Here is a 56,515-nt window from a genome sequence, read left to right as displayed (position 1 = left end):
TGTCTGCGTTAATTCGCGCTTTTGAAGTAATGACCGACCCGGCAAAAGCAGGTCCTGCGACGATTTGTATCTCACAGGATGTTGAAGGGGAAGCGTTTGATTATGATGTGAAATTCTTTGAAAAGCGTGTTCATTATATCGATCGCAAACTGCCGACAGAGCGTGAATTAAAAGGGGCAGCTGACTTAATTAAAGAAAGCAAAAAGCCGTTAATTGTTGTCGGCGGCGGCGTGAAATATTCAGAAGCACGTGAAGCGTTAATGGCATTTTCAGAAAAATATCATATTCCATTAGTGGAGACGCAGGCTGGTAAATCAGCGGTTGAATCTTCATTTAAAAACAACTTAGGCGGTTTAGGGATTACGGGAACGCTGGCAGCAAATAAGGCTGCTCGTGAAGCCGATCTAATTATGGGGGTCGGCACAAGATTTACCGATTTTGCAACGTCTTCGAAAACAGTGTTTAACTTTGAAACAACGAAATTTTTAAACATTAATGTAAGCCGTATGCAGGCATATAAACTAGATGCGTATCCAGTTGTGGCAGATGCACGCACAACGTTTGAAGCATTAACGCCAATGCTTGAAGGTTATGAAAGTGAGTACGGTACGCTTATCACAGAATTAAAAGAAGAATGGGCAGCTGAACGTAATCGTTTAAGTAAAGTTACTTTTAATCGAGAAAATTTTGATCCTGAAATTAAAAATCATTTTTCTCAAGAAGTACTTAATGAATATGCCGATGTTTTAAATACGGAATTTGCGCAAACAACAGCGCTTCTTACGATTAACGACACGATTGATAAGGACAGTATTATCGCCTGCGCGGCGGGTTCTCTTCCAGGAGATTTACAGCGCTTATGGCATGCCGAAGTACCGAATACGTATCATCTTGAGTACGGTTACTCATGTATGGGCTATGAAGTGTCCGGAACATTAGGGCTGAAATTAGCGGAACCAACAAAAGAAGTGTATTCAATCGTTGGGGACGGAAGCTTCCTCATGCTGCACTCTGAATTCATTACAGCGATTCAGTATAACAAAAAAATTAATGTCCTTCTTTTTGATAATTCCGGCTACGGCTGTATTAATAACCTGCAGATGGATTTTGGGAACGGCAGCTATTTCTGTGAATTCAGAACAGATGATAATCAAATTTTAAATATTGATTATGCAAAAGTTGCGGAAGGATATGGTGCGAAGTCATATCGTGTCACAAATGAAGAAGAATTAAAAGAAGCGTTAGAAGATGCGAAAAATCAAGACAAGTCGACTTTAATTGAGATTAAAGTACTGCCAAAAACAATGACAGACGGTTATGAAGGAAGCTGGTGGAACCTTGGTGTTCCGGAAGTGTCGAGTCAACCGGGTGTTCAAAAATCATTTGAGTTGAAACAAGAGAAATTAAGAAATGCAAAGCAGTATTAATACGAGATGCTTGTGAGAGGATGGGATAACAGTGGTGTTTAAACAAGATACTGTAAAGCTCGGTATTGCACCAATCGCTTGGACGAATGATGATATGCCTGAGCTGGGTAAAGAAAATACATTTGAACAATGCATTAGTGAAATGGCTTTAGCGGGCTTTACTGGCACAGAAGTTGGCAATAAGTACCCGCGCGATACGAAAGTGCTTCATTCAGCACTGGAAATTCGCAATATGGAAATTGCAAGTGCTTGGTTTAGTGCGTTTCTTACAACAAAGCCGTTTGAAGAAACAGCGGAAGCGTTTATTAAGCATCGTGATTTCTTGTATGAAATGGGTGCGAAAGTGATTGTCGTGTCAGAACAAGGTCACAGTATTCAAGGATTGGATGTCCCTGTTTTTGAGGAAAAAACGCACTTCAATGGAGAAGAATGGCAGAAACTTGCCTTAGGACTAGATAAACTAGGCGCCCTTGCAAACGAAAAAGGCATGAAGCTTGTTTACCATCACCATATGGGAACAGGCGTGCAAACAGAAAAAGAAATCGATCAATTAATGGAACTGACAGATCCTAATTTCGTTTACTTATTATTTGATACAGGTCATCTTGAGTTTTCAGGTGATGATTTCTTAAGTGTATTAAAAAAACATATCGGTCGAATTAAGCATGTTCATTTAAAAGATATTCGTCCGAAAGTAGTTAAGAAAGTAAAAGAGGGAAAATTAAGCTTTTTACAGGCAGTAAAAGAAGGTGCCTTTACAGTACCTGGAGATGGCTGCATTGACTTTGCTCCTGTATTTAAATTACTGGCAGAAAACGATTATGAAGGCTGGCTTGTCGTAGAAGCAGAACAAGATCCAGCGAAAGCAAATCCGTTTGAATATGCCGTAAAAGCAAGAAAATATATAAGAGAAACAGCGCAAGTATAAAAAATAATAAAAAAATAAAGAAACCCCTTTCATTTTTAAAGAAAGTAAGTTATGATAATAATAAGTTAAGCGCTTAACCACTCCTTTAATAGCGATTAATAAGATAATAAAAGGTGTATATTATATAAGCGCTTAACCTAAATATAAATTAAATCCTTAAATATTTTAAATCTGTATAAACAGAAAGGAGAAATAGATTATGACAGTTGAAACGAATGTTCAAACACTTAAAAACTATATCGGAGGAGAATGGGTAGAATCACAATCTTCTCAAACAATTCCAGTTCCAAACCCTGCGACAGAGGAAATTTTAGCGTATGTGCCTGTATCAACAAAGGGTGATGTGGATCAAGCTGTACAAACAGCGAAAAAAGCATTTAAAACATGGAGCAAAACAGCGGTACCAAAAAGAGCACGTATTCTTTTTAAATATCAGCAGTTATTAGTAGAAAACTGGGACGAGCTTGCAAGATTAGTAACACTTGAAAACGGTAAAAGCTTTAAAGAAGCACACGGAGAAGTATTACGAGGCATTGAGTGTGTGGAGTTTGCAGCAGGTGCGCCAAGCTTAATGATGGGGAAACAGCTTCCGGATATCGCAACGGGCATTGAATCTGGGATGTATCGTTACCCGGTCGGCGTTGTTGGCGGAATCACACCATTTAACTTCCCAATGATGGTTCCTTGTTGGATGTTCCCATTAGCGCTTGCTTGTGGTAATACATTCGTACTGAAGCCTTCTGAGCGTACACCACTTTTAGCAAACCGTTTAGCAGAATTATTAAAAGAAGCAGGTCTTCCAGACGGCGTATTTAACATCGTTCACGGTGCCCATGATGTTGTAAACGGCTTATTAGAGCATAAAGATGTTCCAGCAATTTCATTTGTAGGTTCACAGCCAGTTGCCGAATATGTGTACAAAACAGGCGCAGCGAACGGCAAACGCGTACAGGCGTTAGCAGGCGCGAAAAACCACAGCATCGTGATGCCAGACGCAGAATTAGACAATGCGGTGAACCAAATCATTGGTGCAGCCTACGGTTCAGCGGGTGAAAGATGTATGGCGTGTTCAGTTGTTGTCGCAGTTGACGAAGTAGCAGACGAGCTAATCGCAAAGCTTCAGGAAGCAGCCGACAACATTGTGATTGGTGATGGATTAAAGAATGAGAACGCATTTTTAGGTCCGGTTATTCGTAAAGAGCACAAAGAGCGTACAGCGAATTACATTCAATCAGGTGAAGAAGAAGGTGCTGTTTTAATTCGTGACGGACGTAACGATGAAAGCTATACGGACAAAGGCTACTTTATCGGTCCAACAATTTTTGACAATGTGACAACAGATATGAAAATTTGGAAAGACGAAATCTTCGCACCGGTCCTTTCAATTGTACGTGTGAAAGACCTAGAAGAAGCGGTTGAATTATCAAATCAATCCGAGTTTGGTAATGGGGCATGCTTATATACAACAAGCGGTGTTGCAATGCGTTACTTCAGAGAAAATATTCAATCTGGTATGTTAGGTGTCAACGTTGGCGTACCGGCACCAATGGCGTTCTTCCCATTCTCGGGCTGGAAAAATTCATTCTACGGTGATCTTCACGCAAACGGTTCAGACGGTGTGGAATTCTACACAAGAAGAAAAATGTTAACAGCTCGCTGGTAATTTTATAGAAAAATACCCTGGGTGCAGCAGTAATCATTGCATTACGACCGTAAGTCATCTGGGGTTTCTCTTTAAAGAAAATTCTCATTATAGTACGCTTTAGATTTTAAGAGGAGGGAATTTTAGCATGTCAGATTTAATCGTACCACGTAAGCATCGTGACGAAGAAGGAAAAGTATTATCGGTAACTCCTGAGTCAGCAGGCTGGGAATATGTTGGCTTTGAAGTATATGAACTAAAAGCAGGCGAAACGCTGGAAAAAGCAACAGAAGACCAAGAAGTATGTCTTGTGCTTTTAAGCGGAAAAGCATCAGTAAAAACAAAACAAGCAAACTTTGAAAATATTGGAAAACGAATGAACGTATTCGAAAAAATTCCTCCATATTCTGTTTATGTTCCTTCTGATGACAAATATGAAGTCGAAGCATTAACAGACTTAGAGATTGCGGTTTGTTTAGCACCGGGTAAAGGCACATATGAAGCGCGTTTAATTGCGCCAGAGGACGTTGGCACAGAAGACCGAGGCTCTGGTTCCATGTCTCGTAAAATTCATAACATTTTACCAGAACAAAAGCCGGCTGACAGCTTACTCGTTGTTGAAGTATTTACACCGGAAGGCAACTGGTCAAGCTATCCGCCGCACAAACATGATCAAGACAACTTACCGCAGGAATCGTATCTGGAAGAAACATATTACCATAAAGTCAATCCTGCCGAAAACGGTTTTGCGATTCAGCGTGTGTATACGGACGATCGCTCTCTTGATGAAACATTAGTTGTAAAAGACAGCAATGTGGTGCTTGTACCAAAAGGCTATCATCCTGTATCAGCACCTCCGGGTTATGAAGTGTATTATTTAAATGTCATGGCAGGACCGACTCGTACGTGGCAGTTTCATAACGATCCAGAACATGAATGGCTGTTTCAACCAATTAAAAAATAAATGTTATCAGGTTTATAGGGGTAAAAAGGGGATAAACGTAGGACGGATTATGATAGAAGATTCACTGTTTTTTTACGGTGAATCTTCTATTTATATAAATTCAATTAAAAATATAACGTGAAAATAAGATGATCACATATGGAAGCTGCAGCTATAAATCAATGTTTAAAGGGTGAAAGAGTGATGAAAAGTTATTTAATTGCATTTAATTCGATAAGAAAAATGGTGAATAAACATGAAAGCAACTATTTATGATGTAGCAAAAAATGCAGGCGTATCAATTGCAACTGTATCCAAAGTGATTAATAATAATGGTAGAATTAGCGATAAAACGCGTAAAAAAGTTTTAAAAATTATGAAAGATCTTGATTATCAGCCAAGTTTTGCTGCTGCTGCATTAACAGGTAAACGAACGAATACAATCGGCCTTTTAATTCCTGATCTTGCAAACCCTTTTTTTGCAGAGATAGCAAGAAGTATTGAAGATCGAGGTCACGAGTTAGGTGTAAGCGTTGTCATGTGCAGTACAGATAAAAATAAAGAAAAAGAAGAAAAGTATGTATCGTTACTCGTTCGTAAAAGTGTTGATGGCTTTATTTTAGCTTCCGGGTTTAGTAATGTAGAAGTAGTGGAAGATTTACTGAAAAAGAAGATTCCTGTTGCAATGATTGCACAAGATGTACCAACCCTTTTAGTTGATACGCTTTCTGTTGATGATTATAAAGGCGGCTATCTTGCAACAGTGCATTTACTGTCACTCGAACATAAACGTATCGCTGTAATAGGGGAGGTGGCAAGAAGCAGTGATGATCGTATTCGAGGATATAAAGAAGCACTGCAGCAGAGTGGTCATTTAGTACATGACGATTATATTGTAAGAAGTGAATCTTCAATAGAAGGAGGAAGAAAAGCAGCAGACCATCTTCTTAATCAGTCAAACCCTCCTACTGCAATTTTTGCATGTAATGATTTACTAGCAATCGGTGTCATTCAAGCTGTCCAAGCACGAGGATTAGTCGTTCCAAACGATGTGTCAATTATAGGCTTTGATAATACGATTTTAGCAACAACGAGTGACCCGGCTTTAACAACGATTGCGCAGCCTATTCATGAGATGGGACAGTTCATTATGGATTTACTTATTCAAGAAATCGAAGGAAAGAAAACGGTAAAAAGAAGGATGCTGCTTCTTCCTGAGCTTGTAGTGCGAAATTCAACCGCGAAGCCTTCAGTTTCAGTAGAGAAGCAGTTGACTTAGCTTTTTGTCTAGCTCTAGGCGTCATCGGCTCTATGGTTTAGCCAATCCGTCCAGAAGGTAAAAAACGACCTTCCAGCCGTCTCGTCTTATGCTTGTTGCCGATAAGCAGACGCCTTGCACTTTTCTAGAGAAAGGGGAAATGGAATGGAACTCACACGGCAGCAAACCCCGCTTCAAACAAGATTTTATTATGGTTGGGTCATTGTTGGAATCGCTGCCTTAGGTGTCTTTTTTTCAGGACCGGGACAAACATACTCAATCTCAGTTTTCATTGATTACTATATCCAGGATTTTGGATGGAGCCGTTCGCTTGTGTCAACAGTTTATTCAGCTGCCACGCTTGCAGCGGGATTGTTATTATTTATAATTGGGCGTTTAGTGGATCGATTTGGGCAGCGGTTTATGTCGGCAGCAGTCGGTATTATGCTTGCTATAGCTTGTTTTTGGAATAGCGCCATCACAGGCAGTGTGATGCTGTTTATCGGTTTTTTTATGATTCGTTTATTCGGTCAAGGTTCGATGACGCTTATTCCAAACACACTCGTGCCGCAGTGGTTTATTGAAAAACGCGGCAGAGCATTAAGCTTAATGGCAATCGGCGGTTTTTTAAGTTCGGCAGCCCTTCCGCCAATTAATGCATGGCTTATTGAAACATGGAGCTGGGAAACGGCATGGCGGGTATGGGGAATCCTGCTGTTTCTCATCTACGTACCGTTAGCACTATTTTTTATTCGTAACCGCCCTGAAGATAGCGGCATGCTTCCAGACGGTAAAACGATTAAGAAAGTAAAAAAAGGTACAAAATCAGAGGAAGAAGTATTTCAGGAAGAAAATTGGACATTAAAAGAAGCGATGAAAACACGCGCCTTTTGGTTCATTCTTATTTGTGTCGGAATACCAGCCCTTGTTAATACAGGCCTTACGTTTCACCTCGTTTCCATATTGGGGGAAAATGGGCTGAAGCCAACAACTGCTGCTTTTGTCCTTAGTTTAATGGCAATTGTAGGATTTCCGGTTACCTTTTTAGCCGGATATGCATTAGATAAATTTAAAGTACATATGATATTGGGTTTATCATTCATCGGGCAGCTGTTATTTTTACTGCTCGTTCAGTGGACCAATACCGTACTGATGGCGATTATATTTGGAGTCGTTTGGGGAGCAATTATTGGTTTTGAACGAATTGCACTAAATATTGTTTGGCCAAATTATTTTGGCCGAGAGCATTTAGGAAGTATTAAAGGAATTGCAATGACAGCAACTGTTATCGGTTCTGCTTTTGGGCCGCTTCCGTTTGGAATTGCTTATGACTTTTTTGGCGGCTATACAGAAATTATCTATTTAAGTATGTTTTTTCCGATTCTTGGTATTTTATTAGCAATAAGCTCGCCAAAGCCGGAGAAGTAGTAAGAGAACAGCGTATGAGCGCTGTTTTTTTATTTGCAAAAGTGTCCTAGGTAGGAGTCGGATAAAAAAACTGCTATAATTAAAAGATAAATTATTTGATCGAGAATGAGGAGTAATTGTTAAAAATATAGACAGATGTGTTTATATGTGTCGAAATGTGTATACGAAAAATGAAATGCTTTCTCCGCAAGAGGAACTAGTTCAAGATATTATATCTATCCTCCATGTCTTTAGTTGCCCAATATATTGTCTTAGAAAATATAAAAAGCGTATAAAGAAGGATGAGGAGATTGAAAAAAGCCTACAAAGTGGAAATCAAACCAACGGAACAGCAAGAGCAGAAAATTAAACAAACCATTGGTGTCTGTCGATATGTTTACAATTTGTATTTATCCAAAAACAAGGAAGTCTATGAGAAAGAAAAGAAGTTCATGAGTGGCTATGACTTTTCAAAATGGCTAAACAACGTACACACCAAACAAACCGATCAATGGATTAAAGACGTTTCAAGTAAAGCTGTCAAACAATCTGCGATGAATGCTGAAAAAGCCTTTAAGAATTTTTTTAAGGGGTTAACGAAGTTCCCGCGATTTAAGAAAAAGAAGAATCAAGACGTAAAAGCTTATTTTCCTAAGAATAACAAAACGGACTGGACAATCGAGCGTCATCGGGTAAAAATCCCTACGATTGGATGGATGAAACTTAAAGAGCATGGGTACATCCCAACACATGCCATCGTAAAAAGTGGAACTGTTTCACATAAAGCAGGAAGATATTATGTTTCTGTATTGTGTGAAGTAGACGCACAAAATAATCAAATCAATATAAACGATGGAATCGGTGTGGACTTAGGGATAAAAGATTTTGCTGTATGCAGTCATCATAAAGTCTTTGAAAATATCAACAAGACTCTTCAGGTTAAGAAGTTAGAAAAGAAATTAAAGCGCGAGCAGCGTTCTCTATCTCGCAAATATGAACATTTCAAAAAGAAAGGTGGTGTATCTGCTGCTAAAAAGAGAGCGAACATCGACAAAAATTTGTTGCGTCTTCAAAAGATTCATGCTCGATTAACGAATATTCGAGAAGAATATGTTAGAACTGTCGTCAATTCTTTGGTAAAAGCCAAGCCGAAGTATATTACAATTGAAGACTTAAACGTTAAAAGGATGATGAAAAATCGTCATTTATCTGATTCTGTTCGCAAACAAAAATTCTTTAGGTTTAAGCAATGGTTAACTTCAAAATGCAACGAGCATGGAATTGAATTAAGAGCGGTTGATCGTTTTTATCCTAGCTCTAAAACTTGTTCTTGCTGTGGATCTAAGAAAGTTGACCTTAGCTTATCAGATCGAATGTTTAAATGTGATGATTGCGACATGGAACTAGATCGAGACTTTAACGCAAGTCTAAATTTGAAATATGCAGCAGAATATACCGTTATCACTAAGCGATAAGGGATATGTGTACGGTGGGCTACATCGGAATTTACGCTCATGGAGTGTCATACAAACTGCGGTAGCGAGCAAGTAGCGAAACAGGGCACGTAGAAATGAGAAATAGTCTAACATAGGCGCAAGTATATTTGTCTATGTTTTTAGTAGCAGTAGAAAATGAAACCAACGATCTATAATGTGGCAGAACAAGCAGGTGTTTCAATTGCAACTGTTTCTAAAGTAATTAATAATACAGGTCGTATTAGCGATAAAACAAAGAAAAAAGTATTAAAAGTAATGAAAGAGTTGAACTATCAGCCAAGTGTTGTTGCTTCCGCTTTAACAGGTAAGCGTACCCAAACGATCGGATTGTTAATTCCAAATATTGCAAACCCATTTTTTGCTGAGATTGCAAGAAGCATGGAGGATAGAGCGCATGAGTTAGGATTCAGTGTTGTCATGTGCAGTACAGACTACCAACAAGAAAAGGAAGAAAAATATATTTCACTCCTTATTCGAAAACAGGTAGATGGTTTTATATTAGCTTCAGGTTTTAAAAGTACCCATCTTATTGAAGAGCTTGTAAAGCAAAAGATTCCTGTAGCCTTAATTGCACATGATATTGCATCACTATCTCTTGACACGGTATCTGTTGATGATTATAAAGGAGGCTATCAAGCTGTTTCACATCTTGCTTCATTAGGGCATGAGCGTATTAGTATTATTGCAGAAGAAGTACGAAGCAATGATGATCGGATTCGTGGTTACCAAGATGCCCTTGAAGCTTACGGTTTAATTTTTGATTCATCATTGTTAACAAGAACAGCTTCCACAGTTGACGCTGGCAAACAAGAAGCAGAACGTCTTCTTCGTCTTAAGGAACGGCCAACCGCAATTTTTGCATCAAATGATATTTTAGCAATTGGGGCTATACAGGGGGCACGCGCATGTGGTCTTTCTGTTCCTGAAGATATATCCATTGTTGGCTTTGATAATACCATTTTAGCAACAATTAGTGATCCGCCCCTTACAACTGTTGCACAGCCTGTTCATGATATGGGACGGCATGTTATGGATTTACTTGTTGAGGAAATTGAAGGCAAGAAAACGATGAAACAGCGGATGATGCTGTCACCTGAACTAGTTGTACGAAACTCCACGGCAGCGCCTTTAATACGATAAACAAATTAAGACCATTCTGCATGCAGAATGGTCTTAATTTTACTGTTCTTTTCTTAGTAGTTATTTTCAAATTGCTTTTTTAGACTTTTGAGCCTCAACTTTTTCATCATCTGCTGTTGTCTTTTTCCAAAACCAATATACGCCAGCAAATATGACTAAAGTAACTGCCATAAACACGAATGAAATAGGCGAATAGTCTCCTGTTGATTCTGCAACCCCGATTGGTGAGAAGAATACGTATACACCAATCATAAGTGCTAGGGTGAAAGCTGAAAATACTTTTGCATATTTCCAAGGCTTAAGGTTTACTTTATTGGAATCATATAACTCATAAGCTGTTTCTCTAGGCTTTAACTTACCAATCATCAGCATGGTTAAAACGTTAAGAGGGAACAAAACAGATAAAATATATAAGAAATTAATATGACCGAGCACTACTTTTGATAACGCATACAGAACAATGTGAACGATAAGTGTGATTTTTGTGGCACTTGCCGGCACTCGTTTCGTAAAGAAGCCAACGACAACCATCGCTAAAATTGGCACATTATAAAAACCAAACATCTCCTGCAAGTAAGCATAAAGACCTGATGGTGCATTTAGAATAAACGGAGCAACCACTACTGAAATCGCTGCCAATATTCCGGCAAAAACACGACCTGTTTTTACTAATTCATGTTCTTTTGCTTTAGGCTTAAACATCGGACGATAAATGTCGAGTGTAAATAACGTAATGGAACTATTCAGTGCCCCATTAAAGGAACTTAAAATCGCTCCGAATAAAACCGCTGCTAAAAACCCAGATAGTGCAATTGGTAAGACATCAACAACTAATGTTGGATAAGCCATATCAGCATTATTAAGTGTATCACCATACAGAAGATATGCAATAATACCTGGAAGTACTAAAAAGAATGCACCGAAAATTTTGAAAAAACCAGCATATAATACCCCTTTTTGTCCTTCTGCTAAGTTTTTGGCTCCTAACGTTCGCTGAATAATCGATTGATTTGTACACCAGTAGAAAAGGTTATTAAACAATAAACCTGTCGCTAAAACGGTCCATGGGACGGAAGATGAATGATTTCCAATTGCATTTAACTTTGCTGGATTTGCATGAAGAAGTTTATCTACGCCATCCACCAAGTTTCCACTGCCTAGTGCCACTAATGCTAGGATTGGAATAAGAAATCCGCCAATTACAAGTCCTACCCCATTAATGGTATCGCTAATTGCACATGCTCTTAATCCGCCAAAAATAACGTAACCGCATCCAATAATTCCAATTGCTAATGATACGATTAAAACTGTATAAAATGGACTTGTTCCCATCACAGTTGATATATTAAAAATGCTATCTAATACTAGTGCGCCGGAATATAACACTGTTGGCAAGTAAGCAACAGCATAGCCGAGTAAAAATAAAATTGAAACGATTTGTCTTGTGCGAAAATCATAACGCTGCTCTAAAAAATCCGGAATTGTCGTAATTCCTGCTTTTAAATAACGAGGCAGAAAGACAAAGGCCATAAAAATTAATGCAAGAGGAGATGTTACTTCCCAAGCCATAACTAACATCGATTCGCCAAAACCTTGTCCATTTAATCCTACCATTTGTTCCGTTGAAAGGTTGGTTAAAATAAGCGAACCTGCAATCACAATCCCTGTTAAACTTCTTCCGCCAAGAAAATATCCATCAGAACTGGACATATCTGTATCACGCGTTTTGTACCAAGAAAACCATGCAACAAAAACCGTATAAGCTAAAAATGTAAGTACAATAACCCAAATCATTGTGTAACCTCCAAAAATTTATTAAATTTAATCGTTTTAAATTCTTTTTAGTAAAGGCTTTCATTTTATTCAAACCTTTATTTCTCATTTTGGTTAAACGCTTTCCTTTTTGGTTTTAGAAATCTATCAAACCTTTATTTATTGTATAAACCTATTATACTTGATGAAATTTTCCCCTTCATTATCTACTTATTTACAAACAAAACTTCTTATATGTTGTTATCTCTGTATAAAACTATTAAGTATCAGTGAGATAAGATATTAGAAGTAGAAGTTTTTAAAATTTTCCATCAATCATCCCTTCTTATAATTTTAATCCTTTTATTAAAATTTGTAATCAGTTATGGTTAAGCGCTTTCCTTATAAAATATATTATACATAAAATATCATTTAATGAAAAGGGTTTCTTTTAAAAATTTTTAATTTATGAAACTTAGCATTTTTCCGAATAATTTAGGGTCATTAGAAAAACCCCTGCTTCAATTATAAGCAGGGGGGATTATTTATTTGTAAAGTAATTAATAATAAACTGCTGAAAACGTTTTGCAGTTGGTGATAAATAGCGATCTTCCACCCATGCCAGTCCAATGGCTCGTTTGCAATTTGGTGAATCGATACGGATGCGTGAGACTTTTTCCCAATCCACACCTTTAAAATCAGGGATGACAGTAACGCCAAGACCAGCTGCGACAAATGCTGTAATCGTATGTACTTCCTCGCCTTCAAAGGTTATTTTCGGATTTATTCCCGCTTCTTCAAACAGCTGATCAGTAATACCGCGAAGACCATTTCCTTTTTCTAAAAGAACGAACGGTTCATTAGAGATTTCTTGCAGTGTAATGCTTCCCATGTTTGCTAAATGATGATCAGCAGGAACAATTAAAAATAACTCTTCACTCCATAACTTTTTCCAGTTCACTTTTGTACTTTCTTCTATGAAAGAAACGAGACAGAAATCAATCTCATTTGCTTCCAGCTGTTTCAACAGCAAATCCGTGCTATTTTGTTTCAATCGGAAGTTAACTTGAGGATAATCAGAACGAAACGAGCTAATTAAGTTAGGAATAAGATAAGTGCCGAGTGTTGGCATAAAGCCAAATGAAACTTCCCCAAAATCAGGGTCAAGTAAATCTTGAATTTCCTGCTTTCCTTCTTGGAGTTCTTTCGTAATTCGGTTAACTCGTTTCAGGAACAGTTCCCCATAACGATTTAGCATAATTGTACGACCTTCTCGCTCAAATAAAGGAACACCCAATTCAGCTTCTAATTTAGCAATCGAACGACTGAGGGCAGGCTGAGAGATGGAGATTGTTTCTGCTGCCCGGGTAATATGCTGCAAACGAGCGACGACTTGAAAATATTCGAGCTGCTGCCATTCCATTAATAATTGACCTCTTTTCTACCCAATAAAAGATATATAACTAAAATGCATGAAAACTATGCAAATAATAAATTAGACATCATCATTTGTCAACCGTATCATTAATAGTGAAAGCGATTTTATATTAAGGAAGGAACTATTTTCTATTATAATGACACTTATTGTTCATAAAGGGGGCAACTAAACAAATGGCTGCAAGTCGCGATTATGTAAGTCGAAAGCTTCATTCATTATTAGGGGTAATTCCACTAGGAGTCTTTTTGATTCAACACTTAGTAGTAAACCATTTTGCTACAAAAGGAGAAGAAGCGTTTAATACGGCGGCACATTTTATGGAAACTTTACCGTTTCGTTATGTGCTTGAAACATTAGTTATTTTTCTTCCGCTTTTATTTCATGGTATTTATGGCGTATACATCTCCTTCCAAGCGAAAAACAATGTAAGTCGATACGGGTATTTCCGTAATCTGATGTTTTTACTTCAACGCATAACAGGTATTGTTGCACTTATTTTTATTACATGGCATGTATGGCAAACGCGTGTACAAGCGCAGTTTGGCGCAGACGTTAACTATAATATGATGGCAGATATTTTAGCGAGTCCGGTTGCTGTTGTGTTATATCTTATCGGTGTTATTTCGGTTATTTTCCACTTTTCAAATGGCCTTTGGTCTTTCTTTGTTAGCTGGGGTCTTACAGTAACACCTCGATCTCAAAAACTATTTTCCTATGTAACAATGGTTATTTTCATTGCACTTTCTATCGTAGGAATTCGATCTATTTTCGCATTTATTTAAATACTACTAACTAGTTTTTAAAGGAGGACAGGATGATGAGCAAAGAAAAAATCATTGTTGTCGGCGGTGGCTTAGCGGGCTTAATGGCAACAATTAAAGCAGCAGAAGCAGGTGTAAGTGTTGAATTATTTTCTGTTGTACCTGTAAAACGTTCGCACTCTGTATGTGCGCAGGGCGGCATTAACGGTGCGGTTAATACGAAAGGTGAAGGAGATTCCCCATGGATTCACTTTGACGATACAGTTTACGGCGGTGATTTCCTAGCGAACCAACCGCCAGTAAAAGCGATGTGTGAAGCGGCACCTGGAATTATTCATTTAATGGACCGGATGGGTGTAATGTTTAATCGTACCCCAGAAGGACTTCTTGATTTCCGGCGCTTTGGTGGAACACAGCACCACCGTACCGCCTTTGCCGGGGCGACAACAGGACAGCAATTATTATATGCGCTCGATGAGCAGGTGCGCCGTCATGAAGTGTCAGGGCTTGTAACGAAGTATGAGGGCTGGGAATTTCTTTCAGCAGTTGTCGATGATGAAGGCACCTGCCGTGGGATTACCGCGCAGGATTTAAAAACGACAGAAATTAAATCATTTGCAGCTGATGCGGTTATTATGGCAACAGGCGGTCCTGGAATTATTTTCGGAAAATCAACAAATTCTGTTATTAATACAGGTGCAGCTGCCGGAGCGCTTTATCAGCAAGGTGTAAAATATGCAAACGGAGAATTTATTCAAATTCACCCAACCGCCATTCCAGGTGATGATAAGCTTCGTCTGATGAGTGAGTCAGCGCGTGGTGAAGGCGGCCGCGTTTGGACGTATAAAGACGGAAAACCGTGGTATTTCCTTGAAGAAAAGTATCCGGCCTATGGGAATTTGGTGCCTCGTGATATTGCTACACGTGAAATTTTTGATGTTTGTGTAAGACAAAAACACGGCATTAACGGTGAAAATATGGTGTATTTAGATCTTTCCCATAAAGATCCAAAAGAGCTTGATATTAAGCTTGGCGGAATCATTGAAATTTATGAGAAGTTTGTTGGTGAAGATCCACGTAAAGTACCGATGAAGATTTTCCCTGCTGTTCACTATTCAATGGGCGGTATGTGGATTGATTATAATCAAATGACAAATATCCCAGGACTTTTTGCAGCAGGTGAGTGTGATTATTCACAGCACGGAGCAAACCGCTTAGGAGCGAATTCACTGCTTTCTGCGATTTACGGCGGCATGGTGGCCGGACCGAATGCAGTGCAGTATATTAAAGGACTTGAAAAATCAAGTGACGATATTTCGAGTACAGTGTTTGAACGTCATCAAAAAAATGAGCAGGAAAAACTTAATAACATTATGGCAATGGACGGCAGTGAAAATGCTTATGCGCTTCATAAAGAGCTTGGCGAGTGGATGACTGATAACGTAACGGTTGTGCGTTATAATGATAAGCTTCTTGAGACAGATGCAAAGATTCAAGAATTAATGGAGCGCTACAAAAAGATTAACATTAATGATACATCGAAGTGGAGCAACCAAGGCCCAAGTTTTACGCGTCAGCTTTGGAGTATGCTTCAGTTAGGACGAGTGATTACGCTTGGTGCTTATAACCGAAATGAAAGCCGCGGTGCCCATTACAAACCTGATTTCCCAGACCGTAATGACGAAGAGTGGTTAAAAACAACGCTGGCTTCTTTTAACACAGAGAAAAATGCACCGGAATTTTCATATGAAGAAGTCGATACATCATTAATTCAACCTCGAAAGCGTGACTATACGAAAAAATCTCAAGCAGCAGGGGTGAAATAACAGATGAGTGAACAAAAAAAGATTACCTTTATTATAAAACGTCAAGACAGCGCTGAAGCGTCATCTTATCAAGAGACATTTGAAATTCCATATCGCAAAAATATGAATGTGATTTCAGCGTTAATGGAAATTCGCCGCAATCCTGTTAATAATAAAGGCGAAAAAACAACACCGATTCAATGGGATATGAACTGTCTTGAAGAAGTGTGCGGTGCTTGTTCAATGGTGATTAACGGCAAACCGCGTCAATCCTGTACAGCACTTGTTGACCAACTCGAACAGCCGATTCGCCTTGAGCCGATGAGCACGTTTCCAGTTGTGCGTGATTTAGTTGTCGATCGAAGCCGCATGTTTGATGCCTTAAAGAAAGTAAAAGCGTGGATTCCAATTGACGGCACGTACGATCTTGGACCAGGACCGCGTATGCCGGAAACGAAACGTCAGTGGGCATATGAATTATCAAAATGTATGACGTGCGGTGTTTGTCTTGAAGCATGTCCGAATGTGAACGATCGTTCTGATTTCATTGGACCAGCTCCGCTTTCACAAGCACGTTTATTTAACACACACCCAACTGGTGCAATGCATAAAGAAGAGCGCTTAAACGCATTAATGGAAGAGGGCGGACTTGCCAACTGCGGCAACTCGCAAAACTGTGTGCAGTCTTGTCCAAAAGGAATTCCATTAACAACATCAATTGCAGCATTAAACCGTCAAACAACATTACAGTCATTTAAAAACTTCTTCGGCAGTGATAGATAATTAAATAAAAATGTTGGTCAGGAAAAATTTAGCAATGGTTATATAAGGGAAAGAGAGGAGACACAGCTGTGTTTCCTCTCTTTATGTTTATTAGGTTATCATCTATTATTTTTGCACCGCGTTAATTAATTGAAATAATTGTTTAGCAGTTACTCTTAAATTATGAAAAGCTGTTTCTGAATTCATTGCTTCTTCTAAACTCATTGGTTCATTCATAATTGAGAAATAAGAAGTGATGCCTTGTTCATTTAATTGTTCGGTTTCCTTCGTAACAGCTCCAGCAAGGGCAATAACAGGGATTTCTTGTTTTGCTGCTAGTTGACTAACACCTAAAGGAGCTTTTCCCATTGATGTTTGCCCGTCTAATTTTCCTTCACCAGTAATAACAAAATCAGCATTTTCCATTTTCTTTTCCATTTCTACAATATCTAAAATAAGCTCAATACCAGACTGAAGAGAAGCATTTAAAAAGCCGGTAAATGCTGCCCCGAGGCCACCTGCTGCACCAGCACCACTAATATTGTGAATATCTTTTCCGAGTTCTTGATAGACAACGTCAGCAAAATGCTTCAGCCCATTATCCAGTTCTTCAACAATATCGATGGTTGCGCCTTTTTGCGGGCCGAAAATGTAAGCCGCCCCGTTTGTGCCATGAAGAAGGTTATTCACATCACAGGCAACCCGAAACGTACAATCTTTTAATTGAGGAAGAATACTCTTAAGGTCAATCGAAATAACTTTATTTAGAGCTTGTCCGCCAGTACCAACTTCTTCACCGTGTTGATCTAAAAAGCGAAATCCTAACGCCTGCAGCATACCAACACCTGCATCGTTTGTAGAACTGCCGCCAAGGCCGATTACAAACTTACGGCAGCCTTTATTAACCGCATCCTTTATTAATTCGCCAACACCAAATGTTGTGGTGAGAAGAGGATTTCGTTTGTCGCTTGCAATAAGCGGCAGTCCGCATGCGGCAGCCACTTCAATAACGGCTGTCTCATTATCGCCTAAAAGTCCATATACAGCATTTACTTTTTCATGTAAAGGACCTGTTATTTCTTTTGTAATAAATTTACCGTTTGCTGCTTCAACTAACGCTTCAACTGTTCCTTCACCGCCGTCAGCAAGCGGAATGCTGATAATCTCCGCTTCACTATATACATCTTGAATGCCGGATGAAATCGCTTTAGCGGCATCATTAGAAGAAATACTTCCTTTAAATGAATCAATCGCAATAACCACCTTCATAATTTCGCCCCCTTTAGTTACTTTTCATTATAGAAAAAGAGAACGAAATAAGTAATAGAAGACGTAACAAATTTTTGTATAAAAGTTTGTTCTAGATAACAAAAACTTGAAAAATATTATTGATTATCTTGAAGCAGCAAAGCAACATAAAGTTTTACAGAATCATGATAATCACGCGGATTTAAGTTCGTTTTATGAGCAATTTTATCAAGGCGGTACTGCAGTGTATTTTTATGAATAAATAACGTTTCAGCTGTCTGCTTTAGTGATAAATTTGATTTATAGTAAGCCTTTAGTAAGGATATTTCATCTTCAGAAAGTGTGCTGATCAGCTTTTTTACATAATCTTTTTTTACAGAGAAATCAATCGTTTCTAACATTGCTTCAAAATCTAACTTCACATATTCACAGAGCAGTGCTTTTTTTGAAAGGGCTGCTTTTAAAGCTAGTTTTGCATGTTTATATGAGGTGTCTAATTGTTCTAAAGAATGAAGACTGCCAACACCAATTGAAAAATTAGCTTTGAACCTATTAAATTGAAAAGTAAAAAGCTTTAAACTTGTTTTATATTGAGATTTATTAATAATTAGGATATATTGATTCGGAAATAAATAGGTGTACAGCTGAATGTGATGTTTCATTAAAAAATCAGGGATGTTAATTGGCAAAGAAGTTGAATTGTTAAATCCGTGCCTATGGATAATAACAACAAACGCTCGATCTTCTAACTCATAGTGAAGCTGTTCGAGTTGTTCTTTCATAGAAAGCGTCTTGTTTTCTTCGTTAAAAATCAGCATCCGGGTAATAGAAGAACGAAGCTCATCTAAAGAATGATTGATTGTTGAAATCATTTGTTCTTTAATGAATACTTCTGTAATTTTTGTGAGAAGGAATCCAAGTGAATGGCATTCTTTTGGATCGCCGGAGATTCCAATAATACAGAACAGTTTTTCATTAATCACGACCGGATAGTTAATCCCTTGTTGAGCGCCTTTAAAGGTATCATCTTCAAAAACTTCTATTGTATTTCGATCTTTTTGTGCGTGAACAGCAGCTTCATGATATGTTCCGAGACGTTCTACATTCGTACTCGCAATAATTTTCCCATCGAGATTTATAAAATTTATATCTTTCCCAATCACTTCTTTGGCCGCTTCCACAATTGTCTGTGCTAATGAGTCACTAATTTGAAACGTTTCTTTCAATTTTGACACCCTTTACAATAAGTTAAGTTTTTGAGCTTTAGTGATTTGATTTCTAAATAGACTTTGGGATGAAACGCTTTTGTATTTGATATAATGAATTATTAATGATTTTTAGAGGAATTGCAATGAGAAGAGTACGAGACTTTGGGAGTAACATTAACTAAAAATCCAGATTTTTAGTTAATGTTACTTTTAGATGAAAGAGAATAAAAAGTTTTCAATTTTTATCCCGGCTTGTTCTAAAAGTGATCAATAAAAGCGATTGACTGTTTACAAAGTCAATCGCTTTTATTCATACTATATTTATTAATGACGAACATCCCACTTCGGACGTTTTTTTGGAGAGAAGAAGCTGTCTCTTATTTTTCTTGCATTCAATCTTTCTTCACAAATTAAGTTTGCTGCTTCTACTGTTGTAATGTTTTTCGTTTCTGACTGCTGAAGTACTTCAAGAATCGAGCGGTAAATGTTTTTCGTTTTACTAAGCACGCGTTTTTTATTAGGTCCGTATAATTCATCAGCTACTTGAATGGCGCCGCCGCTGTTTACGATATAATCCGGTGCATAAAGGATGCCTTTTTCTTTTAACACTTTGGCATGGCTTTCATGAAGGAGCTGGTTGTTTGCTGCACCCGCAATTCCTTTTACTTTTAACTGCTCGATTGTTTGATCATTAATAATGCCGCCAATCGCACAAGGAACGAATAGATCCGCATCACTTCTATAGATTTCCTCGCCTTTTACAGCGACAGCTTTTCCGCCCATTTTTTTCGCTTTTTCTATAATTGTTTTTACGGCTTCGTCAGAAACATCTGTTACGTATAAATCAGCGCCTTGTTCGAGTAAATGTTCTGCTACTTTAAAACCAACTTTCCCTAATCCCTGCACAGCAAATCGTTTTCCAGTTAAATTTTCGTGACCCCATAATGTGTTGGCAACAGCTTGAATGCTGTATAAAATGCCAAGCGCTGTAGGAATTGATGTTTCACCGCCGCCGCCGTATTCTTCCGGTAAGCCGGCAATGCAGTTCGTTTCTTTATGGGCATGAACGAAATCATCCAGCACCGTGCCCATATCTGTTCCTGTATAAAAGCGGCCATTTAAGGAATCAATAAATTGTCCGTATGCGCGGAAAAGTTCTGGTGATTTATCTTTCGTTGGATCACCGATAATAACGCCTTTACCGCCGCCAAAGTCATTATCTGCTGCCGCGTTTTTATAGGTCATTCCTTTTGATAAGCGGAGTGCATCTTCTAATGCTTCTTCAAATGTGTCATAAGGTCTCATTCTTGTGCCGCCTAATGCTGGACCGAGAGTTGTGCTATGAATCGCAATAATCGCTTTTAATCCTGTTGTCGGGTCATTGCAAAATAATACTTGTTCATGTTCTTGAATTTTTGCAAACATGTCAAATGTATCTGCTGATTGAATTGTTGTTGTTTTTGTTGGTAATGTTGTTTTCATTTTAAATTCCCCCTAGTAAGTTATTAACCTTCCATTACATTTCTTGTTAGTTCACTTGTGCTTTCACCTGCTTCTATTTCTTCTTCTTCTTGTAAAGGTGCTAGTCCAATGCCGGTATAACCATAGATCATGGCAACGATTGGTGTGACCATACTAATGAAAACAAATGGAACATATTCCATGCCGATATTCAATGTCGACATAATAAACGCGCCCGTTACGCCCCATGGAATCATTGGGTGAATGATTGTGCCGGCATCTTCTAATGTTCTTGATAAATTTTTAGGGTGAAGCTTTACCTTTTTATAAGCGGATTCAAAAAGCTGCCCAGGTAAAATAATTGATAAATATTGTTCACCAACCGTTAAGTTAATGCCGAGGCAGGAGAAGATGGTTGATGTAATGACATTTCCTCTGCTTTTTAACATATTTTGAATTCCTTCGATAATAGAGTGGGCGATTCCAACTTGCTGGACGATTCCCCCGAAGGAAAGGGATACTAAAATAAGGGAAACCCCAAATAACATACTGCTCAACCCGCCAAGTGAAAGTAATTGATCAATTGCTTCTACACCTGTTTCTGCTACATAGCCAAAATGTGCGGTTGCCATAATCGTTCCAAGTGATACGTTTGGAACAGTATAGAAAGTTGTTAAGACTGCTACCATTAAACCAATGACAAGTGATGGAATAGGTCTTACACGTTTTACAGCTAAAATAATAATTAATAATGGTGATAGAAGTGTAATCGGCGTAATCATAAACTCTTTATTTAGCACATTAATAATAGTATCGACCTGCTGACTATCAGCCTCACCTTTATCGAGAAATAAGCCAATCCCAGTAAAAATCGCTAACGTAATAATAAAACTTGGAACCGTTGTCCATAACATATGTTTAATATGTTCATAAATATTTACTTTTGCTGTTGCAGCCGCCAGATTCGTAGTATCTGAAAGAGGAGAAATTTTATCTCCAAAAATAGCACCTGAAACAATCGCACCCGCTGTTATTGCCGGAGAGATTCCTAGAGCATAGGCAACACCCATTAAGGCAATCCCAATCGTACTGATCGTACTCCATGAACTGCCGCAGAAAATCGAGACAATCGCACAAATGACGACTGCTGACATTAAGAAAAAGTCAGGCGATAACGTATGTAAACCATAGTACGTTATCGTTTGAACGGTGCCATTTAAAACCCATACACCGATTAATATTCCAATCAAACAAAGAATTAAGATTGATGGCAGGCCGTAAAAAATTCCTTTTGCCATTGCATCTTCTAACTCTTTCCATTTGTGACCTAACATAAGACCATAACATGAAACCAAAATCGCTGCGACGACAATTGGAATATGAGGGGCAACGCCATAATGAAGAATGCTTACACCTAATAATGCAATAACAAGTAGTACAATGACAGATGAAGCTAGAAATGAAGGTTTTTTCATATATTTTCTCCTTTATCATCTTTATAAGAATGTTGCTTTAAAGGTAAAATTATTTCTTGTCAAAAAACGCTTACAAATAGCCGCAGACAGTCCGTACTTTCTAGTTGTAATAAAACGGAGGTGATTTATTTGATGCTTTTATTTTTACATGATATTTTTAATGTAGGTTAACTTTCTTTTTGGCCACCTAATTTGATTAGGTGGCACTTTTTAGTTTGAAATGGAATATGGATGTTGAATAGATGGAAACAATGAAACTTATTTTGGAGCCCAACTGTATTTATACTTAGAGTCTTCTAGAGCATGAGCTTGTTTTACAACTTTCAGTGGTCTAAATGTGTCAATCATCACTGCTAATTCTAATGTTTCTTTTTTACCAATACTCGCTTCAATTGTTCCAGGATGTGGTCCGTGCGGAATGCCAGAAGGGTGTAAAGTAAGCGAGCCTTCATTGATTCCTTTTCGACTCATAAAATTACCTTCTACATAATAAAGGACTTCATCGCTATCAACATTGCTGTGATAGTAAGGTGCCGGAATTGACTCAGGATGGTAATCATACATTCTCGGTACAAAAGAGCAAACCACAAAATTATTTCCTTCAAACATTTGATGAATGGGTGGCGGCATATGAATTCTGCCTGTGATCGGTTCAAAATCTCGAATATTAATTTTCCATGGATACAAATAGCCATCCCATCCTTCCACATTCAATGGATGGTGACTTAAGAAATGAGAATGAAGAAATCCTCTTGATTTTGTTCGTACTTCAAAGCTGCCTTTTTCTGAAAAGGTTTCAAGTTTCTCTGGTCCAAAAATATCTCGTTCACAGAATGGACTATGTTCAAGCAGCTGACCGTGCGCATTTCGGTAGCGCTTTGGTGTCGTAATCCAACTGTTCGTTTCAATAACAAGAAACTTAGTTTCCTCATCACTCGGTACCACTCGATAAATCGTTCCAATTGGAATGATAATATAGTCTCCTGGTTCATATGTAATTGTTCCGAACATGCTTTCAATTTTTCCGCTGCCATAATGGACAAAAAGAAGCTCATCACCGTCACCGTTTCGGTAGTAATAGTCCATAGTTTCTGTTATTTTTGCAACTCCGATGATTAAATCATCATTGCCAAGCACGAACTGTCTTGCGCTAACAGCATCGCCATGTTTCGTTTCTTGATTCATTTGAAAATGACGGTGACATAAATCTGTTTGCTCTTCATATTCCAGGTGACAGTTCTCATACAGCTCCGATTTAACAATTTCTGTCGGTGCATCATGATGATAAAGAATTGACTGCATCCCTGAGAATCCTTTTGTGCCCATTACCTGCTCGCGGTAAAGCGAGCCATCTTCTTTGCGAAACACGGTATGTCTTTTTCTAGGGATGCTTCCCATTTTTTTATAAAACGGCATAATAATACCTCCTGCATGGTAGAATAATAGAAAACGAGTTATTTTTTAAGCTTTCGAGTATTCGAGTGCCGGCAGCACACATCCGGTTACTTCACCAAATCCGATCCGGTAGCCGTCGCCTTGACACCAAGCGGTAAGCGTTAATTCATCACCATCTTCTAACCAATTGCGCTGTTCGCCATTATTCATTTGAAGAGGTTCAGTGCCGCCCCATGTTAGTTCCAATAAACTCCCGCGTGCTTCAGGAGTTGGACCGCTGATCGTCCCCGAAGCAAGTAAGTCTCCTGTCCGTAAATTGCAGCCGCCTACGGTATGATGAGCGATTTGCTGGGCCATGCTCCAGTAGAGATGGCGGAAGTTACTTTCACAAATGCGCTGTGGTGACTCCATCTTTTCCCCTTTAAGATGCACTTCTAATTGAATGTCAAAGGAACTTTTTTGAGATTGCTGCAAATATGGAAGCTGCTCAACTTCAGGTTTAGGACCGGCTGTTCGGAATGGCTCTAAGGCTTCTAATGGAACAATCCAAGGTGAAATCGAGGTAGCAAAGTTTTTACCTAGAAAAGGTCCGAGCGGCTGATATTCCCATGCTTGAATATCGCGAGCACTCCAGTCATTGACAAGGGCAAGACCAAAAATATGATTTTCTGCTTCATCAACTGAAATCGGTTTTCCAAGTTCATTGCCCGGACCGATAAACCAGCCCATTTCTAATTCAAAATCAAAACGAAGAGAAGGACCGAAAGTAGGATTATTACTTTCCTTTGGTTTCATTTGTCCAAGCGGTCGACGCACATCTGTACCGCTTACTACAATAGAGCTGGCACGTCCGTGATAACCAACAGGTAAGTTTAACCAGTTGGGCATTAGGGCATTTTCTTTTCCACGAAACATCATTCCTACATTCATTGCATGCTCTTTTGAAGCGTAAAAGTCAGTATAATCCCCAATATCTACAGGTAAAAGCATCTCAACCTCTTTTTGTAGGTAAAATGCTTGCTTACGAAGAGCAGCATTATCACGAAGAGTTGGCTCAACCTCACTTAATAGGGTTTGCATTCTTTTTCGAACGGCACTCCATACGTTTCGGCCCATTTCCATAAAGGCATTAAGAGTAGGTTGGTTGAAAATTTCTTTTCCCTGCAGTTCAGGGATGTTGAAAAGTCCTGCATCTTCTATAACAGAAAGATCTAACACAAATTCTCCGATCGCCGCACCAACACGCGGAGTGCCGCTAGTTTTAGGACAAAATACCCCATAAGGAAGATTTTGAATCGGGAAGTGGGAATTCTCTTTCACTTCAATAAACGATTTCTTCATTAATATTGCCTCCTTTACTTTATAAAATCTTTAATGATTTCATATCCTCACACGGTTCATTAAAACTGCAGCATCCGTATGAGCGTAATGCCGATTGACGGAGATTCTTTATTTCACTGCCTGTCAGCTTTAAATCACGCCAAGAAATTTCATCCCAATGAAAGGTGAAGCTGTTGACGTCTTCATCAGAAAGTATATTTTCAATTGTTTCCAAATCAAGTTGATAAAGATGTGTTAACATTCCTGCGACAAATACATTGATGAACCCATGCATTTTTGCGCCGATTTCTTCCCGATACATTCGAATAGGGTGGTGAAGCCCAGCGGTGAACTTCATTGTAAGATTTCGTTCTTGACATCCTTTTATCGCAGCCGCCACTTGTTTCGGTGTTGGAAACGAATCAGCTGTTACCCCGCCGGTACGAAGCTTGAACCCTAAAGATAATGGATTATCGTTGTTATGAGCAGCAATTGCATTTAAAGACTTCAGTAATGTTTCTTCCCATTCGTTATTGAAGGGGATAGGAACTTCACAATATATTTGTAATCCAAGCTTCATCGTTTTTTGAGAAGTAATAGCTAATAGATTTATGTCTGGAACATAAGGCGGTAAAGGCATTTCTAACGTCGTGATTTGAACAACTTCGCCATGACGCTTTCGAAAACCATCAATCTTTTCTAAGCAGGATTGTAAGCTTTTATGATAGTCTGTTGGATTACTAGTTTTTGTTCCAACGACTGAAAGAGTTAAAGGCTGTTCTTTTGAAAACAATGTTAGATATGGATTCAGTTCTTCTAAACGTGATTCAGAAATAATAAATGGTCCAAGCATCCATGAATCTTGATTACGCTGATAAGAAGCATAGTTATGAATTGCTTCATCTAAAGGAAGATTTGTTGGTGGAAACATCCCTGCATAATCAATTAATTGATGTAGAAAGGGATATAGACTAGTATGCTGCATCGAATTTGCTAGTCTATTATCTAATTTCATATGGTTTCTCTCCTTTATCTCTTATAAATTTCCGCGGCGTGCTTGTTCTTTTTCGATCGATTCAAATAATGCTTTAAAGTTTCCTTCTCCAAAACCTCGAGAGCCTTTACGCTGAATGATTTCAAAAAAGACAGTTGGACGATCCATAATTGGTTTTGTGAAAATTTGCAGTAAGTATCCTTCATCATCACGGTCTACTAAAATTTTTAGTTCGCGTAATTTCTCAACACTTTCATCAATTTCGCCTACACGTTCTGTCAGCATATCGTAGTAAGCATCAGGAGTATCAAGGAACTCTATTCCGTTCGCTTTTAAGGCATGAATTGTTGAAACGATATCATTTGTTAGTAAGGCAACATGCTGTACGCCTGCACCATTATAATAATCAAGGTATTCCTCGATTTGAGATTTACGTTTGCTGTCTGCCGGCTCATTAATAGGAAATTTAATTCTGCCGCCGTTATGCATGACTTTTGACATAAGAGCAGAGTATTCTGTGCTAATATCTTCATCATCAAAATGAAGCATTTGTTTAAAGCCCATTACTTTTTCGTAGTAGGAAACCCATTCTTCCATATGTTCGACATTTCCGACAACATGGTCGATGCCAATCAATCCTGTTTCTGCAGTACCAAAATCAAAATCAGCTTTTTGATAGCCAGGTAAAAAGTCACCTTTATAATCATCTCGCTCAATTAATGTGTGAACAGTGTCGCCGTATGTTCCAATAATCGCTTTTTTAACGATTCCATGTTCGTCTTTTAAAACTTGTGGTTCCATAATAGAAATACCGCCTCTTGAAATTGCTTCTTTATAAGCTTTTTCAACATTGTCTACACGTAAAGCAATATCTTTTACCCCATCACCATGAAGTTTTACAAACTCAGCAATCGGATGATCGGATTGAAGGGCACCAGTAATGACAAAACGAATCTGTTTTTGCTGCAGAACATAAGAAACTTTATCTCGCTGTCCAGTTTCTAATCCTGAATACGCAAGGGGACGAAAACCATATCCATTGCATAAGTAAAATGTTGTTTGTTTTGCGTTTCCAACGTAAAACTCAACATAATCCACACTTTTTATGTTAAAAAAATCTTCTCCTAGTAAACTCTTTTCTAATTCAGGTTGTTTGTTCATAACATTTCCTCCTTTTGTTTGTTTCAAAAAAAATTAAATGAAAGCGTTTTATTTGTTGCTGTATTTGCAGTATAAAACAAAAAATATTATTGTGCAAAAACTTCTATTACAGCTAAAAAACACCAAAGCGTTACTAGATTAAAGCGTTTTTACGTCACTTCAAATGTTTGCGCTTTCAAAAATTCCACCCTATAATTAGCTCGATAATGCACACAAAAAGGAGAGATCATGATGGCATGTACAGTAAAATTTTGCAGTTCAAATTATATCAATGGATCCTATGAAATCAAGGAAATCGCGGAAAAAAATCCGGAAATAATTGTGGAAGAAGATTACTGTTTAGGAAACTGTGGCCAATGTATGACAGAGAGTTTTGCGGTGGTTAATCAAACACCTGTTGCCATCGAAAAATATGAAGAACTGTTAAAAAAGATCGAGGCAAAATAGATAGTTGTCGAATATTGTAGAAAAATTTTAAAGTGTTTTTTGAGAAAAAGATTAGAGGGAGAGGTAGGTTGAGAGAATTAATAAAACTTGTTTATATAGAGAAAGAAGGAGAGTATGCTTATCTTTTTGTAAGAGTGAAGGGACCTCTTTCTAATTAATTGAAACCAGCAATAAATCTTTTTAAAGGATCTGGTTGTTGAATGAAATTCCAATATTTTAATTTTATTCCTTCTATCTCCTATTGAGACGTGAAGCGATCTCCCCCTATAATGGGTAACGTGTTCTCTTTAGTAGAAAAGGAGGCGTTTTATTTGTTTAAAACTTTAAAAACTATTATTCTAGCAGGTTCACTAGCTTTTACTGGCCTGGTTTCATTACCAGAAAAAAATGTGGAAGCAGCGACACCAGTTATTCAATACGGTGACCAATATGGATATGTATGGGATGTACAAAATAGACTGCAGCAGCTCGGTTTTTATAAAGGATTAATGGATGGAGTATTTGGCTTTCAAACAAAAATGGCGGTCATAAACTTTCAAAAAAGCTATGGATTATCAGCTGATGGTGTTGTAGGCCCAAAAACATTAAGTGTTCTGCGGGCAAACAGTTTTACAGTAAACGAAATTCAAATGATGGCGCAAATGGTTTACGGAGAAGCGCGCGGGGAAGCTTATGAAGGACAAGTTGCCATTGCCGCTGTCATTTTAAATCGAATTGATGCAAAAGATTTTCCTAATTCAGTTTCAGGTGTGTTGTTTGAACATGGTGCGTTTACAGCAGTTTCAGATGGACAGTATTATAATTCACCAAACAGCACGGCATATAAAGCTGTTTATCATGCAATTCGCGGCTGGGATCCATCAGGAGGAGCGGTTTTTTACTTTAATCCAAGCACTGCTACATCAAAGTGGATTTGGTCTCGTCCGCAAATTAAACGAATTGGCAAACATATTTTTACACGCTAACTAAAAAAATCACTCCTCAGTTGAGGAGTGATTTTTTTTATGAAGTAAAAACTCATATGGAAGAACCTTATTTTAATGATTTTATAATAATGATTTTATATAAAAACTTATTCAAAAAATTTTTCTGAAATATAAAAATCTTAATTGACAGTCAATTCATTCGGTGGTACGATAACTTTAATTTAACGCTTTAAAGCATATTTGCAGAAAAGGATATAATATATTTAGATAATTATAAATATTTACACATAATAAGAGGGGGAAGTAAAGTGAAAGGTTGGAAGAAAATTCTTGGTGTCTCTATTCTAAGTGCCATGGCATTGGCAGGATGTGGGACAAGCGACAAAGAAGCGGCTGATAATACAGAAGGGGGAGCATCTGCGGAACCTGTTTCAATTGGGATTACGCAAATTGTTGAGCACCCATCACTTGATGCGGCAACAGAGGGTTTTAAAGCAGCTCTAAAGGAAAACGGTTTTGAAAATGCTAAGTTTGACGTGCAAATTGCCCAAGGCGACATGAATACAAGCATGACAATTGCGCAAAACTTCGTTGGCGACAAAGTTGATTTAATTTTTGCAAACTCAACACCTAGTGCACAATCTGCCTTAAATGCAACAAATGAAATTCCAATCGTCTTTACAGCGGTAACAGATCCAGTTGGTGCACAGCTTGTACCATCAATGGAAGAAGCAGGAGTAAATATTACGGGTACGTCAGATACGTTACCAGCAGCGATTCCCAGCACTGTTAAATTTATCGCTGAAAACTTTGATGTAACAAAAGTTGGCCTTATTTACAATGCAGGTGAGCAAAATGCAGAATATCAAGTTGAACAAGTGAAAGAGGAAATGGAAGGAACAGGCTTAGAAGCTGTAGAGGCTCCAGTTTCAACGTCCGCTGAAGTAAAGCAGGCTGCAGAATCTTTAGTAGGACGTGCTGATGTGATTTACGTTGTAAAAGATAACACCGTTGTTTCAGCGTTAGAGTCAGTTGTAGCGGTTGCAAATGACAGCGATCTTCCGTTATTTGTAGGAGAAGGTGACTCAGTCAAACGCGGTGGTTTTGCAGGTTTTGGTGTTGATTACTATGAGTTAGGTTATCAAACTGGCGAAATGGCTGTTCAAATTTTAAAAAGTGAGAAGGCTATTTCAGAAGTAGCGCCAGTTTATGCAGCGCAAGAATTAAAGCTATTAATTAATAAAAATGCAGCAAAAGAAATGGATATTGAGTTAAAACCAGAATGGGATGACATTGCTGAATATATCGAATAATCTTCGATAAACGGGTTGACTCAAAAATTGGGGAATGGCCCCTAATGAGTCAACCTTTTCTTTGTTAATGAGAGCATTTTATAAAGGAGGTATTATAGTGATTACGGCATTGTTTGGTGCAGTAGAGTCAGGTATTATTTATGCGATTATGGCACTTGGTGTATATTTATCGTTTCGTATTTTAGATTTTCCAGATTTAACGGTTGACGGCAGCTTTGTAACAGGTGCGGCTGTCGCAGCTGTTATGATTATGAATGGAACTCACCCTATCTTTGCAACAATTGCAGCAGTACTCGCTGGGTTTATTGCCGGCTGTATAACAGGTTTACTTCATACAAAAGGAAAAATTAATCCGCTTTTATCGGGGATTTTAATGATGATTGCTCTTTATTCCATTAATTTACGAATTATGGGACGTTCCAATGTACCACTTTTAAACAATGAAACGCTTTTTACTAAAATGGGAGATTGGTTTAACAGCACAGGCATTGACAGCTTTTTTAATAGTATTGCATCAGCGCTAGGCATGGGAGAGAGTCTGCCGAAAACATGGGCTGTATTAATTATTATGGCACTTATTACATTACTTATTAAACTTATTACAGATCGTTTTTTACAAACAGAAGTGGGCCTTGCGTTACGAGCAACAGGTGATAATAAGCGAATGATTCGCAGTTTTTCAGCAAATACCGATCAGCTGACGATTTTAGGTTTAGGGATATCAAATGCATTAGTTGCCCTCTCAGGAGCATTCATTGCCCAGTACGGATCATTTGCTGATGTTGGTATGGGGATCGGTATGATTATTATCGGTCTTGCATCTGTTATTATCGGTGAAGCGATTTTTGGTACAAAAACGATTGCGAGAACAACTTTAGCGGTTATTGGTGGAGCTATTATTTATCGTATCGTTGTCAGTCTTGCACTTCGAGTAGAGTTTTTGGAAACAGGCGACATGAAGCTTATTACAGCAACCATTGTAATTATTGCTTTAATTGTACCGAAATTCATTGATGCACAGCGTGATAAAGCTCGTAAACGAAAGTTAAAAGCAGAACGTTTAGCAGCGCTAGGAGTTATGAATGCAAAGGATGGTGAGCGAATTGCTTCATCTCAAACAGATTAATAAAATTTTTAATGAAGGAACACCAGACGAAAAAATTGCTTTAAATTCAATTAATCTTTCCTTAAAACCAGGTGATTTTGTGACGATTATCGGCAGTAATGGTGCTGGAAAGTCAACATTAATGAATATGACGTCAGGAGTGTTAACGCCAGATGTTGGTTCAGTTGTTATTGATGGAAATGATGTAACGAATCTACCTGAATATAAGCGTTCGAAGTACATTGGTCGTGTATTCCAAGATCCAATGGCAGGAACAGCGCCAACAATGACCATTGAAGAAAATTTAGCAATGGCCTACAGCCGTAACAGAAAACGGACACTTCGTTTTGGAGTAACAAAAAAGAAGCGTGACTTTTTTAAAGAAGTACTGGAAAGCCTTTCGCTTGGACTCGAAGATCGTCTTAATGCAAAAGTAGGTCTCTTATCAGGTGGAGAACGTCAAGCATTGTCACTTCTGATGGCTACATTTACAGAGCCAAAAATCTTACTGCTTGATGAGCATACAGCGGCACTTGATCCGTCACGAGCTGAACTGATTACAAATTTAACGAAAGAAATTGTTGAGAAATATCAGCTTACAACGTTAATGGTAACGCACAATATGCAGCAGGCATTAGATCTTGGCAATCGTCTTATTATGATGGATAAAGGACAAATTATTTTAGAAGTAGATGGCGATGAAAAGAAAAATTTAACGATTGAAGCACTTCTTCAAGAATTCCAGCGCATTCGCGGTGAAAAAATGGCAAGTGACCGTGCACTGTTAAGTTAAAAAAAACTCCTAGAAAATTATTTTCTAGGAGTTTTTTTATGGATTTCATGGCTGTTTCTTTTAAAAAAATTAAAACAACGTGCATGAATTCGGTAAGGTTTGGTAAAATGACGATGTAAGCTAAAATAGAGAGGATGTTGGAGATGAAAATCATTGCGACGGATATGGATGGAACACTGTTAAACAATGAAGAGGAAGTAAGTAAAGAAAATGCTGCAGCAATTAAAAAGGCACAGGAGCAGGGAATTGAAGTAATTGTTGCAACAGGTCGCGGTTATATTGCGGCAGCGGAGCCGCTTGCGAAAGCAGGATTGAAAATTCCAGTGATCGGATTAAATGGAGGGGAAATCCGCACTGCTGAAGGTGAACTGCTTGATAGTGTTCCATTAGGAAACGACCTTTACTTAAAAATTCAACAAGCGTGTCAAAAACAAGATATTTATTTTGAAGTGTTTACAAACCACGGCACATACACAGATAATTTAGACCGTTCTATTCAGGCAATGATTGAAATTGTGTCCTCAACAAATGTTAATTATGATGAAGAAAAAATCCGCTCACATGTGATGCACCGCGTTGAAGTAGGACGCTTAAAAACAATTGAAAGCTATGATCATTTGTTTGATCTCCCGGATATTGAATTTTATAAAGTGTTAACTTTTTCTCGTATCGAAGAAAAGCTTCGCAATGTTGGAGGAGAGCTTGAAGGCGAAAACGACCTTTCGATTACAGCTTCCGCACGCGATAATTTAGAAATTAACCATATTAACGCGCAAAAAGGGATCGCGCTTGAAAAGTTTGCGAAAGAACGCGGTGTAGACATGAAAGATGTAATGGCACTTGGTGATAATTTTAATGATGTTTCAATGCTTCGAATTGCCGGGAGAAGTGTGGCGATGGAAAACGCGGAACAAGAAATTAAAGATATCTGTCATTTTGTTACGAAAAAGAATATTGAGCATGGAGTTGGCCATGCAATTGAACAGTTATTAAAAGACTTAGTAAAGTAAGTAAGGGCATTACAATAAATAACAAACGTGCTAACAAAATCGTTAGCACGTTTTCTTTATTCCCACTGTTTCCACTTAGCTTTCCACTGCTCTTTCTTTTTTTGAATGAATGTATTTCCATCATCGTCTTTTTGCTGCTTCTGCCATTCATAAAAGCTTGCCGCAGCAATAAGGGTAAATCCTGCAATAAGCAGGTAAGCCCACCACGGCATATTTCCCCAAAATGGTCTCGTTTGTAGCATTACATTTAAAAGAAGCACCCCGCTGCCGATGAAGAAGTACGATTTAATTTTGTAATGAAGTCCGCCTAATACTGAAAGCAGGGATAATCCACCGGTAATTAATGCATCATAAATCGTATTGCTTCTCAGCGCGTCTTGAACAAGAAGAGCCGCGACAATAACCAGCACGATCCATTGAAGTATGTCCATCGTCTTCTTTTTATTAGACCATGTGCGTTTTGAAAGAGCGATTGTAAGGATAATCCATGGCAGTAAATATGCTTCTGCTTCAATATACTCGTTAACTGGAACGTTACCGAGCAGTACATAGTATGGATAGAGAAGACTAACAGTAGCAATTGTTTTTATTATTTTTAACGGCAGTTCATCTTTTACTTTTCGGATTTGAAGAAACAGTAAAAGAGAAAGTGCAAGAGCTGGCAGTTCCTTTAGCCATAGTGGTGAATAATAGGTAATAAAATCTAGGGCAGCAAAAATAATGAGCAGTGCCGTAAATGCATACCAATCAATTTTTATATCTCGTAATTTTGTTCCATTTCGTTCGTAAAGATAGCCGAAAAGAACATCCCCAATTGCTTTAACGACAAATGCAAAAACAATGTAGATAATAACGTATAATGCATCATTTTCAAGATTTTCTAAACTTAATAAATTTAAAATTGGAATAATCATTAATAAAGGAACAAGTGTGAAAATGTGCCAGTCTGACTTGTGCATAACATACAGTGTTATTGCAATAAAAATGATTTCAACTCCAAAAGCAGTGTTAGGATATTCGTAATAATCAAAACTAAAGAGAACTGTACCAAGTATAGAAAAGGGAATAAAATACCACTTTATTCGTTCTTTCCAGTCGTCGTTCATCAAGTACCACATTATAAAGATTATGAAGCTTGCTGTAAAAAAGCTGTATTTTTCAAATTCATAGTCAAGATTCAAAAATAAAATCGCTGACCAGACAAACAGCGGCAGTATGGTAAATCCAGCATACAAGAATAGTTTTCTCTCCCACTCTTTCGTACATTTCCATACACTATATCCGTATACAGAAAGTGCAATTAATACCGCTAGCGGACGGTCAACTCCGGTAATCATCGTTAAAAACAAGGCAATCGGTAAATAGAGGTGGCTTGTGTAAAAATAAGCATTTTTCATTGCACTATTTCTTTTACCGAGTGTTTCAGAAATAATTAGTAAAAGAACCGCGCCGCCAAGCCACTGGACACTGTCTATTAAATCTCCACTCATCCTCAGGCCGCTTATAGCTGATAAGTAAGAGGCGAGCGTTAGTAAACTAATAATCATCCATATTTCATTTTTATTTGTACGTTTAATGATAAGGTAAGCTGCAGCTATCCCGCCTAACAGCAGTCCTGTTCGCACATAAAGCGGATTAATCATTTCTGTGAAGAGAAGCACGAGTCCAAGTGCATATACCGCTTTTGCTGTCCAAAAAGTGCTGCGTTCAAAATCAAATCGTTTGCCGGCTTTCCATACGGCTGCGATTACAAGTAAGCTCACACCTACGATTCCAAAGTGAAATGGAAGTCCGAATGTTGTTTCATAGTTTTTAAATAAGCTTATAAACTCAGGATAAAGCGTGATTCCTGCAAGCATCCAGCTTATCGGATTTAGCCATGCTGTTAGTCCTTTGAGCCATTCTATCGGCATTGAAGTGTTCGTATAATACATAACAATTCCAAATAAGACAAATAACGATGAAGCTGTATACCATTCGTTTGCAAGAAGAGCTGCGCCGACTGCTAAAAGCATAACCCCAATTGAAACAAATAATGAGCTGTATTTAACAGCAAGCGTAAATTTCCACTTGTTGTAAAAATAGCCAATCGTAAATAATAGCGTACCGATTGCAAACGTATGAGCAGAAAACATGTTAGCTGTAATCGTATCGTACACTAAGCTCATCATCTGCATGCCGGCTATGATGAAGAAAGTCGGTGCTAAAAAGGAAAACAGCCTGAATTTTGTTTCATAAGCTAAAAAGATATAGTTGGCGCAAATGATAAGATAGCCGAAAAATAGTAACCATGATGGCTCTTCAAAGCGCAGGGCAATGCCTTTATAGCTAATAAATAAAAAGGCGCAAAATGAGACAGCAGCGCTCGTAAATTGAAACGCTTTTTGTAAATAGCCGTTCTGATCTTTCAATTTTGTTTGTAATCCGATAAAAACAAATCCTACTAAAGCATACAGCACAACATCAACAGACTGTAAAAACGAGTGTTCAATTAATTGATAGACGCCATATACAAAAAGAAGCGTAAAAATAAAATGATATTCTTTTCGTTTTGCCGTAAATATCATCGCTAAGTAAATAACAGCTGTTAATAGGACATTAAAGCTGTAAAACACTTCACTTTCAAAAAATAGCAGCATGAGTAATGTTGAGAGCACTAAGTTTACTTGAGAAAACACAGGCAGCTCTTTTAAGAAAAGCGTAAATTTCTCTGATTTTTTAAAACGGAAGTAGCTAACTAACAATAAAGCGTTATAACAAACAATACCTAAATAAAAGAAATCAATTGGCGGGTAGAAGGAAGCAAGTAAAAAGGCTATGCCAATGCTTAATGTTAAATATGTAAACCAAACGAACAGTCTTGAGTTTTTTCGTTTTGCATGAAAGCTATAGAGCGGTAAGCAAATGACAGCTGTAATGAAACCGAGTAGATGTTTTCCGGGCCCAAATATAGACAGCCACAATCCAAATAACTCAAAGTAACCAGCTGAAAGTATAACAATAGGCAAAAATAAACTTCCTAACGTTAAAAAGGCAAAGGATGTTTTTTCAATTTTTAGCTTATTTCTACTTAACCAGCTGATTCCAAAGAATAGTCCGCAAACGGAAGCGATTAGACCGGTCTTTCCAATTGCTGTCATCGCTTCCCAGCTGCTTGTCGCCAGGACAATTCCTCCGATTAAAAGCAGCACGACCCCGAGAATTAATACAGAGGTAATATTGCGATCGCGGATTTCTTGAGGCGATCGTTTCTTTTTCGGCTTTTGAAGGACCTTTGGCTTTAAAGGAGGTGGTTCTGTTGTTATTTCCTTAACTTCTTGTACTGCAGTTGTTAATTCTTCTGCTTGATTATAATAACGCTCATATGCCGCTTTTACAGAAGTATACTCACGCAAGCTTATCAATCGTTCTTCCCGAAGCTTTTTTAATTCGTCTGTAAAAATAATTTTCTTTTCTTCATCCTTCATATGATCACCCGCTTTTGTTCACTTAAACTCATTATATGATTGATAGAGTTTTTAATTATAGTGTAATATTACACTTTTAGTTTCTTCTTAACAAGGGAATTTATTACATTTGTTTCAAAGGGTTTGAAGAAATGTGGAAAGGGAACGGAATATTAATGATCATAATAAAAAGGAGCGGATAATAAATGAAATGGCTGCAACTCTTCTTGCTAGCAGGAATGCTTGCATTAGCAGGCTGTACAGACGCGGCAGAATTAGAACCAGTAGACGAAAACGGCTTGGACGGAGAAGAACAGACAAATAATGAAAATGAACAAGAAAATCAAACAAATGAATCAAGTGAAAACCAGGACAATAGCGAAGAAGGCATTGATGAAAAAATTCAAGAGCCGGATGTAGAAGGATTAGCAGCAGCGTTTAAAAATTATTTAATGCAGGACACTGATGAAAATCAAAAAGTTACAAACTATAAAAATAAACAGGAGCTGATCAATTCTTTTTCAGGTGTAGCTGCTCCTGAAGTTGCGCAAACATATGTTGATGATTATTATGAAGAAAGAGAAGACGGTCTTTATTTCATTGCAAAAGATGCGCCAACTTGGTTTCAAGAAAATGAACCGTATGATATGGAAAAAGTTAATGATAAACATTACAAGGTGGTTCAAGAGAGCGAAAACCAAATTACCGGACCATATCGATTAATCGTGCATTTTGAATATCAAAACGGTGCATGGTTAATAACAGAAAGAAATATTGAGAAGCTTTAAAGAAGAGGTAAGGAGCTAGCTTAAAACGTTGGGGTAAAACAACGCTTTAAGCTAGTTTTTTGCAATCTAAAAGGAAAAATAAATGAGAGAGAAGGAAGGATGAGTTCTAAAATTTGCAGTTTGGTCTACAATAAAAGAAGAGTAGTGTACAAGCATATTAAACAGCAGAGGAGGAGGTTATTTTGAAGAAAACATTTTTCTGGTGGTTTCTTGGAATCTTTATTCTTTATGGAGTAATCATAGCATGGTATTTGTTTATAGGAGCAAATACAGAGCTTCCTTCTCAATATAAGGGAACGGCTGCAGATCCGACAACATTTATGACAAACGAACAGCTTCTATTAAGCAGTGAATTTTCAAGAATAAAGCATCTTATTTTTTTTCTATCGATTCCCTTAGAATGGGGGATTTATTTAGTTGTCCTATTTTTCGGACTAACAGTTAAATTTCGTGATATTGCAAAAGGGACCATGAAAATTTCTGTTGGCCGTACAGCTATTTTTGTTTTTTTGTTATCGGGAATTAGCGCGATTCTTAGCTTTCCACTTGATTATATTAGTTATAAAGTCTCACAGGCTTATCATATTTCTACCCAAAGCTTTCACAGTTGGATGCGTGATCAAGTGATAGGATTTTGGCTTGGTTTCCTTATTTTATTTTTAGTGGTATCGGTTATTTATTTCTTTATGAGAAAAAATGAAAAACGCTGGTGGTTTTATACGTGGCTCGTTTCTATTCCATTTATTATTTTTATGATGTATATTCAGCCTGTTGTAATCGATCCTCTTTATAATGACTTTTATGAATTAAAAGACAAAGAGCTTGAGGAAGAGATTTTAACACTTGCTGATCGAGCCAATATTCCTGCCGAACGTGTCTTTGAAGTAGATATGTCAAAAAAGACGAATGCGATGAATGCTTATGTTACTGGAATTGGCTCAAACTTAAGAATTGTATTATGGGATACAACATTAAATAAACTTGAAGATGATGAAGTATTGTTTATAATGGCTCATGAGATGGGGCATTATGTGATGCACCACCTTTATCTAAATGTTCTTGCTTCCATTGTGCTTACCTTTTTTGGATTATGGTTTGGCTCAATGGTGCTGCGGTGGTTTGTTAAAAAGTTTGGAAAGGTATTTCATATTAAAGGAGTTAGCGATATCGCCTCACTGCCTGCACTGTTATTAATTTTTTCGTTGCTTTCCTTTTTAGTAAGTCCAATTGCGAATGCCATATCACGTTATCATGAACATGCAGCCGATCAATACGCAATTACAATGACAGAAGATGCTGATGCGGCTATTGGTGCTTTTCAGCAATTAACAGTGACAGGATTAAGCGAAGTTCGTCCACCTTGGATTGTAAAAGTGTTTCGCTATGGTCATCCTACGATGCTTGAACGTATTCATTTCTTAGAAACGTATAAGGAGTAAAAAAACGAATAGTTGACGATAAGGTTAGAAAAGGTTTAAAATGGGTAATATAAAATAACATATGGACTGGATTGTGACTGGTAATGCAGGCAAGACCTAAGGCGAATAGAAGAAGTTCTTCTACCGTTTTAGGTCTTTTTTTATTTTAAACACAGCAATTCACATCTGAAAATAATTTGAAAGGAAAGGTGTTAGAATGTTTAAAAAGTTATTTGGAAAAAAAGAGAAAAAAATAGAAGAAACGATTTTTTCTCCCTTAAATGGTAAAGTTGTAAAGATCGAGGAGGTACCGGATCCAACATTTGCGCAAAAAATGATGGGTGAAGGCATTGCAGTTGAACCAAAGGATGGACAAGTTGTTTCCCCTGTAAATGGGGAAATTATTCAATTATTCCCAACAAAACATGCACTTGGTATTCGTTCAGAGACAGGTCTTGAAATTTTAATTCATATTGGGTTAGAAACTGTTAATATGAAAGGTGAAGGTTTTACAGCGTTTATTAAAGAAGGAGATAAAGTAAAAGTAGGTCAAAAATTAATTGACTTTGATCTTGATCTTGTAAAGGAAAAAGCAGCAAGCACAATTACGCCAATCGTTCTTACAAATGGTGATATGCTTGAAAATCTTGAACAATCATACAGTGATAATGGGATAAAAGGTGAAACAGCAATAATGAACGTAAAAGTAAAAGCATAAGTAATAAGCAATAACCGTGCAAACAGCAGCTGTTTGCACGGTTATTTTTGTGAAAGCTGTCGTTTTGCACGAACAAATGCGATAAAATCAATGAGCTCATCTTCAGAAATTTCTTTTTGATCGATGTTCATACTAATTGTTGAATAGGATTCTTTATTCGTAAGTTCAATGTTTTTTTGACGTGAAGGATTATCAATTCGATTCAATAAGTAATCAGTTGAAGTGCCGAGTAAATCTGCAAGTTTTATCAATGCTTCAAGAGATGGTTGGCGGTATCCAGATTCATATCCTGCATATGTACTTTTGGCGATGCCTAATAAATCTGCAGTTTCCTGAAGTGACCATCCTTTGTTCTTTCTTAATTGTGAGAGTCGTTTTAAAATCATCCCTATGTCTCCTTAACATTTCTAAATAATACATAATTTTTTAAATAGCTTTATCTTTATTTCTATCATATCCTAAAAGTATGCGTTATGCATAAAATGTTTGTTTTTAATTGGTGAAATGCTATAATTAATATGCGATACGCGTATGTTTTTAAAAAACAAAATAAACTTATAAGGTCATAATATGAAATGAGATATTGCGAGGTGCTGTTAGATGAAAAAAATCTTACTGCTGGCAACAGGAGGGACAATTGCTTCCGTTGAAGGTGAAAAAGGATTAACACCTGGAATTACACCAAATGAAATCATTAGTTATTTGCCTGAAGAAAACCGAAATTATCAAATTGATACAGAGGTTGTCATGAATATTGACAGCACAAATATGCAGCCTGAGTATTGGGGTAAAATAGCTGAAGTGATTTATAAAAAATATGACCAGTATGATAGTTTTGTTATTACACATGGTACAGATACGATGGCTTATACATCGGCAGCACTTTCTTATATGCTTCAAAATGTAGATAAACCGGTTATTGTTACCGGTTCGCAGCTGCCAATTAATTATCATAAAACGGATGCGCGTAAAAATATTGTAGATGCAGTAAGGTTTGCTTGTGAAAACGTCGGTGGGATTTTTATCGTGTTTGATGGGCGCGTCATTATTGGAACGCGTGCCATTAAGATGCGCACAAAAAGCTATGATGCGTTCGAAAGCATTAATTCTCCTTATATTGCATACGTAGAAGGAGAAAAAGTCAATTATCATGTTAAGTTATCAAATGATAAAAAAGGGGAGCTTTTATTAGATACAGCCCTTTGCCCAGATGTATTTTTGTTAAAATTGTATCCAGGCACAAAACCAGAATTGTTTGATACACTAAAAACTCTTTACAAAGGAATTGTGATTGAAACATTTGGGAGCGGAGGTATCCCCTTTCAAGGTCGGGATTTGTCTCCAAAAGTGCAGGAGCTTATTGATGCTGATGTAGCTGTTGTAATTACAACACAGTGTCTGGAAGAAGGAGCCAATTTAAGTGTATATGAAGTCGGACAAAAGATTGATCAAAGCAAGGTGATTCTTTCAAGAGATATGAATACGGAAGCACTTCTTCCAAAGCTCATGTGGACATTAGGAAAAACAGAGGATTTAGCCGAAGTAAAAAAAATAATGGAAACCTCAATTGCAGGTGATCGTACGCCGGACGATGATTTATTTGATGAAGTATTGTAAATATAAAAGAAATAAGCGGGGATGTCCAACCGGGACATCCTCGCTTATTTAGGTTTTGTGCATGTATTTTTGCGAGAGAAGCAAACTAACTTTACAGAAAGGAAAGAGGTGAAACTATATGGTAAAACGAAACGAGAAAACATCTCCTGAAGTTGATCAAAAGAAAATTGTGGATGATAAAGTGAAAAAGGCACGTGCGAATAATTTTGAAGGCGATCATATTCGCCAAACAAGCCAAACAGGTGTTGTTGAGCAGTGAGAAAGGAATTCCTTTCTCACCTTTCCTTTAATAGTTTTTCTAAGAAAACTTCTTCAGCTTTTGAAAAAGAGCGCTTTGGAGGGTGAATGATTGAAAGCTGCCTTACAAAGCGATTTTTTTTAATGGTGACTGCAACAAGTTCACCTCGTTCAAGCTCTTTTGCAACGATTAAATGAGACAATATTGCGATACCTAAACCGTTAATTACCGCTTCTTTAATGCCTTGGCTTGAACTGAAAATAAACGAACGGCTTACCGGAAGATTCCATTCTTTTATAAGGAGATCGCTGTAGGCGCGGGTTCCAGAGCCTGTTTCGCGCATAATCCATACTTGATTATGTAACTCCTTTGGATCAATGATTTGCTTTTTTGCAAGTGGATGAGAGGGGGCTGTAATTAATACCATTTCATCTTCCATAAAAGGCTGGACCACAATATCATCATAGGAGATACTTCCTTCAATAAGGCCCATATCTAATTGAGTGTGCCGTACTTCCTCTGTGACATCGTCTGTATTTTCAATTTTTACTTCGATATCGATTTCAGGATAATCCGCTGCAAATTGTGCAAGCACCTTAGGAAGCACATATTCTCCAATTGTATAGCTTGCCCCAATTTTTAAACTTCCGCTTACAATATTTTTTAATTGATCAATTGAGGTTATTGTATCGTTATATAAAGATATTATATCTCTGGCGTTACGATACAAGATTTTTCCTGCCTTTGTAAGCTCTACATGTTTTGGTGAGCGGTAGACGAGCTGCTCTTGAAATTCTTTTTCTAAATTGCGAATTTGTAAGCTGATGCTTGGTTGTGAAAAATTTAATTGTTCAGCAGCACGTGAAAAATTTTTTAACTCGGCTACTGCAATAAATACTTTTAGTGCATCAATATTCATTATATCTTCCTCGCTTATCATCGTGTTTTCTTTCTTTTTATCGTACTACAATACCGTTAGTTTGAAAAAGAACAGCACTTTTAAAATCAATGATTAAGATTTCTTATGATAGCGATAACGAACTGTCATTTCCGAATCTTTTCTAACAAAAGTATGATAGTGGTAAGCGAAAGGATGAGCAGTAATGGCAATGCTAGAAAAAGAATTACTAATAAGAAAAAAGAAGTTAAGCAGTGTCCGCTTCAGCTTTCTACAAGGAGTAGGATTAACATTTTTGCTTGCAATTTTAGCAAGATTTGCAGCAGAACTTCCTTATTTAGAAGTTGTAGGAGCACTCGTATTAGCGATTTTATTTGGAATGGGTTGGCGTGTGGCTGTCGGTGTTCAGCAGCACGTTTATATAGGAATATCTTTCTCAAGTAAAAAGCTTCTACGATTAGGAATTATTTTTCTTGGAATGCGTCTTAATTTACTATCAATTGTAGAAGCAGGGATAAGTTTGTTCATTTCTGCAGTTATTGTTGTATTCTTTACCATATTCACAGCAGCTGCAGTCAGCAAAAAAATGAATTTAGATCAAAATATTGGGTTATTAACAGCGTGTGGCACAGGAATTTGTGGAGCGGCAGCCATTGCAGCTATTGCGCCGCAAATGAAGGCAAAAGATGAAGAAGTAGCTGTAAGTGTTGCAGTTATTGCCCTGCTTGGGACATTTTTTACATTTTTATATGTTGTTACAGCACCAATGCTGCCTTTTACAGATATGGAATACGGTTTTTTTGCGGGAGCGTCTTTACATGAGTTAGCTCATGTGCTTGCTGCTGCAGATGCAGGAGGAAAAGAAGCGGTTGATATGGCAGTTATTATGAAATTAACGCGTGTTATTTTATTAGTGCCTGCTGCAATGATTATTGGGATATATTATCAGAAAAACAAATCTAAAGCTGAGAAAAAAATTTCATGGAGAAGTCTCCCTATTCCGTGGTTCATTATTGGTTTCCTTGCAATGAGTACAATCAATACATTTAGTCCGATTCCTGAACAGGTAACCACTTTATTTATAAATGCTGCCTATCTATTAATCGGTATGGCAATGGCAGGTCTTGGATTAAATGTAGAATTTAAAGCGCTTTGTCAACATGGATTAAAAGCATTTGCGACAGGATTTCTTGGCACAATTTTTCTAATTGCTATTGTATATAGTATAATTTTAATTATGAGAGTTATTTAAATACAATCAATGAAAACTCAGATATTGTCGAGTTTTCATTGATTGTATTTTAGGTTAAAATAAGTTAGTAATAAGAAACAATGCTCTAACTATAAGCTCTTACATTGCTTCCATAAATCCCTTCTTTATTTTATTATTGGCACCAAGAATTTCGAAGCTTTCGAGGCGTGATGCTCTAAGAAAGGATGGAAACGGTTGAAAATTAGTAAAATTTTAAATAACAATGCAGTGGTTGTAAAGGATGGCAAGGAAGAGAAAATTGTTATGGGCCCGGGAATTGCATTTCAAAAAAGAAAAAACGACCCTGTACCACAAGCAAAGATTGAAAAAGTTTTTGTAATGCGTGATGAAAGTGAAAAATTTCAAGAACTTTTAAGAACATTGCCGGAAGAACATATTGAAATTGCAGAAGAAGTCATTTCATATGCAGAGGAAAAACTGGGTGTTGAACTTAATCAGCATATTCATATTGCGTTAACTGATCATATGTCATTTGCGATTGAGCGAATTGAAGGCGGCATTGACATTCAAAATAAGCTTTTAAATGAAATTCGCGGCTTATATCAAGACGAGTTTCAAGTGGGCTTATGGGCTGTAAAGCGAATAGAAGAACGTTTTGGAATAAATGTTCCGGAAGATGAGGCAGGATATATTGCGCTTCACATTCATACTGCGAAAATGAATGCTGGCAATATGATGGAAGCCTTAAATATTACGACAATGATTAGTGAAATGATTGAAATTTTACAAAATGAATGTGATATTATGCTTGAAGACCATACCATTTCCTATCAGCGCTTATTAACTCATCTGCGCTTTGCGCTGCAGCGCGTTGAACGTAAGGAGCCTTTTCATGATATGGATGTAGAAATGCTGCAAATGATTAAGGAAAAATATAGTGCTGCCTTTCGATGTGCTTCGAAAATGGCAGCATTTATGAAGAGCGAATATGCACTTATATTTCCAGAATCAGAGCTTGGTTATATTAGTCTTCATATTCAACGCATTCTTACACATCATAATTAATAAATAGTTGACATACAAAAGATTGGTGCTTAGAATGAAAGCGTATAAAATAAATAACAGTAGGATTGTGACTGGTAATGCAGGCAAGACCTAAGGCGAACTATAAAGGGAGTAGTCTATCCTTTTTTCGCTTTAGGTCTTTTTTCGTTAGTGCAATATGATTCTTTTTTCTCGGGTTTATGTTGGTTTTCCACATAAAATATGCTTAAAATAAATAGAGTGTTTTTTTATTAAATAGTAAGTATTGGTAAAAGTAAAGAATTAGAGTAATGAAAAAGGGAGCTGACAAGTATGAGTGGAGTTATTAGTTTAGGAGAAGCATTAATTGATTTTATCCCGCTTGATGACCAAAATGTTACGTATCAAAAAAGTCCAGGCGGTGCACCTGCAAATGTTGCAGTAGGCGTAAGCCGTTTAGGAATAAAGTCAACATTTTTAGGGAAAGTAGGAAATGACGTTCTTGGTGAATTTATGAAGAATACGCTTAACAATTATGGAGTAAATGTAGAATCAATGCTGCTAACAGATGAAGCAAGAACAGGAGTGGTGTTTGTTACCCTCGATGATGATGGAGAGCGTCATTTTAGTTTTTATATTAATCCTAGTGCGGATCGTTTCTTAAGTGAAGATGATCTTAAGGAGGAATTATTTAAAGAGCATAAAGTGTTTCATTTTGGCTCGATTTCAATGATTAGCGAGCCAGCGAAATCAGCAACTAAAAAAGCAGTTGCTTTAGCAAAAGAAAACGATATGGTTATTTCCTATGATCCAAATTTACGCCTTGGTTTATGGGAAGAAGAAGGGCAAGCACGTGAAACCATTCAATCAATGCTTGGTGCAGCGGATTTTCTAAAAATTTCTGAAGAAGAATTAACATTTATTACAGGTGAAGAAGAAATTGAAGCAGGCTTACAAGCACTTAAAGAATACAGCATTCCACTTGTTCTCGTTACACTAGGCGGAGAAGGAAGTTATATTCGCTTTAAAGGAGAAACGGTGCATGTACCTGCAATGAAAGTAAAAACAGTTGATACAACAGGTGCCGGGGATGCATTTGTGTCAGGTATCTTATATCAGCTTAATGAATTAATAAAACACATTGCTGAATTAACGGTTGAAGAAGTAAAAGAAATTGTGGAATTTGCAAGTGTTTCAGGTGCTCTTGCTGCTTCTACAAAAGGAGCAATGACTGCACTTCCAACAAAAGAGCAGGTAGAAGAGATTTTAAGTAAATAACTTATGTTGAGCTGACTCAAAAACAAAGAGTCAGCTTTTTTATAAGTAAAAGCTAAACGATTAACAAATACTATAAACATTCCTTTAAAGAAGGAGGAAAAAGTAAGAACGCCTAAAAGTGAGGGGAAAAAATGAAAGTAGTTGTCGTATTTTTATTCATGCTTCTCTTAGCAATTTTATTTAATATATCCATGGACATGCTTTTAAAAATAAAGATGTCAGAATCACTTGAAAATTTAAGAAACCCTTTTTGGGTAATGGAGACAGGAGAGTATGTGATCCTAACTTTTATAATAGTAATTACAATTATGCAACAAGTGATGCCAATTATTAAAAAGAAAATAAAAGCTAAGAAGCGGGGATCTATTTAGCTTTTAAGCGTTTTTTGATGACAGTAATTATACACATTAACAATGGAATAATAAGTTGAAAAGTGATGTGAGCGGTGTTTGTAAATATTTTTAAACCTTCCTTGATATGTTCTGGAAAATTTGAAGCAATGGTCATTGATGAATAAAGGACAATAAGGGCAATTGGTAAAATCATCTGCATATACTTTTGAAACTTAAACAAATCCCTAATACCAATAAGGGCCCCATAAAAGAAAATCGTTATTTTGAAAAAACCTCCAATAATAAGGGTAAAGACAACGAATGCATCAAGTCGTTGCAAAAATTCAGCAATATTAACCATCCCAATCGTGGACAATAACGGAAATGTTGAACGACTGACACGATCAACGCCGAGAACAGCAATATTAATAGCTAACGTATAACTTAGTGTAAGTCCGCTTAAAATCATTGCATACAGTACGGTTTTTGTTAGAGTTTTAGTTTTGTTTAAATAAGGGAACAGCATTGTAAACACAATTAGTTCTCCAAACGGAATGGCGATGGTTTCTGGAAATGCTGTTGTTAAAATGGGTTTCCATCCTTCTTCTAAAACAGGAAGTAAGTTTTGATAATTTACATTACCAGAAATATGAATTAAAGCGTTTCCAGTTATTCCTAAAATCAGTAAAACAACAATAAACACTTCTGCCGTACGTCCTATTACTTCAATGCCGTGAAACACAACATAGCTAACAGCAAGAATCATAAATGCATTAATCGGTAAAAGTGGTGTTTTGGGAAGAGTAGACGCAAGCAGTAAGTCACCGAAGTCACGTAAAACCCGCATGGAAATATTAAGAAAATAGACAATATAGCAAAGTCCAATGATCCAACCTAGATATTTACCGAAAATTTCTTTAATATAGCCGGTAAGTGTTTTTTCAGGGTACTGCAAATATAAATAACGATACATAAAAAATAAAAGAATCCCACCTGCTAAACCTAAAAGAATGGCAAGCCATGCATCTTTTTTGGCGCTAATTCCAATTGAAACGACAACCGCGCTGCCAAGTTCAAATAAATAAATGAGGGCAAATAATTGAATGGGACTTATTTTTGCTTTTTCCAAAATAGAGGGTCACCTCCATACGTAGTCTTTACATACAATGTGTTAATGTGAACGAAGTTTTTTGCGAATAAGCACAATAACAAGCATTAGAAATGGAAGAATAATATGTAAAGGAATATGAATGTATTGTGCCGCAATTTTTTGACCTTCTTGAATGTGTTCTGCAAAGCTTGAAGCAATAGTGACTGACGAGTAAAGAATAATTATCCCGATTGGCAGCACAATTTTTTTATAATTTTTAAATTGAAATAAATCTACAATGCCGATTATAGCTGCATAATAAAAAATGATAATTTTAAAAAAAAGAGTAATAATTAATGTAAAAATGGCGATGGAATCAAGTCGTTGTAAAAATTCGGCAATGTTTACTGTGCCGATTGTTGACAGTAAAGGAAAGGTAGAGCGCTCCACTCTGTCGACGCCAAGAACGGCGATGTTTAAACTTGCCGTATAAATTAAAATAAGACCGCTTGATACCAGTGCTGATAAATATACTTTTTTCACAAACTTTGGTTGATTTAAATAAGGCAGCAGCATTGTAAAAACGAACGCTTCTCCAAAAGGAAAGAACGTAATTAAAGGAAATGTTGTCGTTAAAATCGGTTTCCATCCTTCTTCGAGTATAGGCATTAAATGATCATAATTCACATTGCCGGACAGGTGAACTAAAAGGTTACCGGTAACTCCTAAAAACAACAAAATTACAATAAATACCTCTGCCGTTCGCCCCAATACTTCAATGCCGAGAAATAACACATAACCTATGGCAAGGATAAAAAATGTATTAATTGGAAAGAGCGGTGTTTTTGGAAGAGTGGACGCAAGGAGCAAATCGCCAAAATCACGTAAATTTCGTGCGGCAGCATAAATAAAATGAATCGTATATAATAGCCCAATTCCCCAACCTAAATATTTACCGAAAATCTTCCTACAGTAATTTGTAAACGGCAGGTTTGGATACTGAAGAAATAAGTAATAGTATATAAAAAATAATCCCATGCCGCTTGCTAAACCTAAAAGAATGGCGAGCCACGCATCTTTTTTTGCGCCAATACCGAGACTTACAACAATCGCACTGCCAAGTTCAAATAAAAAGATTAAGGCAAACAATTGGAATGGACTAATTTTCGCTCTTTCCATTTATTTGTTCTCACCTCCCTTCTCTTCCTCAAGAAAGACTATTCACTGCTTAAATACGATTTTGTCCGCATACCTGTACGGCGAATAAACGCACGAACATCTACTTTTACTTCAAGCTCTGGAAAAATTTCTTCCTCCCATTTTTTCTCGATTTTATTCCATTCTTTTGGATCTGCTCGATTCACTACTTCACTGAATTGAAAAATATCACTTTTTTCTTCTTGTGCTGCTTTGACTGCCATCATGATTTCTTCTTTTGTTTCTTTTTCTAACTCCTTTTCAAGCTTATTAATGGTTTCAGGTTTATCAAGATCAATCCCGCAATGAACTTCAGAGATATGTCCTTCTTCCCTCGTATCAATATGAATAATTGGTTTCCCCTCTTTAAATTCCGCACTAAGTTTCGTTTTAGAGCGCACCATTTCAACAGCAATTCCATTTTTTATATCTTTACAATCGAGGTTAAGGATACTTCTTGTAAATTCATTTTTAATCCAAGTAACACCTCGTGCTGCGTCTTCATCCAACCATGTTTCAAGTTTTCCGTCTTTTAGTACAGCAATGCCTGTAATTTCTAATGTTGTATCAGGATCAATTTTTCTTATATTAAATAATTCGTTTCCCTTTTCAGGATCACCGTTAATGCGAATGCCAATAATTGCGGCTGCATGTTTATTGATACTATCAATCACTTGGTCAGCACGGGTACTTGCATATTCCCCCCAAATTCTTCGTGTGAATTCTAAAGCACCAACGATTTTTGAAGCGGGAATGCTTTCTAAAGGCGTGCTCACTTTTAGAACATTTTCTGCTGTATTTTCTCTTGCGATTAAAATAGGGAACAGCATGCGGAACTGAGGATCTCGATCAATAAAATCAAAAAGATCTGTAACCCCCTCTTTTGCTAACTCCTCTCCAATAACCATTACTTGTATGTGAGGAAAATAGAGTTCGTTCGCTGTTTTTGGTGAAATTTTTCGCAATGCCTCTGAGACGGTGCTGCCTGTATTGCTGAATGTCGTAATAGGGGAAGCTCGTCCAGCAGTTTGTCCAGTACCGCCAACGGCTTCTCCTTCATTAATAATTTGCACTGTGACACGGTAACGGTTGTTAACATCATCTTCTCCTTTATCAATTCCGATAGCCGTTACAATATCAAGGTCCTGAAGTTCTGTTCGATCCCAGCATCCTGTAAGTAATAATAGAATAAACAAGATGAACAGTCTTAAAAAATGTTTATGTTTCATCAGCATTCCTCTTTGTATGATCTTTTTTAATGGTGTTACTTCCTTTCTCCGGCGGCTTAGGTTTTGGCGTGTTATTCGATCTGCCAATTTTATTTTGATCAACGAGTCTAGGACGCTTTGCTAACCACGGTTTTGGCAGGCGCAGAATGGTATCACCTTGATCCGATAGAATGAGTGGTGCAAATGGTGCTAAATAAGGAATGCCAAAAGAACGTAAGCTGCACGTATGGGCAACTAACATAATGACACCTAACCCGATCCCATATATGCCAAAGGAAGCTGCTAAAGCCATTAAGGCAAACCGGATGATCCGAACAGCATCGACCATTGAATGATGAGGAATGGTGAAGCTTCCAATGGCTGTTGCGGATACCACAATGACCATTCCTGCTGATACAATCCCTGCCTGAACAGCAGCTTCTCCTAAAACAAGTGCCCCAACGATTGACACAGCTGAACCAACGGGGCGCGGCATCCGAACCCCCGCCTCACGTAATATTTCAAATGTAAACTCCATTAATAAGGCTTCGATAAACACGGGGAATGGGATCCCTTGTCTCTGCGCAGCCAAACTAACTAATAAAGGCGATGGAATTAATTCCTGATGGAAAGAAAGAAATGCAACATAAGTCGCCGGTCCAAGCATGGCAAGTAAAAGTGAAACGACGCGAATAAACCGTATAAAGGAAGCAATATTCCAACGAAGATAGTAATCTTCAGCTGACTGGAAAAATTGATTCCATGTTGCCGGTACCAGTAACGGAAATGGCGTGCCATCAACGAAAATCACAATACGGCCCTCCATTAAATTTCCTGCCACAACATCGGGACGTTCTGTCACAAAGATGGTTGGCCAAGGGGAAGCCGTGGCATCAATAATAAACTCTTCAATAGTATTTGAAGCAAGTACTTCATCAATCTCAATTCGTTCTAATCGTTCTTTCACTTCCTGAACAAGCTTGTCATTCACGATGCCTTTTACGTACATCATTCCAACATCTGTTTGAGTGATTTCACCGATCTGCATGGTTTCAAGCCATAAGTTTGGACTTTTAATACGCCGGCGCACCATTGCGGTATTCGTACGAATGGATTCCGTGAAACTATCTCGTGGACCGCGAATGGATAACTCTGAAACCGGTTCTAAGATACTTCTTAATTCTCCACCTTTGGTTGAGCAAACAAGCGTATCGTCACATCCATTAATGAGTAGGACGGTTTCTCCAGATAATAGTGATAATAGTAACTTGTTCCAATCTTGTGCATTCTTAACCTCAGCAACCGTTAATACTTTTTCTTTCATTTTTATTAATAAATCTTGTGGTGATTTTACCTCATCTTTTTCGATATTTTCGAGTTCATTCATTAACGTTTTCATCAAAAAATCGTTAATAAAATCGACATCAATCAAGCCATCGATACAAACTAACGCGGCATTATAAACAGGGTTTTGCCCAATCTTGAATTCACGAATAATTAAATCACTGCTGTTACCTAAAGTATCTTTCATATTTCTGATGTTTGTTTGCAAGTTCTGATCGAGCTGTTGGGATGACTGTGGTAAATCAAGTTCTTCGGTATATTGGACATTCTGTTTTTTTTTAAAGTTTTTTTGCAGTCGTTTCCAAATCATACTCATTTTTTAAAGCACTCCATCTCTATGATGACGTTTTATAGCAATGTTTTTAGTAGAGAATATCTAGTTATCCATCCTATCCTTATCTATTGTTTTTATACCTGTTTAACTGAAAAACAAAAGCACAGCCATTGTTTTTCATGGTTGTGCTTTTGTTTGTTTACTTTTGAAATTAATAGGAAGTGTAAGTGTTACAGTCGTCCCTTTATTTTCTTCACTTGAAAAGGAGATTTTTCCATGGTGGTTTTTAATAATATTGAAGCTGTACATTAATCCAAGACCTGTTCCGGTGTCTTTTGTTGTATAAAAAGGTTCTCCAAGTGCTCTGATTTTTTCTTTTGGAATACCGTATCCTTGATCGATAAATTGAATTAAAATCCAATCCTGAAAGTCTGATCTCGCATTAACAAAGATGTTACCGCCTTTTGGCATAGCTTCAATCCCATTTTTAAAAATATTAATAAATACTTGTTTTAGTTGGTTTTGATCACAGTAAATTTTCGGAAGGCTTGTTTCAATATCATTCATAACAATTTCAACATTATGCATGACTGCTTCACTATTAAGTAAGATCACTGTTTGTTCTAGTAATTTCGTAATATCACATTGACCAAAGTGTTGGGCTTGAGGTTTTGCGAGTACAAGCATTTCATTGACGATTTTCTCAATTCGTTCGATTTCTTCTAGAATTAGCGGTATAAAGCTAATATTAGAATTATCTTTATTAATTAATTGCAAGAACCCTTTTACAGATGTAAGAGGATTTCGAATTTCATGGGCAATCGCGGCTGCAAGCTTGCCAGCAGTTGAGAGCTTTTCCGATTTTCGAAGCAGTTCCTCTGTTCTTTTTCTTTCTGTAATATTTCTTGTTACAGATAAAATTGCTGGAACTTCTTCATATAAAATTGGAATGGACGTTGTTTCAGCATCAATTTTTTCTCCATTTAAGCGGGAAATTTTGCATTCGAATTTTTTAGCATGATGATTGTGAAAGTGAAAGTGTTTTGCATGTTTTTCCACAAGCTTAAGGTCTTCAGGTGCAATAAACTGTTTGATGGATTTTCCGATAATATCATTTAATTGTGCTGCTGAAAGTATTTTCAGTCCTTCCTTATTACTAAATAAAATAGTACCGCTGCGGTGTACAAAAATAGCTTCAGGAAATAGTTCAATTAATTGGCGATAGCGTGTTTCGCTTTCTTTAAGGGCTGTTTGCTTTTTGATTAATTGTTTGCGGCTTTTATAGATAAGTAAAAAGAGAAGGGCGCTTGTAATAATTACAAAAAGCCAGCCTTTATAGGTTTGAATTTTAATAATAATTTCAGGATCTTTAAAGAAAACAAAAACAATTTCATCAGAAAACATTACCCATATGCTTCCTATGAAGAAATAAAGCATGGTAATAGTTGTTGGCGTCAAAGTGTTTTTATGTATATTTAATTGTTTTACTTGGTGTTTTTCCAATTCCATGCTCCTTTCATATAGTAAGAATTTGTAAGGTGATTTTTTATAGTATTTACAAGTCTTTTTTTACTATGAAAATTAAATAAGTCTTTTTAAAATCATATGATGGAAATTAGCAGTTGCTTGTAGGGCAAAAACATATAGTGTAATATTACACTATATGTTTTTATTTGGGGGTATGATATGAATCGAGAACAGATTATTGAACTTCTTTCTAATAAATTAAAGCTTGTTCGTGTAGAAAAAGGCTATACACAAGATCGGATGGCCTTTGTGTTAGGGATTTCAAAAAAAACATTAGTTCAAATAGAGAAAGGAAGAAGTGATGCAGGTTGGACTACTGCCGTGGCGATGTGTGCATTGTTTCGCGATAGTGAAGTTATTCAGTCTGTATTAGGAAATGATCCAATTGAAGTGCTGGAAACGATGGCCCATGAGGAAGTTGAACGTCCTAAACAAAAAACAATGGGAGGGCATGTTTGGTGGAGTGACGTGGAGATTAAAAATAGCTTTCGTCTGCAGCAAAATTTAGTAAGTAAGCATTATCGAATATTAGACGATGAAGCGTATCGCTGGTATAGTTCTTTCAATGAGAAAGAAGCAAGGCAGCGGTTTAATGAAATTTCCACCAAAGATTCAAGGTAGAAAATAACCCTCTATATTTTTAAGGAATGAGAGAATCAGTTATACTATACCTATACATGTAATGGAAAGAGGGATGAATATGGAATATCCTGATGATATGAAAAAGCGTTTGCGAAGAATTGAAGGACAGGCACGCGGTGTATTAAGAATGATGGAAGAACAAAAAGATTGTAAAGACGTTGTTCACCAGCTTTCGGCAATACGTTCCGCTGTTGAGCGTTTAACTTTATACATTGTAGGAACAAATATGGAAAGCTGTATTAAAGAACAACTAGAAAAAGGAGAAGAAGCGGACGAAGTGATTAAAGAGGCTGTTAAGCTGCTTGTAAAAAGCCGCTAAAAAATACCCTAGGATTGAGCCTAGGGTATTTTTTATGAACAGGTGTAGAAGGTATAAACTTTATTATGGAATGGATGAATGTAATAGAAGTTAATCACGTAAACTACATTTAGGACTAAGCATAGCAGAACTTAAGAAGGCTGTGCTAAAATATAGCTAATTGTAGAGAAACAATGAAGGTGCGGCTTTATTAAATAGGAAGGTGAAATCATGATAAGAAGAAGTGTTCTCTTAGGTATGGTTGCTGTTTTTGCACTTATTACTTGGGGGTTTTATGAGTATATTTCAAATGAAAATGTTTTGAATGCTGGTGAGAAGAACCAGGAAAATGAAGAATCTGTACCGGCTGCTGCTTCTTCTGGTGAGATAGGTTTAGAAAAAGGAGATAAAGCACCAAACTTTACATTGGAAAATCTTAAAGGAGAGCAAGTCTCTCTTTCAGATTTTCGCGGAAAAAAGGTATTATTAAATTTTTGGGCAACCTGGTGTCCACCTTGTAAAGAGGAGATGCCCGAAATGGAGGAGTTTTATGAAAAAAATGGTGCTAAAATGGAAATTATAGCAGTAAACTTAACAATGTTTGAACATGATCAAGCAAATGTAGCACCATTTATAAAAGAGTATGGACTTACTTTTCCTGTATTGTTAGACAAGGAAGGTGAGCAGGCGAAAGTATATCAAGCTATTACTATTCCAACTAGTTATATAGTAGATGAGAAAGGGATTATCCAACAGAAAATTGTTGGACCAATGACATATGAAATGATGGAAAAAATTATTCAAAATTAAAAAATACTAAATAAACGAAGAGCTTATCTATATTTTTACTAATAGAGAGGCTCTTTTTTAACATATAAAAAGGCCATTTAAATGGGGGGAACATTTAAATGGCAGTGCATGATGAGCCCTAAGATCATAACATATTTATTTTAAAGGGATGATAGAGGTAGTATTCCCCAGACAAAAAATTTTAAACAATTGTTTGAAAATATTCGCAAGATGATGAAAATAAGTAGAAATATGGTAGTATTAAACTAGGACATTTAAAGTATCGGATTTATAGTAAGAAAGAGAATAAAAAAAGAAGGTGCTTGAATGAAGGAAATAAAGGAATATAGTCAATTGATAAAAAATTCCGATGATTGGCAGCGGCTTCAGTTGGAACTAAAGGCGTTAAAAGAGGAAAATCAAGCGCTTAAGCTGAAATTAAGAGATCAGCAGAGACAATTAACGACAATGAAGAAGTCAGAAAAGTTATTGAACAAAACGTTGTCACATACGTATGCGCTTATTTTTCGATTTAAATTAAATGACTATAATGAACCTGTTTTTACCTTTATTGGTGGAGATCTTCTTGAACACCTTCCTATTTCGACAGAATTTTATACGAACAAAAAACTAGATGAAGTATTTAGGGAGAAGTTAGTAAGTAAACTTAAGTCTTATTATTTAAAGGCATTAAAAGGTAAAGCAGAACAGTTTGAAATGGTATTTAATGGAAGTGTGCTTTTAACATCCTTTCTTCCTGTTTTTGAAAACGACAATCTAATAGAAGTAGTCGGTTCTATACTAGATGTCACAAAAATAAAGGAAATAAAGGAATATGTTCGCTCTAGTGAAGAAAAATTTCGTAAAATATTTGATGCGGCAGAAGATGCTATCGTACTCTTAAATGGAAACCAACGTTATATTGATGCGAATGAAGCAGCATGTCGTTTATTTGGTATTTCAAAGGAAAAATTATTAAACATGCATTTAGGAGATTTAACAGCCGAAGCACGAAAAAAGTCCTTTATTGAAGAATGGCCGAGCTTTATAAAAGAAGGTACTTTTAAAGGAGAAACAGAGGTTGTTCGGTCAGATGGATTGATTCAGCAAGTAGAATATAATGCAAAAGCTCATATTCTACCAGATGTGCATCTTGCGATTATACGAGATATAAAGGAACGAAAAGAAATAGAGGATCGTTTGCGAAATACAGAAACGTTAAAAGCGATTGGTGAGCTAGCAGCAGGAATTGGACATGAAATAAGGAATCCATTAACCTCTTTAAAAGGATTTATTCAACTTCTTCATTCTGAAATTCATAACAGTTCAAATAGTGATCAGTATTTTGAAATTATTTTATCAGAGCTGCAGCGTTTAGAAGAAATTATTAATGAATTTGTCTTATTATCAAAACCAAAAACAACTCTTTTTGAAATGAAAAATGTACGTACTGTCCTTAATGAGACAATGGCACTGTTAGAATCTCAGGCAACGTTAAAAAATGTAGAAATTGCAGCAAAATTTCAAAACGATTTACCGTTAGTCCGGTGTGAATCAAATCAACTTAAGCAAGTGTTTATTAACTTCATTAAAAATGGGATTGAAGCGATGCCTAATGGAGGAAAGCTAAGTGTACATGCTCAGCAAACTTCTTCTGAAGAGATTTGTATTCAAATTCAAGATAATGGAATAGGAATGGATACAGACAGTTTAAATCAATTAGGTAAACCCTTTTATACAACAAAAGAAAAAGGAACAGGACTTGGATTAATGGTAAGTTTTAAAATTATTCGAGACCATTTAGGTCATGTTAAAGTGCGCAGCAAGCAAGGAAAGGGAACAACATTTGAAGTTTACCTCCCAATCAATTGTGAGTAGAGAAAGTATCTCAGTGGAAGAATAATAGAAAATGGGTCGATGTTTAAGGTGCGGGATTTTAATTATTTCCTATTATTTTTCAAAAGGTTTTGGACATTTTTATTTGGTTCCCAACAATTAAACTGGTAAGTAGGTTTTGTTTTATAACCGAGTCGTGCGCATATATATGAAAGAGGACGAGGTTGTTTTTTGATTCGATAATGGATGCATGTTGCACAGCAATGGTAACGATTTTCTTTCATGTTATACTTCCTTTCAGATTATAACTCAGTTTATGCTAATAGTCGGTTTTTTCTAAGTTGCAATCAAGCTATAATAAAATTAGAGTGCTTTATTATAATTTAATTCTGCAGCTCTTAATATTTTCCTGCGATAAATCATTAGTCGTTCATTTTTATGACTTCCTTATAAAAATGACCCTTTTATTGAAAGGTAAGGAGAGGATCTGACGGTGTATCCTGAATTAAATCAATTTTTGAAAATAAAAAAGTTATATGACAAGGAACTTACTGCACTAGAAGAGCAAAAAGAAGCAATTGAAAAACGTCGAAATGTTGTTCAAAGTGTTTATATGGACATGCTCGATAAAAGAAGTGCGTATGTCCCGCTCTCAAAATTAACAGAAGCAAAAGAAAAAATTGAGGAACTTACAAATGAGTTAAGGTATATTATTGAAAAGATGCG

At 37.0% G+C, this 56,515-nt stretch carries 49 protein-coding genes and 1 pseudogene (1 of these 50 running past the window's edge); 32 read left to right on the top strand and 18 right to left on the bottom strand.

Going from position 1 to position 56,515, the window contains the following annotated elements; translation table 11 throughout:
* The 9 genes and pseudogenes from DS031_RS14015 to DS031_RS13975 all read left to right on the top strand — a co-directional run.
* Positions 1-1,427, top strand: a 1,427-nt coding sequence (locus DS031_RS14015; protein WP_113806702.1) for a thiamine pyrophosphate-dependent enzyme, incomplete at its 5' end; no start/stop codon positions are given.
* Between the two features lie 34 nt (positions 1,428-1,461).
* Positions 1,462-2,355 carry a myo-inosose-2 dehydratase gene (gene iolE, locus DS031_RS14010; protein WP_113806701.1) on the top strand — a complete coding sequence of 298 codons (894 nt, stop codon included), beginning with the start codon at positions 1,462-1,464 and terminating at the stop codon, positions 2,353-2,355.
* Positions 2,356-2,554: 199 nt separating this feature from the next.
* Positions 2,555-4,018: a CoA-acylating methylmalonate-semialdehyde dehydrogenase gene (locus DS031_RS14005; RefSeq protein ID WP_113806690.1), complete on the top strand. Its 1,464-nt coding sequence runs from the start codon at positions 2,555-2,557 to the stop codon at positions 4,016-4,018.
* A gap of 127 nt (positions 4,019-4,145) precedes the next feature.
* A complete protein-coding gene (iolB, locus tag DS031_RS14000) occupies positions 4,146-4,961 on the top strand; it encodes a 5-deoxy-glucuronate isomerase (RefSeq protein WP_113806689.1) in 816 nt (271 codons plus the stop codon).
* A 235-nt stretch (positions 4,962-5,196) separates the two neighbouring features.
* Positions 5,197-6,219, top strand: a complete 1,023-nt coding sequence (locus DS031_RS13995) for a LacI family DNA-binding transcriptional regulator (protein ID WP_113806688.1) — start codon at positions 5,197-5,199, stop codon at positions 6,217-6,219.
* Between the two features lie 144 nt (positions 6,220-6,363).
* Positions 6,364-7,626: an MFS transporter gene (locus tag DS031_RS13990; RefSeq protein WP_113806687.1), complete on the top strand. Its 1,263-nt coding sequence runs from the start codon at positions 6,364-6,366 to the stop codon at positions 7,624-7,626.
* A gap of 169 nt (positions 7,627-7,795) precedes the next feature.
* Positions 7,796-7,975, top strand: a pseudogene (locus DS031_RS13985) (IS607 family transposase); the annotation flags it as partial.
* Entirely contained in the window at positions 7,917-9,080 is a 1,164-nt protein-coding gene (locus DS031_RS13980; protein WP_113806686.1) for an RNA-guided endonuclease InsQ/TnpB family protein, read from the top strand. The pseudogene DS031_RS13985 and the gene DS031_RS13980, both read left to right, overlap by 59 nt.
* Positions 9,081-9,236: 156 nt before the next feature.
* Complete coding sequence (locus tag DS031_RS13975) at positions 9,237-10,241, top strand: LacI family DNA-binding transcriptional regulator (protein ID WP_113806685.1); 1,005 nt, start codon at positions 9,237-9,239, stop codon at positions 10,239-10,241.
* Positions 10,242-10,307: 66 nt separating this feature from the next.
* Here DS031_RS13975 and DS031_RS13970 read toward each other — a convergent pair whose 3' ends face one another.
* On the bottom strand, positions 10,308-12,035 hold the full coding sequence (locus DS031_RS13970; protein ID WP_113806684.1) for a solute:sodium symporter family transporter: 1,728 nt from the start codon (positions 12,033-12,035) through the stop codon (positions 10,308-10,310).
* Positions 12,036-12,534: 499 nt separating this feature from the next.
* Positions 12,535-13,416, bottom strand: coding sequence for a LysR family transcriptional regulator (locus DS031_RS13965; RefSeq protein WP_113806683.1), 882 nt, complete (start codon positions 13,414-13,416; stop codon positions 12,535-12,537).
* A gap of 188 nt (positions 13,417-13,604) precedes the next feature.
* Between DS031_RS13965 and DS031_RS13960 the strand changes: the two genes are divergently transcribed.
* From DS031_RS13960 to sdhB, 3 genes are read left to right on the top strand one after another with little or no spacing between them, the layout of a single operon-like run.
* Positions 13,605-14,213 (top strand): succinate dehydrogenase cytochrome b558 subunit, encoded by a 609-nt coding sequence (locus DS031_RS13960; RefSeq protein ID WP_113806682.1) that lies wholly within the window; start codon positions 13,605-13,607, stop codon positions 14,211-14,213.
* Positions 14,214-14,248: 35 nt separating this feature from the next.
* On the top strand, positions 14,249-16,018 hold the full coding sequence (sdhA, locus tag DS031_RS13955) for a succinate dehydrogenase flavoprotein subunit (RefSeq protein WP_113806681.1): 1,770 nt from the start codon (positions 14,249-14,251) through the stop codon (positions 16,016-16,018).
* Between the two features lie 3 nt (positions 16,019-16,021).
* Positions 16,022-16,780: a succinate dehydrogenase iron-sulfur subunit gene (sdhB, locus tag DS031_RS13950; protein ID WP_113806680.1), complete on the top strand. Its 759-nt coding sequence runs from the start codon at positions 16,022-16,024 to the stop codon at positions 16,778-16,780.
* A 105-nt stretch (positions 16,781-16,885) separates the two neighbouring features.
* Here the strand turns inward: sdhB and DS031_RS13945 are convergent, their stop codons facing one another.
* From DS031_RS13945 to hppD, 8 genes are all read right to left on the bottom strand, one after another.
* Positions 16,886-18,028, bottom strand: a complete 1,143-nt coding sequence (locus DS031_RS13945) for a glycerate kinase (protein WP_113806679.1) — start codon at positions 18,026-18,028, stop codon at positions 16,886-16,888.
* 116 nt (positions 18,029-18,144) lie between these two features.
* A complete protein-coding gene (locus tag DS031_RS13940) occupies positions 18,145-19,233 on the bottom strand; it encodes a CdaR family transcriptional regulator (protein ID WP_181833165.1) in 1,089 nt (362 codons plus the stop codon).
* A gap of 306 nt (positions 19,234-19,539) precedes the next feature.
* Positions 19,540-20,697, bottom strand: a complete 1,158-nt coding sequence (locus DS031_RS13935; protein ID WP_113806677.1) for a Glu/Leu/Phe/Val dehydrogenase dimerization domain-containing protein — start codon at positions 20,695-20,697, stop codon at positions 19,540-19,542.
* Between the two features lie 23 nt (positions 20,698-20,720).
* Entirely contained in the window at positions 20,721-22,151 is a 1,431-nt protein-coding gene (gene nhaC, locus DS031_RS13930; protein WP_113806676.1) for a Na+/H+ antiporter NhaC, read from the bottom strand.
* A gap of 258 nt (positions 22,152-22,409) precedes the next feature.
* On the bottom strand, positions 22,410-23,567 hold the full coding sequence (locus tag DS031_RS13925) for a homogentisate 1,2-dioxygenase (protein ID WP_113806675.1): 1,158 nt from the start codon (positions 23,565-23,567) through the stop codon (positions 22,410-22,412).
* Between the two features lie 45 nt (positions 23,568-23,612).
* Complete coding sequence (fahA, locus tag DS031_RS13920; RefSeq protein WP_113806674.1) at positions 23,613-24,887, bottom strand: fumarylacetoacetase; 1,275 nt, start codon at positions 24,885-24,887, stop codon at positions 23,613-23,615.
* Between the two features lie 19 nt (positions 24,888-24,906).
* Positions 24,907-25,881 carry a hypothetical protein gene (locus DS031_RS13915; RefSeq protein WP_245947419.1) on the bottom strand — a complete coding sequence of 325 codons (975 nt, stop codon included), beginning with the start codon at positions 25,879-25,881 and terminating at the stop codon, positions 24,907-24,909.
* A gap of 21 nt (positions 25,882-25,902) precedes the next feature.
* A complete protein-coding gene (hppD, locus tag DS031_RS13910) occupies positions 25,903-27,021 on the bottom strand; it encodes a 4-hydroxyphenylpyruvate dioxygenase (protein ID WP_113806673.1) in 1,119 nt (372 codons plus the stop codon).
* A 231-nt stretch (positions 27,022-27,252) separates the two neighbouring features.
* Here hppD and DS031_RS13905 point away from each other — a divergent pair, with 231 nt between their 5' ends.
* From DS031_RS13905 to DS031_RS13880, 6 genes are all read left to right on the top strand, one after another.
* Entirely contained in the window at positions 27,253-27,468 is a 216-nt protein-coding gene (locus DS031_RS13905; RefSeq protein ID WP_181833164.1) for a DUF1450 domain-containing protein, read from the top strand.
* Positions 27,469-27,737: 269 nt separating this feature from the next.
* On the top strand, positions 27,738-28,433 hold the full coding sequence (gene sleB / locus DS031_RS13900) for a spore cortex-lytic enzyme (RefSeq protein ID WP_113806671.1): 696 nt from the start codon (positions 27,738-27,740) through the stop codon (positions 28,431-28,433).
* A gap of 314 nt (positions 28,434-28,747) precedes the next feature.
* The gene (locus DS031_RS13895) at positions 28,748-29,707 is read left to right on the top strand and encodes an ABC transporter substrate-binding protein (protein ID WP_113806699.1); all 960 of its coding nucleotides are present in this window, start codon (positions 28,748-28,750) and stop codon (positions 29,705-29,707) included.
* A gap of 97 nt (positions 29,708-29,804) precedes the next feature.
* The gene (locus tag DS031_RS13890) at positions 29,805-30,833 is read left to right on the top strand and encodes an ABC transporter permease (RefSeq protein WP_113806670.1); all 1,029 of its coding nucleotides are present in this window, start codon (positions 29,805-29,807) and stop codon (positions 30,831-30,833) included.
* Entirely contained in the window at positions 30,811-31,605 is a 795-nt protein-coding gene (locus DS031_RS13885; RefSeq protein ID WP_113806669.1) for an ABC transporter ATP-binding protein, read from the top strand. The genes DS031_RS13890 and DS031_RS13885 overlap by 23 nt, the downstream gene beginning before the upstream one ends.
* Positions 31,606-31,748: 143 nt before the next feature.
* Positions 31,749-32,615 carry a Cof-type HAD-IIB family hydrolase gene (locus DS031_RS13880; protein ID WP_181833163.1) on the top strand — a complete coding sequence of 289 codons (867 nt, stop codon included), beginning with the start codon at positions 31,749-31,751 and terminating at the stop codon, positions 32,613-32,615.
* 56 nt (positions 32,616-32,671) lie between these two features.
* On the opposite strand, the gene DS031_RS13875 is transcribed toward DS031_RS13880, so the two are convergent.
* Positions 32,672-36,082, bottom strand: coding sequence for a DUF2157 domain-containing protein (locus DS031_RS13875; protein ID WP_113806667.1), 3,411 nt, complete (start codon positions 36,080-36,082; stop codon positions 32,672-32,674).
* A gap of 185 nt (positions 36,083-36,267) precedes the next feature.
* Between DS031_RS13875 and DS031_RS13870 the strand changes: the two genes are divergently transcribed.
* The 3 genes from DS031_RS13870 to DS031_RS13860 all read left to right on the top strand — a co-directional run bounded on the left by DS031_RS13870 (position 36,268) and on the right by DS031_RS13860 (position 38,985).
* Positions 36,268-36,849, top strand: a complete 582-nt coding sequence (locus DS031_RS13870; protein ID WP_113806666.1) for a hypothetical protein — start codon at positions 36,268-36,270, stop codon at positions 36,847-36,849.
* A gap of 182 nt (positions 36,850-37,031) precedes the next feature.
* Positions 37,032-38,288, top strand: coding sequence for a M48 family metallopeptidase (locus DS031_RS13865; protein ID WP_113806665.1), 1,257 nt, complete (start codon positions 37,032-37,034; stop codon positions 38,286-38,288).
* Positions 38,289-38,484: 196 nt separating this feature from the next.
* Positions 38,485-38,985: a PTS sugar transporter subunit IIA gene (locus DS031_RS13860; protein ID WP_113806664.1), complete on the top strand. Its 501-nt coding sequence runs from the start codon at positions 38,485-38,487 to the stop codon at positions 38,983-38,985.
* 41 nt (positions 38,986-39,026) lie between these two features.
* Here the strand turns inward: DS031_RS13860 and DS031_RS13855 are convergent, their stop codons facing one another.
* Positions 39,027-39,368: a helix-turn-helix domain-containing protein gene (locus tag DS031_RS13855; RefSeq protein WP_113806698.1), complete on the bottom strand. Its 342-nt coding sequence runs from the start codon at positions 39,366-39,368 to the stop codon at positions 39,027-39,029.
* A gap of 217 nt (positions 39,369-39,585) precedes the next feature.
* Between DS031_RS13855 and DS031_RS13850 the strand changes: the two genes are divergently transcribed.
* Both DS031_RS13850 and DS031_RS23745 read left to right on the top strand, forming a co-directional pair.
* On the top strand, positions 39,586-40,602 hold the full coding sequence (locus DS031_RS13850) for an asparaginase (protein ID WP_113806663.1): 1,017 nt from the start codon (positions 39,586-39,588) through the stop codon (positions 40,600-40,602).
* Positions 40,603-40,720: 118 nt separating this feature from the next.
* The gene (locus DS031_RS23745) at positions 40,721-40,861 is read left to right on the top strand and encodes a hypothetical protein (protein ID WP_181833162.1); all 141 of its coding nucleotides are present in this window, start codon (positions 40,721-40,723) and stop codon (positions 40,859-40,861) included.
* A 16-nt stretch (positions 40,862-40,877) separates the two neighbouring features.
* On the opposite strand, the gene DS031_RS13845 is transcribed toward DS031_RS23745, so the two are convergent.
* Positions 40,878-41,759 carry a LysR family transcriptional regulator gene (locus DS031_RS13845; RefSeq protein ID WP_113806662.1) on the bottom strand — a complete coding sequence of 294 codons (882 nt, stop codon included), beginning with the start codon at positions 41,757-41,759 and terminating at the stop codon, positions 40,878-40,880.
* A 190-nt stretch (positions 41,760-41,949) separates the two neighbouring features.
* Here DS031_RS13845 and DS031_RS13840 point away from each other — a divergent pair, with 190 nt between their 5' ends.
* The 4 genes from DS031_RS13840 (at position 41,950) to DS031_RS13825 (ending at position 45,623) form a co-directional block, all read left to right on the top strand.
* Entirely contained in the window at positions 41,950-42,990 is a 1,041-nt protein-coding gene (locus DS031_RS13840) for a YeiH family protein (RefSeq protein ID WP_113806697.1), read from the top strand.
* Between the two features lie 195 nt (positions 42,991-43,185).
* Complete coding sequence (locus DS031_RS13835; RefSeq protein ID WP_113806661.1) at positions 43,186-44,016, top strand: PRD domain-containing protein; 831 nt, start codon at positions 43,186-43,188, stop codon at positions 44,014-44,016.
* 291 nt (positions 44,017-44,307) lie between these two features.
* A complete protein-coding gene (locus tag DS031_RS13830) occupies positions 44,308-45,252 on the top strand; it encodes an aminoimidazole riboside kinase (protein ID WP_113806660.1) in 945 nt (314 codons plus the stop codon).
* Positions 45,253-45,383: 131 nt separating this feature from the next.
* The gene (locus DS031_RS13825) at positions 45,384-45,623 is read left to right on the top strand and encodes a YczF family membrane protein (RefSeq protein ID WP_113806659.1); all 240 of its coding nucleotides are present in this window, start codon (positions 45,384-45,386) and stop codon (positions 45,621-45,623) included.
* Here the strand turns inward: DS031_RS13825 and DS031_RS13820 are convergent.
* The 5 genes from DS031_RS13820 to DS031_RS13800 all read right to left on the bottom strand — a co-directional run bounded on the left by DS031_RS13820 (position 45,616) and on the right by DS031_RS13800 (position 52,200).
* A complete protein-coding gene (locus DS031_RS13820; protein WP_113806658.1) occupies positions 45,616-46,713 on the bottom strand; it encodes a GerAB/ArcD/ProY family transporter in 1,098 nt (365 codons plus the stop codon). The genes DS031_RS13825 and DS031_RS13820 overlap by 8 nt on opposite strands.
* Before the next feature lie 42 nt (positions 46,714-46,755).
* Positions 46,756-47,853 (bottom strand): GerAB/ArcD/ProY family transporter, encoded by a 1,098-nt coding sequence (locus DS031_RS13815; protein ID WP_113806657.1) that lies wholly within the window; start codon positions 47,851-47,853, stop codon positions 46,756-46,758.
* A 38-nt stretch (positions 47,854-47,891) separates the two neighbouring features.
* Positions 47,892-49,100, bottom strand: coding sequence for a Ger(x)C family spore germination protein (locus DS031_RS13810; protein WP_181833161.1), 1,209 nt, complete (start codon positions 49,098-49,100; stop codon positions 47,892-47,894).
* The gene (locus DS031_RS13805; protein ID WP_113806655.1) at positions 49,090-50,739 is read right to left on the bottom strand and encodes a spore germination protein; all 1,650 of its coding nucleotides are present in this window, start codon (positions 50,737-50,739) and stop codon (positions 49,090-49,092) included. Before DS031_RS13805 ends, DS031_RS13810 begins: the two co-directional genes overlap by 11 nt.
* Before the next feature lie 135 nt (positions 50,740-50,874).
* Complete coding sequence (locus tag DS031_RS13800; RefSeq protein WP_181833160.1) at positions 50,875-52,200, bottom strand: ATP-binding protein; 1,326 nt, start codon at positions 52,198-52,200, stop codon at positions 50,875-50,877.
* A gap of 183 nt (positions 52,201-52,383) precedes the next feature.
* On the opposite strand from DS031_RS13800, the gene DS031_RS13795 reads away from it, so the two are divergent.
* The 5 genes from DS031_RS13795 to DS031_RS13770 form a co-directional block, all read left to right on the top strand.
* On the top strand, positions 52,384-52,845 hold the full coding sequence (locus tag DS031_RS13795; RefSeq protein ID WP_113806653.1) for a helix-turn-helix transcriptional regulator: 462 nt from the start codon (positions 52,384-52,386) through the stop codon (positions 52,843-52,845).
* A gap of 79 nt (positions 52,846-52,924) precedes the next feature.
* Positions 52,925-53,185: a metal-sensitive transcriptional regulator gene (locus DS031_RS13790; RefSeq protein WP_113806652.1), complete on the top strand. Its 261-nt coding sequence runs from the start codon at positions 52,925-52,927 to the stop codon at positions 53,183-53,185.
* A 210-nt stretch (positions 53,186-53,395) separates the two neighbouring features.
* The gene (locus DS031_RS13785; protein ID WP_113806651.1) at positions 53,396-53,974 is read left to right on the top strand and encodes a peroxiredoxin family protein; all 579 of its coding nucleotides are present in this window, start codon (positions 53,396-53,398) and stop codon (positions 53,972-53,974) included.
* 306 nt (positions 53,975-54,280) lie between these two features.
* The gene (locus DS031_RS13780) at positions 54,281-55,831 is read left to right on the top strand and encodes an ATP-binding protein (protein ID WP_113806650.1); all 1,551 of its coding nucleotides are present in this window, start codon (positions 54,281-54,283) and stop codon (positions 55,829-55,831) included.
* Between the two features lie 451 nt (positions 55,832-56,282).
* Positions 56,283-56,515, top strand: the beginning of a protein-coding gene (locus tag DS031_RS13770) for a hypothetical protein (RefSeq protein WP_113806648.1). Its footprint extends 412 nt past the window's final position; 233 of the gene's 645 nt are visible here — the first part of the coding sequence; its start codon is at positions 56,283-56,285; its stop codon lies off the right edge, out of view.

The sequence above is a fragment of the Bacillus taeanensis genome (genome assembly GCF_003318295.1).
Lineage (GTDB): Bacteria > Bacillota > Bacilli > Bacillales > UBA6769 > Maribacillus > Maribacillus taeanensis.
The sequence above is the reverse complement of the archived record's forward strand: the minus strand, read 5'-3'. Positions and strand labels throughout refer to the sequence as shown.

Excerpts from the sequence above, each read along its gene's own strand:
- DS031_RS13990 (WP_113806687.1), top strand. The coding sequence starts at position 6,364 with ATGGAACTCACACGGCAGCAAACCCCGCTTCAAACAAGATTTTATTAT.
- DS031_RS13785 (WP_113806651.1), top strand. The coding sequence starts at position 53,396 with ATGATAAGAAGAAGTGTTCTCTTAGGTATGGTTGCTGTTTTTGCACTT.
- DS031_RS13805 (WP_113806655.1), bottom strand. The coding sequence starts at position 50,739 with ATGAGTATGATTTGGAAACGACTGCAAAAAAACTTTAAAAAAAAACAG.
- DS031_RS13960 (WP_113806682.1), top strand. The coding sequence starts at position 13,605 with ATGGCTGCAAGTCGCGATTATGTAAGTCGAAAGCTTCATTCATTATTA.
- DS031_RS13975 (WP_113806685.1), top strand. The coding sequence starts at position 9,237 with ATGAAACCAACGATCTATAATGTGGCAGAACAAGCAGGTGTTTCAATT.
- DS031_RS13795 (WP_113806653.1), top strand. The coding sequence starts at position 52,384 with ATGAATCGAGAACAGATTATTGAACTTCTTTCTAATAAATTAAAGCTT.
- DS031_RS13815 (WP_113806657.1), bottom strand. The coding sequence starts at position 47,853 with ATGGAAAGAGCGAAAATTAGTCCATTCCAATTGTTTGCCTTAATCTTT.
- DS031_RS13965 (WP_113806683.1), bottom strand. The coding sequence starts at position 13,416 with ATGGAATGGCAGCAGCTCGAATATTTTCAAGTCGTCGCTCGTTTGCAG.
- nhaC (WP_113806676.1), bottom strand. The coding sequence starts at position 22,151 with ATGAAAAAACCTTCATTTCTAGCTTCATCTGTCATTGTACTACTTGTT.
- fahA (WP_113806674.1), bottom strand. The coding sequence starts at position 24,887 with ATGAAGAAATCGTTTATTGAAGTGAAAGAGAATTCCCACTTCCCGATT.
- DS031_RS13790 (WP_113806652.1), top strand. The coding sequence starts at position 52,925 with ATGGAATATCCTGATGATATGAAAAAGCGTTTGCGAAGAATTGAAGGA.
- DS031_RS13995 (WP_113806688.1), top strand. The coding sequence starts at position 5,197 with ATGAAAGCAACTATTTATGATGTAGCAAAAAATGCAGGCGTATCAATT.
- DS031_RS13780 (WP_113806650.1), top strand. The coding sequence starts at position 54,281 with ATGAAGGAAATAAAGGAATATAGTCAATTGATAAAAAATTCCGATGAT.
- DS031_RS13945 (WP_113806679.1), bottom strand. The coding sequence starts at position 18,028 with ATGAAGGTGGTTATTGCGATTGATTCATTTAAAGGAAGTATTTCTTCT.
- DS031_RS13880 (WP_181833163.1), top strand. The coding sequence starts at position 31,749 with ATGAAAATCATTGCGACGGATATGGATGGAACACTGTTAAACAATGAA.
- DS031_RS13905 (WP_181833164.1), top strand. The coding sequence starts at position 27,253 with ATGGCATGTACAGTAAAATTTTGCAGTTCAAATTATATCAATGGATCC.
- DS031_RS13830 (WP_113806660.1), top strand. The coding sequence starts at position 44,308 with ATGAGTGGAGTTATTAGTTTAGGAGAAGCATTAATTGATTTTATCCCG.
- sdhA (WP_113806681.1), top strand. The coding sequence starts at position 14,249 with ATGAGCAAAGAAAAAATCATTGTTGTCGGCGGTGGCTTAGCGGGCTTA.
- DS031_RS23745 (WP_181833162.1), top strand. The coding sequence starts at position 40,721 with ATGGTAAAACGAAACGAGAAAACATCTCCTGAAGTTGATCAAAAGAAA.
- DS031_RS13915 (WP_245947419.1), bottom strand. The coding sequence starts at position 25,881 with ATGAAATTAGATAATAGACTAGCAAATTCGATGCAGCATACTAGTCTA.
- DS031_RS13810 (WP_181833161.1), bottom strand. The coding sequence starts at position 49,100 with ATGAAACATAAACATTTTTTAAGACTGTTCATCTTGTTTATTCTATTA.
- DS031_RS13925 (WP_113806675.1), bottom strand. The coding sequence starts at position 23,567 with ATGCCGTTTTATAAAAAAATGGGAAGCATCCCTAGAAAAAGACATACC.
- DS031_RS13840 (WP_113806697.1), top strand. The coding sequence starts at position 41,950 with ATGCTAGAAAAAGAATTACTAATAAGAAAAAAGAAGTTAAGCAGTGTC.
- DS031_RS13845 (WP_113806662.1), bottom strand. The coding sequence starts at position 41,759 with ATGAATATTGATGCACTAAAAGTATTTATTGCAGTAGCCGAGTTAAAA.
- DS031_RS13825 (WP_113806659.1), top strand. The coding sequence starts at position 45,384 with ATGAAAGTAGTTGTCGTATTTTTATTCATGCTTCTCTTAGCAATTTTA.
- DS031_RS14005 (WP_113806690.1), top strand. The coding sequence starts at position 2,555 with ATGACAGTTGAAACGAATGTTCAAACACTTAAAAACTATATCGGAGGA.
- sdhB (WP_113806680.1), top strand. The coding sequence starts at position 16,022 with ATGAGTGAACAAAAAAAGATTACCTTTATTATAAAACGTCAAGACAGC.
- DS031_RS13895 (WP_113806699.1), top strand. The coding sequence starts at position 28,748 with ATGGCATTGGCAGGATGTGGGACAAGCGACAAAGAAGCGGCTGATAAT.
- DS031_RS13850 (WP_113806663.1), top strand. The coding sequence starts at position 39,586 with ATGAAAAAAATCTTACTGCTGGCAACAGGAGGGACAATTGCTTCCGTT.
- DS031_RS13875 (WP_113806667.1), bottom strand. The coding sequence starts at position 36,082 with ATGAAGGATGAAGAAAAGAAAATTATTTTTACAGACGAATTAAAAAAG.
- iolB (WP_113806689.1), top strand. The coding sequence starts at position 4,146 with ATGTCAGATTTAATCGTACCACGTAAGCATCGTGACGAAGAAGGAAAA.
- DS031_RS13870 (WP_113806666.1), top strand. The coding sequence starts at position 36,268 with ATGAAATGGCTGCAACTCTTCTTGCTAGCAGGAATGCTTGCATTAGCA.
- DS031_RS13860 (WP_113806664.1), top strand. The coding sequence starts at position 38,485 with ATGTTTAAAAAGTTATTTGGAAAAAAAGAGAAAAAAATAGAAGAAACG.
- DS031_RS13935 (WP_113806677.1), bottom strand. The coding sequence starts at position 20,697 with ATGAAAACAACATTACCAACAAAAACAACAACAATTCAATCAGCAGAT.
- DS031_RS13970 (WP_113806684.1), bottom strand. The coding sequence starts at position 12,035 with ATGATTTGGGTTATTGTACTTACATTTTTAGCTTATACGGTTTTTGTT.
- sleB (WP_113806671.1), top strand. The coding sequence starts at position 27,738 with ATGGGTAACGTGTTCTCTTTAGTAGAAAAGGAGGCGTTTTATTTGTTT.
- hppD (WP_113806673.1), bottom strand. The coding sequence starts at position 27,021 with ATGAACAAACAACCTGAATTAGAAAAGAGTTTACTAGGAGAAGATTTT.